The sequence below is a fragment of the uncultured Flavobacterium sp. genome (assembly GCF_951805225.1).
In the GTDB taxonomy this organism is placed as follows: domain Bacteria; phylum Bacteroidota; class Bacteroidia; order Flavobacteriales; family Flavobacteriaceae; genus Flavobacterium.
Window position 1 is genome coordinate 2,479,870 of sequence record NZ_OX638201.1, and the last position, 57,671, is coordinate 2,537,540.

At 33.5% G+C, this 57,671-nt stretch carries 31 protein-coding genes (2 of these 31 only partly in view); 15 read left to right on the plus strand and 16 right to left on the minus strand.

Translation table 11 applies throughout. The features are described from left to right. The 6 genes from WN975_RS09965 to WN975_RS09990 form a co-directional block, all read left to right on the plus strand. A protein-coding gene (locus WN975_RS09965) for a ferritin-like domain-containing protein (RefSeq protein ID WP_337966405.1) crosses the window boundary here: on the plus strand, positions 1–605 show its final stretch. 916 nt of this gene lie to the left of the window's left edge; 605 of the gene's 1,521 nt are visible here — the last part of the coding sequence; its start codon lies off the left edge, out of view; its stop codon occupies positions 603–605. A 10-nt stretch (positions 606–615) separates the two neighbouring features. Beyond that, the gene (locus WN975_RS09970) at positions 616–1,194 is read left to right on the plus strand and encodes a hypothetical protein (RefSeq protein WP_337966406.1); all 579 of its coding nucleotides are present in this window, start codon (positions 616–618) and stop codon (positions 1,192–1,194) included. Next, positions 1,194–2,108: a DUF692 domain-containing protein gene (locus WN975_RS09975; protein ID WP_337966407.1), complete on the plus strand. Its 915-nt coding sequence runs from the start codon at positions 1,194–1,196 to the stop codon at positions 2,106–2,108. Before WN975_RS09970 ends, WN975_RS09975 begins: the two co-directional genes overlap by 1 nt. 9 nt (positions 2,109–2,117) lie before the next feature. Further along, complete coding sequence (locus WN975_RS09980) at positions 2,118–2,957, plus strand: DNA-binding domain-containing protein (RefSeq protein WP_337966408.1); 840 nt, start codon at positions 2,118–2,120, stop codon at positions 2,955–2,957. Between the two features lie 136 nt (positions 2,958–3,093). Then, a complete protein-coding gene (locus WN975_RS09985) occupies positions 3,094–4,803 on the plus strand; it encodes an FAD-dependent oxidoreductase (protein WP_337966409.1) in 1,710 nt (569 codons plus the stop codon). Position 4,804: 1 nt separating this feature from the next. After that, entirely contained in the window at positions 4,805–6,565 is a 1,761-nt protein-coding gene (locus WN975_RS09990; protein ID WP_337966410.1) for a thiamine pyrophosphate-binding protein, read from the plus strand. A 185-nt stretch (positions 6,566–6,750) separates the two neighbouring features. Here the strand turns inward: WN975_RS09990 and WN975_RS09995 are convergent, their stop codons facing one another. The 8 genes from WN975_RS09995 to WN975_RS10030 form a co-directional block, all read right to left on the minus strand. Then, the gene (locus tag WN975_RS09995; protein WP_337966411.1) at positions 6,751–8,055 is read right to left on the minus strand and encodes a M20/M25/M40 family metallo-hydrolase; all 1,305 of its coding nucleotides are present in this window, start codon (positions 8,053–8,055) and stop codon (positions 6,751–6,753) included. 154 nt (positions 8,056–8,209) lie between these two features. Next, positions 8,210–10,594, minus strand: coding sequence for a family 20 glycosylhydrolase (locus tag WN975_RS10000; protein ID WP_337966412.1), 2,385 nt, complete (start codon positions 10,592–10,594; stop codon positions 8,210–8,212). Between the two features lie 180 nt (positions 10,595–10,774). Then, entirely contained in the window at positions 10,775–12,439 is a 1,665-nt protein-coding gene (locus WN975_RS10005; protein WP_337966413.1) for an RICIN domain-containing protein, read from the minus strand. A 252-nt stretch (positions 12,440–12,691) separates the two neighbouring features. Further along, positions 12,692–13,771 carry a DUF5007 domain-containing protein gene (locus WN975_RS10010; protein ID WP_337966414.1) on the minus strand — a complete coding sequence of 360 codons (1,080 nt, stop codon included), beginning with the start codon at positions 13,769–13,771 and terminating at the stop codon, positions 12,692–12,694. Positions 13,772–13,853: 82 nt separating this feature from the next. Then, positions 13,854–14,489: a fasciclin domain-containing protein gene (locus WN975_RS10015; RefSeq protein ID WP_337966415.1), complete on the minus strand. Its 636-nt coding sequence runs from the start codon at positions 14,487–14,489 to the stop codon at positions 13,854–13,856. Positions 14,490–14,519: 30 nt separating this feature from the next. Continuing rightward, on the minus strand, positions 14,520–16,055 hold the full coding sequence (locus WN975_RS10020; protein WP_337966416.1) for a RagB/SusD family nutrient uptake outer membrane protein: 1,536 nt from the start codon (positions 16,053–16,055) through the stop codon (positions 14,520–14,522). Positions 16,056–16,066: 11 nt separating this feature from the next. Next, entirely contained in the window at positions 16,067–19,396 is a 3,330-nt protein-coding gene (locus WN975_RS10025) for a SusC/RagA family TonB-linked outer membrane protein (protein WP_337966417.1), read from the minus strand. A gap of 410 nt (positions 19,397–19,806) precedes the next feature. Beyond that, positions 19,807–20,853, minus strand: coding sequence for a phosphotransferase (locus WN975_RS10030; RefSeq protein ID WP_337966418.1), 1,047 nt, complete (start codon positions 20,851–20,853; stop codon positions 19,807–19,809). Positions 20,854–21,882: 1,029 nt separating this feature from the next. Here WN975_RS10030 and bglX point away from each other — a divergent pair. The 8 genes from bglX (at position 21,883) to WN975_RS10070 (ending at position 38,039) form a co-directional block, all read left to right on the plus strand. Beyond that, positions 21,883–24,174, plus strand: a complete 2,292-nt coding sequence (bglX, locus tag WN975_RS10035; protein ID WP_337966419.1) for a beta-glucosidase BglX — start codon at positions 21,883–21,885, stop codon at positions 24,172–24,174. 397 nt (positions 24,175–24,571) lie between these two features. After that, complete coding sequence (locus WN975_RS10040) at positions 24,572–28,732, plus strand: two-component regulator propeller domain-containing protein (RefSeq protein ID WP_337966420.1); 4,161 nt, start codon at positions 24,572–24,574, stop codon at positions 28,730–28,732. 438 nt (positions 28,733–29,170) lie between these two features. Continuing rightward, positions 29,171–32,275, plus strand: coding sequence for a TonB-dependent receptor (locus WN975_RS10045; protein WP_337966421.1), 3,105 nt, complete (start codon positions 29,171–29,173; stop codon positions 32,273–32,275). Between the two features lie 61 nt (positions 32,276–32,336). After that, positions 32,337–33,860, plus strand: coding sequence for a RagB/SusD family nutrient uptake outer membrane protein (locus WN975_RS10050; RefSeq protein ID WP_337966422.1), 1,524 nt, complete (start codon positions 32,337–32,339; stop codon positions 33,858–33,860). A gap of 8 nt (positions 33,861–33,868) precedes the next feature. Continuing rightward, on the plus strand, positions 33,869–34,972 hold the full coding sequence (locus tag WN975_RS10055) for a hypothetical protein (RefSeq protein WP_337966423.1): 1,104 nt from the start codon (positions 33,869–33,871) through the stop codon (positions 34,970–34,972). Between the two features lie 138 nt (positions 34,973–35,110). Next, positions 35,111–36,502 carry an endo-1,4-beta-xylanase gene (locus WN975_RS10060; protein ID WP_337966424.1) on the plus strand — a complete coding sequence of 464 codons (1,392 nt, stop codon included), beginning with the start codon at positions 35,111–35,113 and terminating at the stop codon, positions 36,500–36,502. 57 nt (positions 36,503–36,559) lie between these two features. Next, positions 36,560–37,486: a family 16 glycosylhydrolase gene (locus WN975_RS10065; RefSeq protein WP_337966425.1), complete on the plus strand. Its 927-nt coding sequence runs from the start codon at positions 36,560–36,562 to the stop codon at positions 37,484–37,486. A 265-nt stretch (positions 37,487–37,751) separates the two neighbouring features. Beyond that, entirely contained in the window at positions 37,752–38,039 is a 288-nt protein-coding gene (locus WN975_RS10070; protein WP_337966426.1) for a hypothetical protein, read from the plus strand. A gap of 238 nt (positions 38,040–38,277) precedes the next feature. Here WN975_RS10070 and WN975_RS10075 read toward each other — a convergent pair whose 3' ends face one another. The 8 genes from WN975_RS10075 to WN975_RS10110 form a co-directional block, all read right to left on the minus strand. Next, positions 38,278–41,088 carry an insulinase family protein gene (locus tag WN975_RS10075; RefSeq protein WP_337966427.1) on the minus strand — a complete coding sequence of 937 codons (2,811 nt, stop codon included), beginning with the start codon at positions 41,086–41,088 and terminating at the stop codon, positions 38,278–38,280. A 370-nt stretch (positions 41,089–41,458) separates the two neighbouring features. Further along, positions 41,459–44,056 (minus strand): prolyl oligopeptidase family serine peptidase, encoded by a 2,598-nt coding sequence (locus WN975_RS10080; protein WP_337966428.1) that lies wholly within the window; start codon positions 44,054–44,056, stop codon positions 41,459–41,461. A 23-nt stretch (positions 44,057–44,079) separates the two neighbouring features. Continuing rightward, on the minus strand, positions 44,080–46,056 hold the full coding sequence (locus WN975_RS10085) for a TlpA disulfide reductase family protein (protein WP_337966429.1): 1,977 nt from the start codon (positions 46,054–46,056) through the stop codon (positions 44,080–44,082). A gap of 13 nt (positions 46,057–46,069) precedes the next feature. After that, a complete protein-coding gene (locus WN975_RS10090) occupies positions 46,070–47,425 on the minus strand; it encodes a RagB/SusD family nutrient uptake outer membrane protein (RefSeq protein WP_337966430.1) in 1,356 nt (451 codons plus the stop codon). Positions 47,426–47,442: 17 nt separating this feature from the next. Further along, positions 47,443–50,997 (minus strand): SusC/RagA family TonB-linked outer membrane protein, encoded by a 3,555-nt coding sequence (locus WN975_RS10095; RefSeq protein WP_337966431.1) that lies wholly within the window; start codon positions 50,995–50,997, stop codon positions 47,443–47,445. Positions 50,998–51,163: 166 nt separating this feature from the next. Continuing rightward, on the minus strand, positions 51,164–52,225 hold the full coding sequence (locus WN975_RS10100; RefSeq protein WP_337966432.1) for a FecR domain-containing protein: 1,062 nt from the start codon (positions 52,223–52,225) through the stop codon (positions 51,164–51,166). An 89-nt stretch (positions 52,226–52,314) separates the two neighbouring features. After that, positions 52,315–52,857 (minus strand): sigma-70 family RNA polymerase sigma factor, encoded by a 543-nt coding sequence (locus tag WN975_RS10105; RefSeq protein ID WP_337966433.1) that lies wholly within the window; start codon positions 52,855–52,857, stop codon positions 52,315–52,317. A 520-nt stretch (positions 52,858–53,377) separates the two neighbouring features. Then, a complete protein-coding gene (locus tag WN975_RS10110; protein ID WP_337966434.1) occupies positions 53,378–54,925 on the minus strand; it encodes an alkaline phosphatase family protein in 1,548 nt (515 codons plus the stop codon). A gap of 325 nt (positions 54,926–55,250) precedes the next feature. Between WN975_RS10110 and WN975_RS10115 the strand changes: the two genes are divergently transcribed. Next, positions 55,251–57,671, plus strand: partial view of an HYR domain-containing protein gene (locus tag WN975_RS10115; RefSeq protein ID WP_337966435.1) — the 5' portion only. 1,692 nt of this gene lie beyond the right edge of the window; the window shows 2,421 of its 4,113 coding nt (coding positions 1–2,421); its start codon is at positions 55,251–55,253; its stop codon lies off the right edge, out of view.

The window sequence follows — 57,671 nt, forward strand, 5'->3', positions numbered from 1 at the left end:
ATGATGATAACGGAAAAGAACTTGCTCACTTTGCTAAATTTCTGGAAGCCTACAGTTTTGGTGGTTACTATCAGGAAAAGTTTAGTAAGATTCGTGGCTTAGACGATTTCTTTAGCTATTTTGTATATGATACTGATGCAAATCCTAAAACAGCCGATTATGTTGCTTCGGGTAACCAGGCACTGGCATTGTGCTCACAATTGGGTAATGCCGTTTTTGCTTATATTCTTTTAATGATTGAAGCCTGCTATCACAAAGATGAAAGTACCCAATACGATTTATTCATGTACGGTATTCACAAATCGATGATCTGGCTTTTGAGCGGTGTTGGAAACCAAATCAATCAGTACACTTATACCAAAGGCAATGCAGCCTACAAAGGTGCTCTGACATTTGAACCTTTTGCATTTGAGCAAAGTTTTCTGAGACCCAAAGCACAAATTATGAGCTTAGTCGATCAATTGGCTAAAGCAGATCCTGTCAATTGGGGTTGGGCAATAAAAAGCGAAAATTATTTTCCGTCTCTACCAGATGTAGGACTAGATCATAGCATTGTAGCCGATATGCCTAAAGTACCAGGTACACCTTATACTCACCAATCTTAAAAAATATATTATGTCAGAATTAGAAAATAGAGAGCTTCACGTATGTATGGGGCTTAATTCATGTAAAAACACAGGATATTCAGGAAATAATGATTGTGCTGGAACAGGTGATTGCTCAACGGCAGTTGGTCATCCTTGCCACACTTTAAACGCTTGCAAAGGACAAGGTGGCTGTGGTATTTTTGGAACTACCGAAGAATTTTGTCATCCTGGTCAAAACGAATGTCGCTATCAAGGTAGCTGTGGTGTGCCTATTTTAGCTTCTCGTTTCATGGCTCAGGGTCCTAATAAAGGACTTAGCGTTTGGCAATTAGCCAGAATACGTTTCCAAGAAAAAAGAATAGAAAATGGCGAGGAATATGGCCCTGCTCCACTACCATACGGACCAACTGATGCCTACGTAAACACTCTTCGCGGTACAACAGGTCAGGATTATTCTTCTTGCGGACAAAGTGGTTCAAGATCTTGTTCTTATATAAATAACCCTGATAAAAGAAAGGCTGCTGCCGATCTAAGAGTTTCAAAAATGGAACAGGAAAGTAAGGAAAAACTACCGGAGAATCTTCCAAATTGTAAACCACAAAAGTAATGGACTCCAGACTCGGATTACCGAATTTAGGGCTGGGCTTAGGACTTAGAAGCCAGCATTTTGAGCATATTCTGAAGAATAATCCTGCCGTAGATTGGTTTGAGGTAATTTCTGAGAATTTTATGGACTCGCATGGACGTCCAAGATACATCTTACATCAAATAGCAGAACGATATCCCGTGGTCATGCACGGGGTATCGTTGTCTATTGGAAGTACTGATCCGCTAAATTTGGATTACCTCAAAAGTTTAAAACAATTGGCAACCGAGGTAAAACCAGCCTGGATTAGCGACCATTTGTGCTGGACAGGAGTTTTAACAACCAATTCGCACGATTTACTTCCGCTTCCGCTAAATGACGAATCCTTAAAACACGTTTGTAACCGAATCAATCAGGTGCAGGACTTTTTAGAACGACCGCTGATTATCGAGAATCCAAGCACTTATGCTGCCTTTAATAATTCTACGCTTCCAGAATGGGAATTTTTACGAATAATGACCGAAGAAACTGGTTGCGGATTACTTCTGGATGTAAACAATGTTTATGTGTCTTCTTTCAATAATGATTTTGATCCTGTAGAATATATCAAAGGAATTCCGCATGATAAAATTGTACAAATGCACCTCGCTGGTCATCAAAATTGTGGCAATTATATTATTGATACGCATGATAGAGAAGTGAATACTCAGGTATGGAAATTGTTTCAAATGGCTTATCAACTGGCAAATGAAGCTTCGGTTTTATTAGAATGGGATGGTAATATTCCGCCTTTCGATGTGTATCATTCCGAATTACTAAAATCAAAACAATATATGGATGAAACCTTTATTGGAGTTGAAAATGAAGTCCGGTTTATGGATAAAGAACAGGTTTCAAACCCATTGAATCTTTTTGAAATGAATAAATTTATATAAGCACAAAAAATGCAGAAAACGGTCAAAATACCATTAAGAAATTTCCAACATTGGATGCAGCAACTTTTACTAGATCCTTACCAGCAAACGAGCGTTAATCCCAGTGACTTACTTTCGGATCAATTAAACGCTGCTTCAATTGAAGATGTGATTTGTCATTCTGAAAAACTTACCGCACAGGAACATTTGGGTATTTACCAAAGAAGCTATATTGCTCGTTTACGAAATTGTATGTCACAGCAATTTAGTGCTTTAGAATATGCCTTAGGCGAGGATCTTTTTTGCGCTTTCGCCGATGATTATCTCGCTTCAAAGCCTTCACAGAATTATAACTTAGCCTATTTAGGAGCTCATTTTGCAGACTATCTTGAAAAGAACAGACCCGATGCTCATGAAAATATCAAAGAAGATTGGATTGATTTCATGATTGAACTCGCCCGATATGAATATGCCATTGGCGTTATTTTCGAAATGAAAGCCGAAGAAGATTACCAATTAGCCACAATAGATTCAGATGAAAACAAACTAAAACTTGTACCTATATGTGAGTTGTTTAAATTCAAATTTCCTGTTCGAAAATACTATTCTGATTTTAAAAATGAAAAACAACCCAATTTGCCTTCTGAAAGCGAAAGTTATTGTGTAGTTCTGCGACACAAATTTAAATTAGCTATTTATGATTTGCACAAAGAACAATTTGAGTTTTTGACTTATTTGAAAGAACAAAACAATATTGCTGAAGCCAAAGAACTCTTTAAAAACCAATACAAAGAAAATACACCTTCATTTGATGAAGTTTGGTACAGTTGGAAAGAATCCTGGATAACTGCTAATTTTTTCCGAGTTTAAGATAAAACACTAAAAATCATATATTCTACAATATAAAAACAGGTAGAATTACGCTTAAAATTCAAGATTTTAGTGCGTTAATTTATAGATAATTTCATTCCCAAAAACAATAACCCAATAACTAAACTACCTAATCATGGAAAACTATTTACACGGTTTACTCGACGAAGACAACGACGACATTATTAAAGACTACTTAAAATACATTGACGGGGGAATCCCATGTACGGATAAACCAAAAGACGTATTAATCATTGGTGCCGGAATGGCCGGAATGGTAGCCGCAGCTATGCTAAAAGAAGCCGGACATAATGTTACAATAGTCGAATCAAACACTCGTGTTGGTGGAAGAATCAAGACTTTCAGAAATTCTGAAAAGAAAAAATATTTTGAAGACGACACTGTTTATGGCGAAGCGGGTGCAATGCGTATCCCGACCATACACAAAATGGTGCTAAAATATATTGAAAAACTCGGACTCAAAACCGAGCCTTTTTATTATCTGTCTGTCGATAAGGAACAAGCAATCGCATATCAGGCAGGCTCAACTAAAAAGGAGCCGGATGTTACTAGAAATTCCCTTTTCTATGTTAACCGCAAACGTGTTGTACAGAATGAATATATCAAAAAAGATGTTAATGTAAACGAACTACTGGGCTTTGATCTGGGCGAAAGTGAAAACATGCGTGCCAGCGATTTAATGGACATTCTCATTAAACCGCTTAAGGCTTTTATTGCAGAAGATCCTGAGAAAAACTGGCCAATACTAATCGAGCGCTATGGAGAATATTCGATGCGTCGTTTCTTAAAAGAACATTCGATGTATTCAGAAAATGCTATCGAGATGATTGGAGTTATGCAAAATCTGGAGTCCAGAATGGCCTATGATTTTATCCAGAGTTTTATTGAGCAAAATATCATCAAGGATTCTACCACTTTTATGGAAATTGTTGGCGGAAGCGACTTGTTGCCAAATGCATTCTTCAAAGCTTATAATCTCGAAGAAAACACTTATTTTGACTGCAGAATGACCAAAATGAAGCTCGTTAACAACAAGGTAAAAATAGAAGTTGATATTGAAGTACAACGTGACTTTCAGTTTTATGAAGACGCAGGATTCAAAGCTTTAAAAACACCTGTTAGTGATCTGGAATTTGATGAAATAATTGTCACTATACCATTTTCTGCATTACGACATGTATATGTAACACCGCAATTCAAACAGGAAAAACGAAAAGCAATCCGAGAACTGCACTATGATTCTGCTACTAAAATATTGTTGGAATTTCGTGAAAAATGGTGGCAGGAAGCTCCTTATAATATTGTTGGCGGTGGTACGATTACTGATTTTTCAAACCGTTTTACCTATTATCCAAGTAATGATTTGGGAGCTAAAGGCCATGGTGTCGTATTGGCATCTTATTGCTGGTCTGACGAAGCAAGCCGTTGGGATTCTATGGATGATGACGACAGGTATTTTTATGCACTTAAAAATCTGGCGATCATGCACTCTGATGACCCGAAGGAACAACAGCGCATTATTGACCTTGCCGTAATTACCTCAAGCATCAAAGACTATAAAAAGAAAGGCGGAAGATTAGTTGGTGCGGCAACACAAAGCTGGATGCGCGACCCGTATGCTTATGGTGAAGCAGCAATATTTAATCCCGGACAGTTACAATTATTGCAGCAACATATAATCTCAACTGAATGGGAAGGAAAAGCACATTTTGCCGGAGAGCATACTTCGCTGAAACATGCCTGGATTGAAGGCGCAATTGAGTCCGGAATCCGTACTGCACTCGAAGTAAACGAAAATACTGGTAACCTGAATAACCCAATTTAAGATGTCACAGAAAAAAATATCCGTTGCAAAATACCTGCAAATACGTCTGGAACAATTAGGACTTACCCATTTATTTGGAATTGCAGGCAATTATACCGCGCCGTTTTTGAATACGATTCACGAAGACAAAAATGCAAAAATTAAAATCGTTAACGACACAAATGAAATAAACGCCGGACATTGCACTGATGCTTACGCGCGTCAAAACGGTTTCGCTGCAGTAGCGGTAACTTATGGTGTGGGAGCATTTACGCTGCTTAATTCGGTTGCGGGTTCTTATGTAGAACATTGTCCAGTACTTGTTATTAATGGAGCTCCAACCAATAAAGATCAGCAAAGAAGCCTCGTTCAGGGCATGCTTGCATCACACATGACAGGTGATATGTACAGCAACATCAATGTATTTCGAAATGTTACCGTTGCGGCAGAACAAGTTACAGGTTCATCAGATGCTCCTTATAAAATTGATTCAGTTTTAAATGCGTGTATCTTATATGGAAGACCGGTTTATCTTGAAGTTTTTGAAGATGTGTGGCGAATGGAATGCAATCCGCCTGACGCTCCATTAGTAGAAAGAGAATCCTCTAAATGTCAATCAAGTGCACGGATAGCTGCTAAAAGAGTAGCTGGATTGGCAAAAGGAAAAGAAATTATTTTTTGGGGCGGTATTGAAATCCAGCGTTATGGTATTCAAAAGGAATTCCTTGATCTGATCGAAACTACCGACACTGAATTTGTGACTTCTATACTTGGGAAATCAATCGTATCCGAAAACCATCCTAAGTTCAAAGGTATTTTTAATGGTAAGGCATCGCCAAAAGATGTCTATGACCAATTTTCAAAAGCCGGGCTAAAAATTGGTCTTGGCGTATGGACCACCGGCAAAAATCTGGGTGGTTTTGATGTCTGGCAAGAAAATACTGTACTTGCCAATCACAGCGGTGTAAGGATTGGTGCATCTTATGTGGCCAATGTATCGCTAAGGGATTTTATTATATTTCTTAAAGAAGAACTTACCAAAGTTAATTTTAGTGCTTACGAAATGTATGATGAAGAGAAGTTGCCTGAATCATTTTTCTTAGCTGATAACACAATGCTTAAAAAAGGGAAACCGGAGCTTACTTATGATTCATTTTTCAGCCGAATCAATAGTTTTATAGATGAGAGACATATCGTCGTTGCTGATGCGGGGTTTCCTTTATTGGGCGCTCAGGGTATTCGTATTGCAGAACCTAACGGATTCGTAGCACAGGCATCGTGGCTTTCGATAGGTTATTCTGTTCCTGCGGCAACCGGAATAAAATGTGCCAGACCTGATAAAAGAGCGGTAGTATTTGTTGGAGACGGAGCTTTTCAGGAAACTTGTCAGGCCATATCTACACAGAATAAACTGAAACACGACACTATAGTTTTTGTTTTGGATAATGGTATTTATGGAATTGAACAAATGCTTGTTAATCCAAATCCGTTTCGTGTTGAACACAAGGTAGAATATAGCGTTCCGGATTTAAACAGCGTTTATGATTATAACGAAATGCACCGTTGGAAATATGCGAAACTCGTTGATGTATTTGGAGGCAAAGGTTTTGAAGTCAGCACTCTCGACGAACTCGAAGCCGTTTTGAATCAACTTGACAACATTAAGGAAAATACCATTATACATGTAAACATACCTAAAACTTCTATTCCGGAAGCAATTGCTTATAAAACAGAAGAGCCTGGTGAAGATGAATTTCTGAGCGAAAAATGGAGTTTATGTTAGGTTTAAAATCGGTTAAATTTTAAATACGCAGAATTCAAACTTTATTCGAAACTGATTGATATTGGGTCTACAATTAAATATTTTTGATATAAATAAAACAAAAATAGTCAACCTATATAAGAACAAAAAAGCACTGAAAACCAATCATTTTCAGTGCTTTTTTTATTATTTATAATTTACTTATCTTATTTTAAGTGAGTCGTATCTACTCTTGTTGGCGTATCTTTTCCGCTAATAATCGAAGAAGAACTTAATGCAATTGATTTTATAATTTGAGTCATGTTATCAATATCTAACGTTTCAAATTCATCATCAACTGTGTGATACGTTGGCTCATTATCCATTTTTGAAGTAGAAATAGTATGAGCAGGAACTCCAAGCTTAGCTAACGTAGCGTTATCTGAGCGGTAAAATAATTGTTGGTCTGGATAAGGATCTGAATAAAATGTAAAACTTGATCCTGTTAAATTAGTTTGTAAAATCTGTCCCATATTCGACTTTTCGAAGCCTGTAATATAAGCAGAGTTTTTACCCCATTTAGATTCTGTTCCTATCATTTCAATATTGAACATCGCAATCACTTTTTCCGGTTCAAGCTGTTTAGAAAAATATTTGGCTCCATAACCACCTATTTCTTCCGCTACAAATGTGGTAAAAATAATAGTGCGCTCGTTGTTATTTTGTTTTTTAAAATATTTCGCAAGCATAATTACTGCTGTTGTTCCGGCGGCATCATCATTAGCACCATTATAAATAGAATCTGTTGCAGTATGCGGAGCACCTTCTTCAGGAGAACCAACTCCTAAATGATCATAATGTCCTGAAAAAATCACATACTCATTTGGTTTAGTTTTTCCAGGTAATATTCCAACAACATTATTCAATGTTTTTTTGGAGATTGTATTCGTTAATTCAACAGAAAAAGTGGTCGCTTCTGTGGTACCAAAAACAAACATAATCGTATTATTTCCTGGATTAGCATTTATTCTATCAATATGTTGAATATTCTGTAAAACCTTATCAAATGAAGAATCAACTAGTACCAAAAGATTTTTCGAACTTTTATAATACTCATTAAATTTCTCCCCAATGTTATCTCCTTTACTGATTTTTACAATAGAAATATCGCTTTTTTCAGTTAAAGAAACTTGAGGAAGGTATGAGAATGTTACAACTTGATTATTATTTATTTCTTTGCCATCAATAGTAATTTTTGAAGAAACTGCTTTAGAAGAAGTCATCGAAAATTCTTGTCTGTAATTCTTTGCTCCATTGAAAGTTTGCAAACCAATTTGTTTAAACTCTGATTCTATAAAAGCCGATGCTTTATCAATACCGGGAGTAAAAGTTCTCCTACCCTGCATATCATCAGCCGAAAGTATTTTCTCTATACGAGTTACTTCCTTATTGGTAATAATTTTATCAATCGATTGCCCATGTACATTAAAACATTGACTTAGAACAAAGATACTTACAATAATTTTTTTCATATTTTACTTTTATAAATAACATTTTAGTTAAACCAAAAGTACGTTAATTATTTACAAAAATTAGTATATGCAGGTTTCAAATTTAAGGTTCGAATTCTGTTTTTACCACTACAAAGTCTCAATGAAAATTAGAACTTTTTTAATCCTTATTCTTTTATTCCTCTTCCTTTATAGCTTGAATTTGTGTTTCTGATAAAATCTGATTGAATACTTTTAAATCTTTAATTTTTCCGATAAAAGAATTTTCGCCGCCTCCAATTTTATCAAGCGGAAAAAACAAAGTTTTCATTACCCAAATCGAGTCTTTTTGATATCCAGTTGGGATTTTTTCTCTTGTGAGTTTTTTAGCCAATTCTCCATTTAAATATAAAGTCGTTGAGTTATTATCCCCAGTAATAGCAATACTGGTCCATTTATTTTCCGGAATAACAACACCAAAATCATAATCTTTTCCTTCGTGAGAAAAACCAAGATTTGACGTATTTCCTTGTTTTAGCTTTACAATTGCATGATTTGATTCAAAAAGAACAGCATTCGCAGTATTATTTTGGGAAGGATTTATTTTGAAACTAACGGTATAATTATATCCAATTTCGTTGTACGAAAGTTTCGCAGAACTGTTACTGTTTTTTAAATTTAATACTTTTCTGTTCCCATCAAATACGTAATTAGCATGCTGTAATTTCTTTATTTCTTTATCATTACCTTTCATTTTATAATTTAAAACTAAAGAATCCTTAGCAGAAATTTTCCCTCTCAAATTAAGTCCCGGACCTTCGTTTATATCTTTGGCTTTGCCCGAAAACTCATTAAAATCTACTGCAACCTCAGCGCCACTCCACATTTTTTCACTCAATACCTGAATCGCCGGAAATACTCTGTCTGTAACATCCTGAGCGGTGATTCCGTTTTTCGGAACATCATTCCATACGGCAAACATTCCTCCTCTTATAAAAGGATCTCCCATCTTGAAAACGGCATCGCCAATCACAACTGGTTCCCATTTATCATATAAATATTTCAGGTCTAAATAATCATAATAATAACCCGCGGCAGGCACAATATATAGAAAACCATCTGGCGTACTAATTAAAGGATAACCCAATTCTTTCATTTTAAAAGGATCGGCATAACCGTTGTACCAGGCATTCATTGTAACTCCTTTTGAGGTAACGGGAGTAATTCCTTGTGCGTGAGTCAAAGCGCCCCAAACTCTTACTTCTTTGTTAAAAGTTTGTACGTATTTTATAAAATGATCTGTAAACTTTCTAAAAGGTTCCGCTTCTTTTTTATCATATTCATCAGTTCCAATATGTACTTCTTTAAAACGAAAAACCGGATTTTCTCCTTCTAAATATTCTTTAAATATGTTTTCTACTATTGTATAAGTTTCCGGATTTTTTATGTCCAAATGGTCTTTGCCAAATTCTTTACTTGCAATTTGCGGAAATGCTTTTGAAATCGCCAAAGAATGCGCTGGCACGTCGATCTCAGGAATAATATTTACGCCGTAATTCTCGGCAAGTATTTGCAAATCAACAAACTCTTTTTTGGTATAAAACTCTCCTTTAGTAGGCAATTGCGGATATCTTTCATTTTCTAATCGAAAGCCACTATAAGTATTGTCCCAATTATTATCAAACTGTTTTACAAAACCATTATCACTAAGATGCAACTGAAAATCACTCATTTTATAATAAGACATCATCTTTACATAATCTCGCAAAAATTCGATTTTGAAATACTTTCTTCCAACATCCAACAAAAATCCTCGTACTTCATATTTAGGATAATCTCTTGAAATTCCCTTTGGCAAAAAGCAATGTTTTGTGTCTCTTTCTAATATTTGCAAAATAGTACGTGTTGCCCAAAAAGCTCCTTTATATTGTGCCGAATTAATCGAAACAAAATCTTTTATCGAAAGAGAATATACTTCCGAACCTAATTCTTCTTTATTGCCATTTAAAGAGATAAAAATATCACCGGATTTCGGAGTTCCCGAAACAATAGTTGGTTTTATTTTACATAGTTCTTCCAAATCATTTTGAAAAATTATTGCCGCCTGTTTCAATACATCTGCATATTTTTCATCCAACACAATTCTTGATTTAGCGGTCAACACAAAATTACCTTCGTCTCCATGCCATTCTCGTAATGAAGGAATTACAAATGGTTTCACATTCTTTCCCTGATCTTTATAAATCCCTTCTACTTTTACAGAATAAGGAATCTCGATAGAAGAACCATCTTTTATTTTACTTGCTTTAAACAACAAATTAACCGTAGTATTTTGCAACGGAGTAAAAATGTTTCCCGACTTATTTATTACCGAAAGATTATCTGATCCTATTAATTTCAATTCAAATCCTTCAGGACTTACTGGCATCTTATAAGTTGAAGTTTCTTTTGAAATAAAAGGTTCTACTATTATTTTTTCTGCCAAATAAATCGAATCTGATTTAATCATTTTGGATTGTGCGAATGTCTGCATTGACATCAACAAAGAACATACAACTCCAGTATAAAATTTGTAACTCATATTATTATTGTTAACCCGTTGGGTGTAATTAATTTTAACACATAGAAACATAGATTCTGACTTCTCAAAAAAAGGCGTTTTCACTTATTTAAAATGCACATAGCTATCTGTTATTTTGTCTCTTTATTTTTCAAAATACAAAAGAGATGGTTTAAATCCATCTCTTTTGCTTTGGTTACTTTATTGTGCTTCCAATATCCATTGTTGATTTGGACTTCCTGTTGCGCCATTAATGCTATATTGAACAATTTTTGTTCCGCTTGTAGTGCTGCTTCCCGGATTATCGAGTACATAATGATTTGACAAATTACTTTGAATTACATATTTACCAGAACCCGCAGAAATCAGATTCCATTGCTGATTTGCACCATTTGAAATTGTATATTGAATAATGTTTCCGCCTAATGTTTGTGTTCCGCCTGAAATATCAAGTGCTTTATTACTGTTGGCATTAACAATTACGTAAGCAGTTCCTTGTGCATTAAATTTCCATTTTTGCCCGTTTCCGGTTGCACTCGTGCTTTCTACAAGAAAAGCGCTGTTGGCTGTACTGTTACTCGCAATAGCCAGATAAAGACCGCTCGCTACATTTTTAATTTTATACCAAGTACCTGCTGTTGGACCAGAATTAGCTGTAACCGGTACTACTAATGGAGTAGAATTTTGGTTGAAAATATCTGTAATAGTGATTCTTACCGAATAACTTCCGGTACCTAATGTGCTTGTAATCGTTGCTGCTCTTTTTTGAGGCAATACTTCGTTTACGGTACTTACTACTGTTCCCGAAGGATCAAGTAATTCTACTTTAGACGAAAATTGTGGGCTTTTGGTTTGATTGTTTGTCCAATTTACGGTTACTGTATTTCCGCTGCTAATGGCTGTCGCCGATTGAACCTGAGCAATTGTTAAAACCGGAGCAGTACCTTGATTGGTTTGCGCCGGAAGAGCTAATGTACGTCCTGTTCCAAATCCTGCGCTAGGCTGAACTGTACCTCCATGTTCCATAAAATAAGCATCTTCTGTAGCATCGTAGCCTGAGTTGAAAGCTCTGTCATAAATTCCGTTTCTGCCTTCATCACCCGCATTTGCACTAAAACTTCTGCTGGTGTGTTTTTCCCAAGTATTTGTAGTGCTTAAATTCCAACAATCTTTAAAGAAGGCTTTTCTAATGAATCTTCCATCATAAGCAGGGTCAGATCCTGTCCAGTTTTCTAAAAAGGCGTCATTTCCTGAGCCTAAAAAAGTGGTTCTGTCAGGAATCGCTAATGTCGAAGTATGAAACCAAATTCCTGTAGTTTGATTTTGGATAAAAGTACCGATGTATAATTTTCCGTTTAATTTCCACGCTCTCAAAGCTATATTATACCAAGTATTTAGTGCCCATTGATAAGGATTAATTGTTTTATATCCGTCACCTTCGCCTCCAAATCTGCTGGTTACAGTTGCAGGATCGGCGTAAGCAACTTCAGAGAAAATTCCTCCGGCTGTATTTGGATCCCATAATGAAGAAATCAGAATATTGGGTGTGCCAAAAGACGTATCGGGCGTTTGTTGCAAACCTGCATAACCTCCAGAATAATTGTGAACCGAAAAATATTCTGCATTCGCCGATTGGGTGATTTTTATTTTGTGTAATTTAAGAATTGCATCGGATGGAAAAGAAAAATAAAGATGCTCAGATGGTGCTGCATTTTCGCCAGTTGCCGCTGCGGCTTTTGCAGAACTTTTGCCCGATTTTGATGCTTGCGGACTTTCTTTAATGGTATCTTCCTGACAAGACATTACAACAGATAAAAGGAAAAACATAGCCACTAATGGCGCAGAAAAAAGGGTATTTGATCTCATAGTTTTAAAGTTGATTAATTGTTAATATTATTTTTATTTGATACGATTCAAAAAATATAATTCTTTACTTCTCAATAAATTAACTGCTTAAAAATTACTACAACAGGCTGATATCTAATATGTTTTATTTTAATACTTATGCATTTTAATGTCCTGGCAATAATGTTTTTCAAAGCTTTACTTTCTAACCGGGACATTGTTAAATAGGGTTTTATACACTCAAGTATGCAGATGCTTACTTAGCATACAAATCTATTTTTTGGTTGTAAATGGAATTTTCATTCGAATTTCCCAAGTACCGGAATCATTAATTTTCATTCCCCATCTTATGTAAGCTCTGTTTCGAATTTGACCAGTAGCAGGATCGATATATTTACTCCAGTCTTTTACGCCATTTGCTGCTTCAAAAGCTGCTTTGTCAACTGTAAAAGCATCCGCTGTTGTCAAATAATACATTAAGTAAGCATCGTTACCCGTATAATTTCTTGCGTATTGTGGGAATGGTGGCGCCGGTAATCCAAAAGTGGTGCTTTCTGAATCCAAAACAGTTCCTATAGTATTATCATGATAATTTTGCAAAGGCGCAGATCCGCTATAATTAAAAACTACTTTATTAGGATCAAGAGCTGCTCCGTGACTATCTGCAATAATCATTTTTACTTTTATGGCTAATTTTGGTTCTTCACTTATTTTTACAACTGTGATATAAGGATCGGTTCCGTTTAATACACCCGACACTTTTGGATCACTATCATTCAATACAGAATATGTAAAACCGGTATCATAAACACCTCCGCCTTTACCCAATTGTAGTCTTGATCTCATCTCGGTTTTGAATTCTACAGGAACAAAAGGACCTAATTTTATACGTGTGAAATTATCTAATTGACGTTCTCCACGAACATTTTTTGCGCTGACATTTACTATAAAATTATCTTCAACAACCGATTTCGAAGCTTGTGTGAAAACAAATTCTCCACTTACGGGATTCATTATAATTGAAGGTTGCGGACTCAGTTTTAATTTTTTCATTGCCAATTCCAGCGTAGTATCTGTAGTAGGATCAAATGGCGCCGTCCAGGTCAAAATCTCATGTTTATCCTGCAATTCGGTGGTTGGTTTACCGTTTTTATCTGTAATACTGGTAATTGCCCATTCCATTGGATATGTTGATCCTTCTACTGCTGGCGGCACAGAAGAAAAAAACACGCCGCGAGGAACGGTGATTGTGTCTTGTAGTGAATGTATATTATCACTTATATAGCCTACTTCTGGCTGCTCACAGGATAATATAAATAGGCTAAAACCTAATAAACAAATTATCTTTTTCATATGTACATATATTATTTTTTAAAATTTTCTTAGAAATAGCTTTCAAAAATTGATTCTGACTATTTCATTTTGATGCTAAATCTTAATCGACATAATTCGAAAAATGATGAGATCCTTGCAGTACATGAATTACTCCATTTGTAGAAATTAAATTTGAAGTTCTCACAACAGTATGAACATCGTCATTTTCGCCTCCTTCAGCAGGATTTGGTCCCCAATAATCATCTTCTCCTTTGAAAGTATAAAAGACATATTCCGGAAATTGATCTAATTGATCTTTATAATCTTCAACAGGTTCCAGCGAAAGTTTTCTTTCTTCTCCATTATGAGTCATATAAATTTTACCCTCTTTTACCAATTTGCTGCGATCCAGACTTTGATCAAAAATATATCCTCCCAATATTTCTTTTAAATCGTCTACAGGAATATCGTTAATACCATAATTTGGATTCTCTTGGATATCTTTCATATAAAAAATATAATTTTTTATAGACAAATTATTTGGAGCAAAAAGAGTTGTTGATTTGGCATTAACCACATCAATCATTCCTGCTTTTTGGATCAATAAAGCCAATGTGTCCAATTGTTTATGCGATTTTAGAAAATCATATGTAGACACTCCAACATTTTGATTGGCAAGACCACCATCAATTAGATAGTCGTCGTTTGAACAGGAATACATACTGAAAAGCACTATTATTATTACTATATATTTCATGTTTATGTTCTTTAAAAATTATTAAATAAATTACAACTTACCTTTCCAAAAGTCGGTTTGAATAATGGCAGAATTAATGGAGATTACTGATGGATCAATTGGCCAAAAACAACCTTTGTGAGCAATTCTATTTGGATTCATCCAACTTACTCCCGCAAAATAATTCATTCTGATTCTGTCAAATCCTGATTGTCCTTCGCCTACTAATTCAATGGCGCGTTCGTCAAAAATGGCTTTGGTAAGTGATTCATTATCGGTTGCACCAGTATAATTAGGCACATTAGCTTTAGATCTGATTGTGTTAATATCGGCAACAGCAGCTGAAGTATTTCCTAATTTCATATTTGCTTCTGCTCTAAGAAGGTAGATATCTGCTAATCTGAAAATTAAAATATTAGATTCTGAAAATCTCGCATAAGGATCAGATGCCTGACCGTCACGCGCTGTTTGAGAATATTTCATTAAAGAAGATTGTTCATTTGAATCAAAATTGCTAAAAAACAATTCTTTACGTTTATCGTTGTCTCTGTCAGAATCTGAATTCATCATATCCTTACCATAAAAATCATCGCTAATAATAGGTGCAATTGAATTTGGACTTAGAAAAAATGGATTCGTTAAAGTTAATCCTGTCGGAGTTGTATCTCCTCCGTCAACTCGATACGATTCATTCATCGCAGCACTTATATTAATTTCAAAAAGACCTGTTTTAGATTGACCGATACACATATCATTAAATCCATCTACGCCTTCAGTTACATAATCAATAAGTGAAGCATGACTGTTTTGAATCACTGAATTTGCAGCTGCAAGAGCCTGAGTAACCATTGCAGTATTTCCATGATCTCTACTTGCATACCAAAGCGTGATATGTGCTTTTAGAGCTTCGGCACTTGCTTTATTGGCAGTAATAGCCCATTTAGGAGCGCCTGGTGTAGAATATTCTAATAAACCAATCGCTTTATTGGCTGCAGCCAAAGAAAAATCTAAGACTTTAAGTTCATTCTCTCTTGGTTTTGTAACGATATAACCGTCCTTAATCAATTGATCTGAAGTCTCTATAACCTCATCTACAATTGGCGCATCTCCCCAGATACGTGCCAAATAGAAATAGGATAATGATCTTACAAAGGCTGCTTCGCCAATAAGTCTGTTTTTTTCGGCTTTTGATCTAAAAGCGCTATCCGGCATTTCGCTTACGTGTTTTTCGATAGAAAGTGCCCAGTTTGCGGCTCTGTAAAAACTTTTCCAATTGCGTGAATCATCGCGATACGCCAGAACATAATTCCCGTTTCCTTCGATATAATCTACAATCCAAAATTGACTATTCATAAAAGTCATTCCGGTAAATTCTCCCCATAATAAGAAGTTTGAATCTTTGGTCAAAGCTTCTTTTAGCAAAGCATAATCTCCCGCTAAAGCTGATTCAACATTGGCTTGAGAAACCCAGAAATTTTGCGGAGTTGCCAATCCCATTGGCTCTTGATCCAACATATCTGTACAGCCAAAAAGACTAAACAAACAAAAAGTCAGAATCGTTATTTTATTGTATGTATATTTTTTCATTTTTAATTCATTTAAAATTTAATATCCAATCCAAGTGAAAATGTTTTCGATTGTGGATATCCATTACCAAGTGTGTATCCCATTTCATCAACTTGAGAAGCATCTGCAACAACTTTAGAACGTTGCCATTGATATGGATTTATAACCGAACCATAAATGCGTACGCGAGAAATATGTATTTGTTCTAAAACACGACTTTTGTCAATTGTATATCCAATAGAAGCGTTTGATATTTTCCAATAATCACCACTTTCTTTCCACAAAGACTGACCGCTTCTAAATCTATAATACGGAGTTGTATTAGGACGAGCAGGATACAAAGCAGGATAATGTGCTCCAGCTGCACCATCTCCGGGTTTCTCCCAAAAATACAATCCGCTTAGATCTTGTAAACCTTTAACAGCCCAATCGTCTCCCCTGTCGTAATTATCCAAATATTTTTGTGTAGAAGAATCTATAATATCAGAACCAAATGAGAATTGGCTGTAAGCTTGTAAATACCAACCTTTGTATTTTAAATTTATATTCAATAATCCTGTAAAATCAGGTGTTGGTTTAAATGAAGTGTCCAATTTATAATCGCCGGCTTCATCTAATAAATAATCACCATTATAATCTTTCCAGATTGGTGTTCCCGGTGCGATAGTTCCCCAAGCAGATTTGCCGTGTAATATTTCGCCAGTGTATGGATTTATTGGTAACTGACTTAGATTATCGACAATATATTCGTTCTTGAATTGTACCGGAAGAATCAATGGCATTCCTACCACATATCCATAACTTCTGTCTCTGCCAGCATCATATCCATAATAATCCTTGTTTCCGTTAGGAAGCTTAGTCACATAGTTTTTGTTTTGGCTCATTCCCGTGCTTATTTCTAGTTTCCAAGGATTTCCTATCGAAAATATTTGCCATTTAATCATTCCTTCCCAGCCATAATTCATTACTCCGGCAACATTTGACTTTGCCTGATTGAATCCTGAATAAGCAGGAAAAAGTGTTTCGAATAATAGATTTTCTGTTTTCTTGTTATAAGCATCAAAAGTTATATTGATTCGGTTATTGAACAAATCCATATCAAAACCAATATCCCATTGTTTTGAATTTACCCAGGAAAGATTCGGATTTCCGATAGTATTATAATCGGTTACAACTCCTGTTGTGCCTCCGTAAGTAGAAACATTCATCAAATTAGACCATAACGGATTTCCGCCATATCCTAATCTGTAAGATCCATATCTCAGGAAATTCTCATCAATTTCGTTTCCGTTAACACCGTAACTGGCTCTTAATTTTGCGTAACTCAAAACATTTCCGGTGATTTTTTTGATGAAAGGCTCATCAGAAATAATCCAACCCAACGCTATAGAAGAGAAATTAGCATATCGAACATCTTCACCAAAACGAGAAGATCCATCCCTACTAAACGCAACGTCAACCATATAACGTTCTTTAAAACGATATCCCAAACGTCCAAAATAAGACAGCAAAGCATTTGACTCTATACTTGTGTAACCATTAATTTGACCTTGAGTATAACGATCGTTGATAACCTTGATCGCATCTACACCAAAACCTTTGGCATACATAAACATATCTTCATATTTATTATAATCCGTTTTTTGTCCTAATACTGCTGTTGCTGTATGGTTACCGAATTTTTTATAGTAGTTGACATAAAGATCTGATGATAAATTTTTTCGGTTATATAAGGCATAACTAGCAAAACCATCTCCTTCTTCACGCACTGTTGAAGGTTCATAATAATTTTTCTTTTCAGAACTATAAACGTAATTAAATTGTGCATTAACAGAAAAAGCAGGCGTAAAATCATATTTCAAAAAATCAGAAAGCGTTACTTGTACGGTTTCATCTGTATTCAGTTTATCTGATAATTCTCCTTGTAACGCTTTAATTTTATCATCCGAAACATAAAACAAAGAAGAATTTAAGTTCGAAGGATCCGTAGGCAAGGTATTATTGAATTGAAATCTTCCGCCATCAGGATTTCCCTGACCAGTTTGATTGTCTGTTTGCAATAAATTAACTCGAAATTGGTTCTCGAAATTTTGTCCAACTTTTGAATTAATATTTCCTGAAAAAGTATAACGCTTAAAACCAGAGTTTTTAATAACTCCTTCTACATCATCATATCCTAATGATAATCTGTAGTTTGTGGTTTCGCTTCCGCCTCGCATACTTAAATTATACTTGTTAGAAATTCCCGTTCTATAAAATAATCCCTGATAATCTACTTTATTATTAAAGGCAGGATTCAAACTATCCGATAAAACCATTGGTACATGCGATGTCTGCACATCATCAGACTTCCACCATTTATAAAGCATTGCCATTTTAGCATTTCTTTCGGCAGATCCTATATTCATTGTCACTAGATTTGGAATAGGAGAAAATCCTGTGTTTAATGAAAAAGTAAATTCAGGTTTATCCAAAGCTCCACCTTTTTTGGTTGTAATAATAATAACTCCATTTGCACCGCGTGATCCGTAAATCGCCGCCGCAGAAGCATCTTTTAGGAAATCTATTTTTTCAATATCATTTGGATTTAATGAAGCCAGGAAATCTGTATTGGAAGTATTATATCCAGCTAAATCTTCTAAAGATGTTTGTACTCCGTCAATTACATAAAGCGGACTACTATATCCAGAACCTGACATACTGGTATTTCCACGAATAACCAAAGATCCTCTTCCTCCAGGCGCGCCCGTTTGAGTAGGCGTTTGTATTCCTGTTGCCAAACTACCAATGATAGAAGAAACACTAATCACCGGAATATCCTGCAAATCTTTACTACTAATAGTTGATACTGCAGCATTTACATTTTTTTTATGCACTTTTTGATAACCAATAACAACAACATCACTTAAATCATTTTGGGCCGATTTAAGTCTGATATTTAATTGTTTTTGGTTGCCAACTGTTACTTCTTTCGTAATAAATCCAACATAAGAAACAATCAAAACATCACCTTCTTTTGCCGCAATAGAAAAACTTCCGTCAACATCTGTAGATTCTACTTTGTTTGTTCCCTTAATTTTAACAGAAGCTCCAAATAGGCTTTCACCTAATTCACCCGTCACTTTTCCGGTAATGGGATCAACATCGGCAACAAAATTCAGATTGCTTTCTGCTTTTGTTTTCTCAGCATTTTCCATTATCTCACCTTTTTCTAAATGAAGTGAAATTTTTAATGTATGACCAAAAGAGGAAATACTACATAAGGTGACAAAAAACAATATCGAATTCTTCTTTGTCCAGAGAAATATCTTTTTTTGTTTGGTTAATAGCCCAGTATTTACCGGGTTAAATTGGTTTTTCATAAAATTGGTTGTTTATTGGTTAATAAGAATTTTTAATCAATTGGTTAATAACATAATAAAGAGTACAGTTGCCTTATCTGGCACGTTGTTGGCGTTTTATATTTTATTTCAAAATCAAAAATTAGAATCAAAATGAAACCCTATTATTTTTAGATAATTTGCTTTTATTTATTTTAAAAAAAGGCATAGAAAGAGCCGTAGCTAAATCAAACAAGATTTAACCTTCTTAAAATCAGACATTAAAAAACGAGTTGTTGTTTTTTGATTTGCAGGAATCAGAGTTGTCTAAAAAGTACTTTTATTGCTCTGATTTTTTTCCTTTTAATTTTAATAAACTATATTCATTGGTTATCGGTTTATTGGTTTCTACTTTGGTTAAAGGCAATATTATTTTCGAAAATTTTAAAATCTTACTTAGAAATGATTTCTTTTTTTGTTTTCAAATACAACTGTACATCATACATAAGCTTAATCTGTGTTTTTGCTCGCACCAGATTTTGATCTTCGTATGTTGTAGTATAATAACTGTCATTATTTAAATAATCTCCCAAAAAACGACAGGCTTGTTCAAAAAGAATTAGTGGTAAACTGAGATGAATATTATCTGCTTCTTCTTCAGACATAAAACAAGAAGCTTCAGCAACATAAGCTTTCATAAAAGCCTCATAGATTTCTATGTCAAAACATACTTTTGATAAATCTTTTTCTTCTTCTGTAGCTTTATTGGCTCCCGTTCTTAAGCTATCACCTACATCATGAAAAATACTTCCGGGCATTACCGTATCAAAATCTATAATGCATAGAATATTTTTATTTTCATCAAAAAGCATATTCCCAATTTTAGTATCGTTATGCACAACTCTCACAGGAATTTTTTGCGTATTTATTGCATTAGCAACGCGTTCTATCGTTTTAAAATTAGATTCTAAAAACACAATTGATTCTTTAGCATTCGATAATCTTTCCGGCGAAGCATTTTTTACACTTTCTTCAAAATCAGAAAATCTTTTTATGGTATTATGAAAATCCGGAATTGTGTATTCTAATTCCGAAATGGGGAAACCGAGCAATGCTTTATGAAACTTCGCCAAATAATCCCCAACCTGACTTGCAACTATATTTGAATCAATCCGATCCAGAACCACCGAAGGAATATAAGTTGAGAGCTGCCAAATCGCCTGACCTTGTTGTGAATAAAAATGTCCTTCTCTATTTGCAATAAATTTTAAAGTAGGAAACCCATTTGCGTTCAAATACCAAGTTGTTTTTATCTTATTATTCAGTAACGATTTTATATTGGGAAAAACAACCTGATTCATTTTTTGCAAAATATAATCTCCATCAGCAGTTTCAATTTTATAAGTACTATTGATCAGACCAAATTGTATGGCAGAATACGTAAGGATTGTTTTATTGGGATAAAAATCTTTAAAGACAGTTTTAATTAATTCTTCCATGCTTGTTTTTTATAATTGCCTTGATGCTGTATTTTTTTAAGTTTTACTTCAACCATCATTAATGTTGACTTCATTTACTTTTGTTTTTTATTATTTTAAACTAAAAACAAAACCTTAACTCGTTCTATTCTAAACTTTAAGGCTTTTGCTTTAGGAATAAATATTATTTGTTTTATCGTTCTGTTTTTACTTTTTTATCACTTTAAAACCTCTTGTTTTCCTATAAAAAAGGCTCATTTTAATGCCGTTTTTATACAATTTTAAAAAATGCCGTAAACTCGTATTATACGCGATTTATTCAATTCTTAAAAAAAACTTAAAGTAGGACATAATAGTAAACAAATAATAGTTTTATGATTATTAACTTAAGAATTAAACACTATTTTTCATAATTCCATGACTAAACTATATTTTTTTTTTTACATATAAAACAAAAATCAAAAAAAATGTGCTCGTGCACATTAAAATTATGTGTACGAGCACATTAAAATTAATATCTCAACACGTTTCTCTCGTTTTTTTTAAATTATTCCAATTTTATAAAATGTAAGAAAATTAATCCGTAAATTTTACCGCATAAAAATTCATTTCAGAATATTTGCTTGAACTTTTATGCCCCAAAAAAAATCTTGGCTTATGATGGAGAGAATATCTTTTTTATATAAAAGCTTAAAGATGTTTCTAAAAGATATTAATAACGATTTTGAGTTAAATAATTTATGAGAAGATTAGCTATGAAATATATCATTTTACATTTTCAAAAACTTCAATTTTTGTTCGTAATCGTCTTGCAAAACAACTCTAATAAAAGTTTTTTTGACATAATGAAAGCCAAAATTTTTAGCAGAAACTTACTTGTTTTATTGATAGCAAAAGTGCTTTATGCATCATTTGTCATACATAATGCTTCAAATGTTCTACGATCGTTATTACTCTGGAACTACATTTACAGTCCTAAAATTCTGAAAAAAGTAATGCTTTAAAAATCTGACTTTAATAACTTCTATAATAAACCTAAAAACCACAATGATGAAAAAACAAATTAAAAAGTATGCCTTTTTACTGCTAATCGTTTTTGGAAACGGATATGCTCAAACAAAAAAGTATATGGACCCAAAAAAACCAATTGAAGATCGAATTTCACTTTTAATGAAAGAAATGACATTAGAAGAAAAAGTTGGACAAATGAATCAATACAATGGTTTTTGGGATGTAACGGGACCAGCTCCAAAAGGCGGAAGCGCTGAATTAAAATACGAACATTTACGAAAAGGTCTTGTTGGATCAATGCTTACTGTTCGAGGTGTAAAAGAAGTTCGCGCTGTGCAGAAAATTGCTGTAGAAGAAACTCGTTTGGGAATCCCGTTGATAATTGGTTTTGACGTTATTCATGGTTATAAAACTTTGAGCCCGATTCCGTTGGCAGAAGCTGCAAGTTGGGATTTGGAAGCTATTAAAAAATCGGCGGCAATTGCGGCAGATGAAGCTTCTGCATCTGGAATTAACTGGACTTTTGCACCAAATGTCGATGTTTCTAATGATGCACGTTGGGGACGCGTTATGGAAGGTGCCGGTGAAGATCCTTATTTGGGAAGTAAAATAGGCTACGCAAGAGTAAAAGGTTTTCAGGGTGAAACTGTTGCAGATTTAGCAAAAGTAAATACGATTGCGGCTTGTGCAAAACACTTTGCAGGATACGGTTTTGTTGAAGCAGGATTGGAATATAATAGTGTAGATATCAGTAATTCTAAATTATACAATACAGTTTTCCCTCCTTTTGAAGCTACGGTACAAGCAGGAATTCGCACGTTTATGAATTCATTTAATACACTAAATGGTATTCCAGCAACGGGAAATACATTTTTGCAAAGAGATATTCTAAAAGGAAAATGGAAGTTTGATGGTTTTGTAGTTTCGGATTATGCTTCGATTCGCGAAATGATAGCACACGGTTATGCAAAAGACGAAGACGATGCAACAGCAAAAGCAGTAATTGCAGGTTCTGATATGGATATGGAATCGTATTTGTATGTGGCAAAATTAGTTGGACTTGTAAAGGAAGGAAAAGTAAAAGAATCATTGGTTGATGATGCCGTTCGCAGAATCTTACGCGTGAAATTTGAATTGGGTTTATTTGATGATCCGTACAGATATTGCGATGAAAAGCGTGAAAAAGAAGTTGTTGGAAGCAAAGCCAATAATGACGGCGTTCTTGACATGGCAAAAAAATCAATTGTATTATTGAAGAATGAGAAGAATTTGCTTCCGCTGAAGAAATCCGGACAAAAAATTGCTTTAATCGGCGCTTTAGCAAATGATAAAAATAGTCCGCTTGGAAGTTGGAGAATTGCAGCCGATGATAATACTGCGGTTTCGGTTTTAGAAGGAATGCAACAATACAAAGACAATCAACTGACTTTTGAAAAAGGAGCAGATTTGCTTTCGCAGAAAGCTACTTTCCTAACCGAAACAGTTTTCAATACTACAGATAAAACTGGTTTTGAAGCGGCAAAAACAGCTGCAAAAAATGCTGATGTTGTTGTGATGGTTTTAGGTGAATATGGTTTTCAAAGTGGAGAAGCAAGAAGCCGAACTGATCTAAATTTGCCTGGAGTTCAGCAGGAATTATTAGAAGAAATCTACAAGGTAAATCCTAATATCGTTTTGGTTTTAAATAATGGTCGTCCTTTGAGTATTCCTTGGGCTGCAGAACATATTCCTTCAATTGTAGAAGCTTGGCATTTAGGAACTCAGACTGGAAATGCAGTGGCTCAGGTTTTATATGGAGATTATAATCCAAGTGGTAAATTGACAATGTCTTTCCCTAGAAATGTAGGTCAGGTTCCAATTTATTACAACAAATACAGTACTGGAAGACCAATTGATAGCGACAAAAATGTGTTTTGGTCTCATTATATGGATGTAGAAAAAACACCTCTGTTTCCGTTTGGTTTTGGATTGAGTTATACCACTTTCGATTATAAAAATCTTAAACTAAATAAAACTGCTTTTGCAAAAGGAGAAAAAATTCAAGTAAGCGTTGATGTTACAAACACAGGAAATTATGACGGAAAAGAAGTCGTTCAATTGTATATAAATGATCCTGTTGCAAGTATTGTAAGACCTCTTAAAGAATTAAAAGGTTTTGAACTTGTTGCCTTAAAAAAGGGAGAAACTAAAACAATTCAGTTTACATTGACCGAAAAGGAACTTGGTTTTTATGATAACGAAGGCAAATATTTAGTAGAACCTGGTTTGTTCAATATCATGGTTGGCTGGAATTCTAATGAAGGTCTTACCAGCAAATTTGAACTAAAATAATTAGAAAAAATCCGTTTTTATCAGCGTTTTTGCTTTAGCGAATCGGTAAAATCAGTGTCTAATTTTGACGCGGATAAAACAGATTTACTTCGTAAAGACGCGGATAAAAACGGATTTTCTTCGTAAAAAACGCAGATATAAAAGAAGTGATTCAAAAAATCAGTTTTTATCCGCGTTTTCGCTTTAGCGAATCAGTAAAATCAGCGTCTAATTTTTACGCGGATAAAACAACCTTATAACCTGAGTACGATTAATTAATAATTGGGCTCAGGTTTTTGGCAATATGATAAAATTTATACTTAAAAAGTATATTTCATATTTAGTTTTATTAATATTGTTATTATTACACTTAAAGTAAAAGGAAATTTTCAGGAGGAATTGATCAATAATACATTAAATGAAAAATATTAAATATATTCTTGTATGCTACTTTATAGTTCTGAATTGCCTGTTTTCTCAAGATAAATTTGACAATTACCAATTTAGAAGTATACAGGAAACTACTTCAAAAAGAGCGATTTCTTCAATTATTCAGGATAAAAATGGTTTTATTTGGATTGGTACAAACGGCACGGGTTTGTATCGATATGATGGTGTAAATTATTTTGGTTATGAATACAATAAAAAGCGCGGTTCATTAAACAGTAACTTTATTTATGCCACTTTTATTGATTCTGATAATAACTTATGGGTTGGTACGGATGACGGTTTGTGTTTGTATAACAGGGATTTAGATAATTTCACCAAAATCAATATTGAAGATGTAATTAGAAAAGGTTATGACGAACCTATTACCGTAAAAACAATTATTCAGGATAACAACGGCAACTTAATTCTGGGAACGTATGGCTTTGGATTATTCAAACTGAATATTAAGACTTTAAAAGCTTCTCTGATTCCGTCAAAGGTTTTGGATAAATTTAATTTTCTAATAAAATCTTCGGTAAAAAATAAGCACGGAATTATTTATTTAGGAACAAGTTATGGTCTTTTAGAACTTGATTTAAACGGAAAACTCAAACAGGTTTATAAAGACAAATTTAAAAGAGAACCTTTATTAGATGATATCGAAAATCTTGTTATTGATAAATTTGGGTATATATGGCTGGGAACGACGGAAAGCGGTCTGATAAAAATTAAACCGGAAACTGATAATTACCAATTTGAAAATTATTCTATTACCAAAAACAAAATCTTATCGATTATAGAAAGCAGTCACGATTATATCATTTGTGGTACCGAAAATGACGGATTATTGGTTGTAAATTATAAAGGGCAAGTACTTCAAAAATATTTGCACAGTAAGTACAATGATTTTAGTTTAAAATCTAATTCCGTTTGGTCCTTATTTGAAGATAAAGAAAAGCGTCTTTGGTTGGGTTATTTTAATAAAGGACTTGGTGTATTTGATAAACCAAATAACAAATTTAATTCACTTGAATCACAAGTAAACAATGATAATTCTTTACAAACAAGCTTTGTAACTTCAGTTATAAAAGATAAAAAAGGAAATCTGTTAATCAGTAATGAAGGCGGTGGACTTGACATTTATAATCTTGCTACTAAAAGTTACATTCATGTAAACAAAAACAATCAAAGCTATTATTCCGGTTTGGATGCTGCTGATATTCAGACGATGTTTATAGACAGTAAACAAAATATCTGGATTGGAAGCTGGGATCGCGGAATCTACTTTTTGAAAAATGGCACTACCCGATTCATAAACTATAATACGGCAAATACTTCGGGATTAAAATCGAATAGGATTTTTACTTTTTCGGAAGATTCAAAAGGTAGAATCTGGATTGGAACTTTCATAAAAGGATTGCATTATTTTGATAATAAGACCAATACTTTCGTTCATTGTGAATCGAAATCATTTACAGACAATGCTTTAGACAACGCTTTTATTCGTAAAGTTTTTGTGGATTCTGATAATGTTTTGTGGGTTGGAACTATTTTGGGTTTATATCAGGTTAGTTTAAAAGGCGATTCTGATTTTAAAGTGACCAAAATGCGCGATGCGATGTTCAAGGACAAAACGAAGTATAATAGCATTCAGACTATTTTATCAATTTATGAATCTAATGATAAAACAATTTGGATAGGAACTGATGGCGAAGGATTATTTAATTATAATAAAAAAGATAAGACATTTTCGAACTTTAATAATTTTCCGGGTTTTAAAGAAAAATCTGTTCGTGCGATAATTGCTGATAACAATGGCTCTTTATGGATAAGCGGTGGATCTGGATTAACAAAACTGGATTTTAAAAATAAAAAAAGTACCAATTTTACTAAAGATGATGGTCTTGTCGATAATGATTTCAACAATAATGCTGTCTTCAAGGATGGAAATGGAGAACTGTATTTTGGTAGTTATGAAGGAGTAAATTATTTTAATCCTAACGAAATTAAAAAAACAGAAAAAGCTCCAAAATTGTATTTCAGCGATTTTAAATTATTCAATAAATCGGTAAAACCCAATGAAGATTCTTCGCCCTTAACCAAAGTAATTGCTCAGACTAAAGAAATTATTCTCAACTATACACAATCTGTTTTTACGATCGAATATGTGGGAATCAATTATAATTATTCTAAGAAAAATCAATATGCTTATTATCTCCAAGGTTTTGAAAAAGATTGGAATTATGTGGGAAATAACAGAACGGCAACTTATACCAATCTAGCGCCGGGTGATTATGTTTTTAAAGTAAAATCGGCAAATGCAGATGGTTCCTGGAGCAATAATCCATTAGAATTAAAAATAAAAATTCTGCCTCCGTGGTGGAAAACTTTTTGGGCTTATTTATTATACACTTCTATTTTAGTTTTCCTGATTATATACCTTAATAAAATTTATCAAAATCGCTTTAAAGCCAAACAAGCTATACTTTTAGAAAAAGAAAAAAACATTCAGTCTGAGAAATTGAACAATAAGAAGTTGCAGTTCTTCACTAATATTTCGCATGAATTCAGAACTCCGTTAACACTGATTATAAATCCGTTGGAAGATATTTTAAGAAGTAAAAATCTATCTCCTGAAATACATAATAAATTAAAAATTGTACACAAAAGTTCCGATAGACTTTCGAGACTTATCAATGAGCTTATGGATTTTAATAAATTAGAGTTTAATAAAATTTCGCTTCAGGCCAAAAAAATTGAAGTTGTAGCATTTACACAAGGAATTATAGGTTATTTTGATGAGGAAGCTTCTGCCCGAAATATTACTATTAATTTTGAGTCTGCATTTGACGATCTTGAAGACTGGCTAGATCCTAAAATGCTGGAAAAAATACTGTTTAATATTATTTCAAATGCATTTAAATTTACTCCGGATAATGGCTCTATTACCATTTCTATAGCTAAATCAGATATAGATAATTCACTTTTAATTAATGGTGATCGGGTTCCTTCGTTTTCAATAACAATTACTGATACTGGTTCCGGAATTCACAAAAAAGATCTCAAAAGAATCTTTGACAGGTTTTATCAGGTCAATAATGTCAATAAGGATTATTATGGAAGTACGGGAATTGGTTTAGAGGTTGTAAAAGAATTTGTTGAGCTACATAAAGGACGAATTGATGTTGAAAGTCAGGTTGGAGAAGGCACAAAATTTACGGTAACTTTTCCTTTAGGTAAATCTTTGTATAAGAAAAGTGAAATAATTGACGAGGTTTTTAAAACAGAAAAAGCTAAAAACAAATTTCTGACTGAAACTGTTAATCATTCGGCTGATGAGGATGATGAAACGGATCAAACTGTTGAAATTGATGTTGTCGAAACTACGAAACCATATACTGTTTTAATTGTTGAAGATAATCCTGAATTAAGAAATTATCTCAAACATGAATTAAGCAAATTATATAAGGTTATTGCCACCGAAAATGGTCAGAAAGGTTATGAACTTGCGGTTCAGAAATTACCGGATTTGATAATTACAGACGTTATTATGCCCGTTATGGACGGTTTACAATTGTGCAAAAACATAAAAGGTGATTTAAAAACAAGTCATATTCCTTTGTTAATGCTTTCGGCAAAAGCCATGGTAAAAGACCGATTAGAAGGTATCGATTCCGGCGCTGATATGTATTTGAGTAAACCATTTGAGTTAGATATTTTAAAATCAAGTTTGGCGCAGCTTATTACAAGCAGACAAATTATGTTTAAGAAGTTTTATAGCGGAATCACTAAAGATGGCAAGGAAAAAACAACTTCGCTCGATAATGAGTTTATTCAAAAGATTCTGCATTTTATCAACGAAAACATTAGTGAACCTGAATTGACTGTTGAACTTTTATCTTCTAAAATTTTCCTTAGCAGAAGTCAGTTGTATCGAAAAATAAAAACTTTAACTGGCGTTTCGGTTAATGAGTTTATCCGAAATGTACGTTTAGAAAAAGCAAAACAACTGATCGAAAAAGGAAATAATAATATCAACGAAATAAGCTATAAAGTAGGTTTTACTTCTCCCTCCTATTTTTCTAAATGCTACAAAATTAAATACGGATATTTGCCTACACAAGAAAAAGAACAAGGCAATAAACGTTAAAATATATCCCATTAAATACAGAATACAATTTAAAAAAGAGCTTCGATACTAAAATCGGAGCTCTTTTTTTTGTAAGTCAATTTTTTCAAAAAGTATTCTTACTGTTTTCAAACAAAAATTAAGATATAGAAAATATTATTTCCTTTTTTTAGACAAACAATACTTTTTGCGCCATTTTTATAGCAATACTTCAGTATCTGTTTTTATGTCTCAATTGTCTCTTTTTAGCAATAATAACGTTTTCGCTTCTTTTTTTGCATCATTTGTTGCACAATATGCTTCATCTGTTCTACAATAGGACACCTCTAGATTTTACTTTCGTTAAGAAATATTTAAGAAAATTTTCTCTTCTCATCATTCCAATTTTGGATATGCAAAAAGAGGCTTCTATTGAATATTTTACAATAAAAACTAAACTAACTTAATCGACCAATTTTTATGCAGAAAAGAACATTAAAAAAACTATTGTGTTTAGCAGTGTTAATGTGGGGAAATTTTTTCTTTGCCCAAACTGTTAAAGGAAAAGTAACATCAGGAGGACTCGGTTTACCCGGTGTTGGTGTAATAGTACAAGGAACAAAAAATGCAACAACCACCGATTTTGACGGAGGTTTTATCTTAAACAATGTAGATCCAAAAAGTACATTGATCTTTAGTTATATCGGTTACAAAAATGTGATCTTGCCAGCTGACACAAAATCAGTAATGAAGGTCAATATGGTTAATGACCTTGAGAAATTAAATGAAGTTGTCGTGATTGGTTACGGAACTTCTAAACGAAAAGATGTAAATGGTGCAATTTCGTCGATCAAAGCTTCTGAGATTCAGGATAAGCCTTTTACTTCTATCGATCAGGCTCTTGTGGGTAAAGCTGCGGGTGTAAATGTGACTCAAAACTCGGGTACACCTGGAGGAGGAATTTCGGTTCAAATCAGGGGAATTACTTCTATTAACGGTAATGAACCTTTGTATGTAATTGACGGAACTCCGGTTTTTGCGGATAAAAACAACGATTCATTTTCATTTAGTGCTTTAGGCGGAGGAAACGGACAAACTAAGAATTCGGCTTTGTCTGGATTGAATATTTCAGATATCGAAACTATTGATATTCTAAAAGATGCTTCATCAACTGCAATATATGGTGCAAATGGTGCAAATGGTGTTGTTTTGATTACGACTAAAAAAGGAAAAAAAGGAAAATCGACTTTCTCCTATGAAACGTATATGGGAACTCAGCAAGTGACAAATTCAGTTGATGTTTTGAACTTGCCACAATATGCTGCTTATCAGGCTAAAATTTTCAAAATGAATGGTGAACCAATTCCGTATCAATATCAAAAACCTGATTTATTAGGAAATGGAACAAACTGGCAGGACGAACTTTTTAGAACTGCTACGATGTACAATCATCAAATATCATTTTCAGGTGAAAAAGAAGGAACAAGATATTATACTTCTTTGAATTATTTTGATCAGGAAGGTATTGTTCTAAATTCAGATTTCAACAGAATGTCGATGCGATTAAATATCGATTCAACTGTAAAATCATGGTTGAAAATTGGTAACAATATGTCGATCAGTAAATCATCTCAACAAGTGGTTAGAAACGATGACAGAGGTGGTTTAGTAATGAATACTTTAAGACAATCTCCAGAATTACCTGTAAGATATGCTGATGGTTCATTTGCAGGTCCAACAAGTGGTTTAGGTTCTTCGGCAAATGAGGCGACGAATCCAATTGCTTTATCAGAATACAATAACGCAAAAACGGATCGATACAAAATCAACGGAAATGTATTTGCTGATTTCACGCTTATCAAAGGTTTGGTTTTTAGAACTGAATTGGGATATGATTTAAACTTTGCAAAAAGCAGCTCTTTTGCTCCTAAATATACTTTAGGAAATGTGTCTGAGCTTTTAAACAAATCATTCAAACAGCAAGATCAAAGCTTTTATTGGAGTTTAAAAAATTATTTGACTTATAATAAAACTTTCAACGAGAAACACAATTTCACCTTTTTACTTGGTCAGGAAGCGCAAGAAAGTCAATACGAATATTTGAGCGGTTACAGATCGGGTGAATTCTTAAGCAAAGATTTTACCAACTTAAATATTGGTGATATTGATACTGCGGTTAACGGAAATGGTTCTGGAAGATGGTCTATGACTTCTTATATTTCGAGATTAAATTATAGTTTTTCTGATCGTTACTCTTTTTCGGCTTCTTTAAGAGCAGATGCTTCTTCAAACTTTGGACCTAATAATAAATGGGGTTATTTCCCATCATTTGCTGCAGGTTGGACTGTTAGTAACGAAAAGTTTTTTGAGCCTTTATCTTCTACAGTAAATTATTTAAAATTTAGAGCTGGTTACGGTTCGGTTGGAAATCAAAATATTCCGGCAAATAGATACCAAACGATTCTTTCGTTGACTGCATCTCCATTTGGAGGCGTATCTCCAACTATTGACAACTTGGGTAATCCAAATATTAAATGGGAATCTCTTAAGTCTTTTGATGTTGGTTTTGAATTAGGAATGCTTAATAACAGAGTAAAATTAGACTTTGATTATTATGTTAAACATTCTTCTAATTTCCTGACGAAACAAATCAATGATGAGTCGAATCAAAGTGCCCTTAATTATTATTTGAATACGGGCGAAATTGAAACTAAAGGAATCGAACTTACTTTGAATACCAGAAATATTGTTACTGAAAATTTTACATGGGATAGTACTGTTATTTTTTCAAAATACAATAATGAACTAACAAGTTTTCAAGGTGCAGGTAAATCTTTATTAGGAAAAGTACAATTTGACTTATATAACGTAACCAGAACTACAGAAGGTCAACCAGTTGGACAATTCTACGGATATGTTACAGACGGATTATTTAAAAATGCTGCAGAATTAGCTGCCGGACCAATTCAGGAAACTGGAACAGGAATTGGAGATATTCGTTTTAAAGATCTTAATGGCGACGGAAAAATTGATGCTAAAGATCAAAAAGCTATAGGAAGTGCAATTCCGGATTTTACTTATTCATTTACTAATAATTTTAAGTATAAAAACCTTAGTTTATCTGTTGTTTTAACCGGAAGTGAAGGCAACGAAATCTACAATTTTACACGTCATTATACTGATGGTATTTATCCAGGATTTGGAGATCGATTTGCAAACGTGAGTACAAGGGCTATAAATGCTTTTGAACCGGGAGTAAACGAAAACACAAATGAACCAAGAATTACACTAAATGATCCTAATGGAAATGGTAGAATCTCGAATAGATTTGTCGAAGATGGTTCTTATCTAAGAATTCAGAATGTTTCTTTGAGCTACGATTTACCAAGCCAAATATTCAAAAATTCTATTATATCTAAAGTTAGATTGTATGTCAATGTGCAAAACTTATATACATGGACAAAATACTCTGGTTTTGATCCTGCTTTAGGAAATTTAGATCAAAATATAACACTTAGCGGTATTGATCTGGGACGTTATCCAGTGCCAAGAACTACTTCTATGGGTTTAAATTTAGAATTCTAAAATTGATAAAAAACACAATTAACTTAATGATTCATAGTCATTAAAATAAAAAATAATAGTCATGAAAAAACTTTTTAAACTTTTTATGATGGGAATGCTAATACCATTGCTGTCTTTGTTTTCCTGTTCTGATGATTTTTTGGATGCACCATCTGAAAATCAATTAACGCCGGGCGATTTACCGGAAGGAGTTACCGCTTTTGACGGAATTGCTGAGAGTTTGTATTTTAAGCCTTGGTTTACTTTTAATGATAAATTCCTAATTGCTGTTGGCGATATGTATGCCGGAAACGCTTTTACATTTGATGGTGCTTATGCGCAATTTAAAGATGCTCAGGTAACGTCACAAAACCCAATCCTGACAGAAGGATATACTTCTTTGTTTTCGGTTATCGATCAATCTAATAATTTAATGAGTTTAGTCGAAGCAAGAAAGAGCGAATTGCCTGAAGCATCTTATAAAAATGCCATTGCAATTTCAAGATTTATGAGAGCCAATGCCTATTTTTATTTGGTAAGAACTTTTGGAGCTGTGCCTATTATTAACAAAGCTGGAACGGCAGCTCAGCCAAAAAGAAACCTTGTTACTGATGTTTACAAATTCATAAAACAAGATTTGGAATATGCTATCGAAAATTTGCCTGCAACTTCAGTAAAAAAAGGATATGTTACCAAATTTGCAGCAATGGGAATTCTTGCAAAAGTACATTTAACGTTAAACGAATATGGAGAATGTGCTGCTTTAACTCAGAAAATTATCGGAAATCAATATATTTTGATTCAAGATTATGGAAATTTATTTAGCAGTCCAGAGAATAACAATAGTGCAGAAAGTATGTTTGCCCTGCAATGGAAAGCAATTGCTACTGAATGGGGAACTCAGAATACAAATCAGGCTTATATAGTTCCCGGAGGTACAGGAATAACTGGCGGTGGAGACGGTTGGGGAGTTTACCTGCCTTCTATTTCATTGCAAAGTGGCTTTGAGCCAAATGATACCAGAAAAAAGAGCACAATCATGACAGATGGTGACTTTTATCCTGAATTATTAAAAAATCAAGGTGGTTTCAGATATAAAAAAATATACTCTTCGACTTCTGCTAATTTCAGAAAGTATATTGTAGGTTCTGCTGCCGAAAGAAACGATGTGTTTTTTATGAGAACTTCACAAAACACAATTATACTTAGGTATTCTGATGTTTTACTTATGAATTCTGAAGCGATTTTAGCTGGAGCGGGTTCTACAACTTCTGCAGCAGCTTTAAGTTCTTTCAATGAAGTAAGAGCAAGAGCCGGATTACCAGCCAAAACGGTACTTACAAGAAATGATTTATTTAACGAAAGAAGAATCGAATTTGCACTTGAAGGACAATATTTCTTCGATTTAAAACGTCGTGGTCTGGCTGAAGCAACAGCAATTCTTTCGCAACAAGAAGTAGGTTTTTATTCTGATGATGCCAGAACCGAATTGGTTTCTGTTAAGATCACTCCGGGAAGCAACTATTTTGAACTGCCGTTACCGCAAACTGCTATTGATACTAATCCATCATTATTAGAGCCGCCGGTTCCTTTTAACTTTAACTAACTTTTACTATGATTAAGAAAATAACACATAGAATTATAATTCTTCTGGCATTTGTTTCCTTTACAGCTTGCCAAAATGATGATTCAACTACTGCAAATATAGATGCAATGGTTGCTGAACCCGGAGATCTATTGAATCAGGCTTTTCCATTAAATAAAGTCAGAGTTGAAGGCGAAGGTTTAAAGGGATTAAAGAAAATTACGCTGGACAACAAAATTGATATCAGTTTCAATCCAAATTACAATTCAGATAAAGCGTTTATTTTTACTATTCCTTTTGATGAAAAACTAGGAAGTAGATTTGGAGTACAGCCAATTACGTTTATAACAGCTTCAGGATCTGTAACTAAAAATATTGAAATTTTACAGCCTGTTCCAACTATTACAAAGACAATTCCTGCTGTTGCAACTCCGGGATTTCCGTTAGAGATTGAAGGAACCTGGTTTTACAATATTTCTTCGATCACTTTAGGAGGAAAAACATTAAGTTATACGCTAAAATCGTCTTCTTCAATTATCATCGGTTTACCTTCAAATGCAGTTTCAGGATCTGAACTTGTGGTAACTACTCCGGGAGGTTCTGCAAAAAAAACAATCAATTTTGCAACTGTTGTTCTTGTGTCTGATTTTGACGGAAACGGTAGCAGACGCGATTGGACTGCTTATGGCGATATCGATAGTTTTAACGCAAGTACTACAGGCGGACCATCAGGCAATTATGCAACATTAGTATGGGCAGGTTCAACTTCAAATGGTTACAACGGAAGCAGCGCCGGCGGTGGAGCCAGTTTCTTAAACGCTTCTAATAATGATGCTTCAAAAACATTTATAGATATTGATGTAAGTGCGAATGTTGTGGGTGCTCAGTTTGCGATTCAATTGAATACTATTGATGGTGTAAACTACGGTTATAATTTTAAAGTAACTGATGTAAATTGGATGACAAAGACCATATTATTAAGTGATTTTAAAGATAATTACGGTTTTGGTTCGAATACAGCTGCAACATTAGATCCTTCTAAAATTAATGAAATTAAGATTGGAGTTGCTCAGGGAGATTCACCAAATCCGAGTGCAATAAAATACGATAATATTAAAATTCGCTACCAATAATTAACGGTTTTGAATTTCATTTTTTAAACTAAAAAAGAGGTTGTAATCAAAAAGCAACCTCTTTTACAACTAAAAAAACAGAATCTATAAATAAGAATATTCACAATTACAAAAGGGTATTCTATAATAAAAAACAGTATGAAAATTAAATTTTTACTAATGCTGACTGGTCTTTTCTTCTTTTTGAATTCTTGTTCAAAAGATGATAATATAGCGGCTAATGGCTTAGAAACGCCTGTTGCAAACGCACCAAAAGACGTGAACGATACCGGTTTTAGAGCAAAATGGATGTACGTTTCCCATGCAAAAAGCTATCTTCTGGATGTTTCAACCAACGAGAATTTCTCCACTTTTGTCCCAAATTACAATGCAAAAGAAATTACTGATTTAAACGAAGTTGTCATTGGTTTAACTGGAGGTACACAATATTATTACCGAGTTAGAGCAAAAAATGAGACAGAAACTTCGGGTTATTCAAATATTATTAGTGTTGTTACAACAGGTTCGAGCAACATTCCTGAAGATCCTACATTCTTAAAAGTAAAAGCAAATAAATTGGCACATCCATTTTTTATAGGTATGGCAATAAAAGCTTCACAATTAACTACAGGAAGTCCTTATGATGTTATTTTGAAAAATGAGTTTAGCAGTATTTCTGCTGAATACGAAATGAAAATGGATCAAATTTCTACTGCAAGTGGTGTTTACAATTGGACTGTAGCGGATAAAATTGTCGCTTACGGAAACTCTAACGGAATCAATGTTCACGGTCATGCTTTGGTATGGCATAATTCAGTCCCACAATGGTTAAAAGATTTTTCTGGTACTGATGCTGAATTTGCTGCAGAAGTAAAAAAATACATTACAGATGTGGTTACGCATTATGCCGGAAAAGTAAAATCATGGGATGTAGTTAATGAAGCTGTAGATGATAATGGCACTTCTATGAGAAATACTATTTTTCTTAAACGAATGGGTGCTAATTATGTAAAAGATTGTTTTCAATGGGCACGAAATGCAGCAATTGCAGCTGGTGACAACTCTTTATTATTATTTTATAATGATTATGCAACGTCAACAAATCTTGCAAAACAAGACAAAGTTTATAGCATTATAGATGATTTAAAAACAAGCAATCTTATTGATGGTATTGGTTTTCAAATGCATAATAATTATTTAAATCCAACAAAAGCTCAAATCGAAACTGATATTAATAAAGCTGTAGCTAAAGGTCTAAAAATTCATGTTTCGGAATTGGATATACAAGTGAATCAGTCTAATGACATTTCAACTTTTACAAATGAAAGAAGACTGGCTCAAAAAGAAAAATACAAAGAAATTGTGAAACTCTATAATGGACTTCCGGCAGCAAATAAATATGCCTTAACCGTTTGGGGAATGAAAGATAATGAATCCTGGATTCCGTTTAGTACGGAACTTAACCACCCAGGAAATGACTGGCCTTTATTGTACGATTCAAATTTTGCAATTAAAAGCTCTCATACAGGCTTTCTTGAAGGTCTAGATTAATTTTTTTTAAAACTATAATACTTTACTTCAACTATTAATAAACCAAAAAATTAAATTATGAAAAAATTAAATTTGCTAGCATTAACAGTGACATGTGTATTAAGTTTAGGATTTGCATCCTGTGCAGAAGACGTAAGTCCAACTGCAAAAGACCAATCAGCAAGTGCGAGTACAAAAACCAGTACAAGCAAAGTAGCCGGCGCGCCATGGGTCAAACAATTTGAAGATACATTTGATGTAGGTTCAAGTCTGTCACAATGGACAAAGGAGCAACGTGCAGATTATAATTCCTGGTATTGCGACTATGCCAGTTCAGTGCCTACAACACAATGGAGAGACGGAAAACAATGTTTGGAAATCAAGACGACAAAATTGAGCACGTACAAATATCAATCCGGGTTTATTTCTTCTAATTATCAATATAAGCCTGAAAACAATACCGAGTATATGCTTTCTGCCAATATTAAATTAGTAGCGATGGATGGCGGAACTTATAAGTCTTTCAAGGATACTTATGGTGCGTGGCCTGCTTTCTGGTCTGTGCAGCAAAATGGCTGGCCAACAAAAGGAGAAATAGATATTATGGAAGGTTATTCTTTTGCCCCAAATGCAAGCCGTTTTACCTCAAATCTTTTTTATGGAACTTCTACCGGAGCAAACCAATTAGGAAATTCTGCTGAAAGAAACTATCCTGGTAATTTTGATGTAAACGGAAATAGCGGATGGCATTTGTACGAGTCTTATTGGAAAATGAAAAACAATGTCGTAACAGTTACTATAATGGTAGATAATGTAACAGTTGCAACATATACAAATGGTAGTGTAGGCAATCTTAACTTAAATAATTTTGGACCGCACTCGATTATATTTAATCTGAATGTTGGATCAAAAGATTCTAATTTTATTGACCCTAATAAAATCAACTTATTTTCGACTGTAATGATGTGGGTAGATGATGTAACGGTTTACAAAAGACCAATCTGATTTATGTTATAATTACTTTAAATAATAATAACACAGAATATACAAGTTTTAATTAAGTTTTGAATCCTGTTCTTTTCACTAAAGGTCCTAATGAAAATTAGGACTTTTTTTATGCACTAAATTTCGAGATTTAAAATGAATTCGAGATCAGAGGATCAATACAAAACTGTGAAATAGAAAAATTTAATTATAAATATTAGTTAAACTAAAAGAAAAAATAATCCATAATAAGCTAATAATCGTAAATTAAATAAAAGCAGTTATCATGGAAACATCAGCAACTTTTTCTAATATGATACTAAACAAACTTGCCAGCAGTTACTGTAGTTTATGGACCTTGGCAGAACTGACTGATTGTATCATATCAGATTCAAACATGGCAGAGATATACTGGGAACAAATCTCTCTTCAAAGGATAAATCAGGCAAAAATATTAGAGGTCTTAATACAGTTGGAATTTGAGGGTAATGTATTTTTAAATCCTATTACAGACGAAAGTTCTATAACTATAAAAGGTCTGCTAAAAATAAATAATAAAATTCTTTTAAATTAATCTCTTCTTTTATTTTGAAATTAAGGGTAATCAGTTTTGTTAAATTTTAAAAGTATAATTCCGAGGATTTTCTCAAAATATACTTTTAAAATTTAAAGAGCTATCCGGCAAAATAGCTCTTTTAGTCTACAAATTTTATTACTAATTCAAATTTCAAAAAAGAATGTTTTTTTATTCCCCCGAGACTATTAAAATTAAAATAAAGAATTGCCGTTCTTAAAAGATTAAAATATTAACGTTATGCTTTTTTATCGGTTTTAGGCTGCATCACTACTTCTACTTTATCAGCTTTTGGCAATACTTCGCCTGCGTATTTTTTAATGTCTTTTATCGAAATACTTTTTATTAATTTCTCATATTCAGTACTGCTTACAAACTTGTCATTGGTTTTTAGCTGATCGACAATAATGCTCATCCAATACGTATTTGACTTAATATTTTGCTGATTGCTTTTTATTAAATCTTGTTTTATATCTGATAAATCTTTTTCCGAAACATCATTTTTTACAATGTTATCCAATTCATCATATACGATTTGAAGTAGTTTGTTGTCTTTTTCAGGATTACAGTCAAAACTTACGCTAAGAGAAAAAACAGGCGTTGGATTTTTAGACAAAGAACTCTGCGTTTGAACACCATAACTTCCGCCTTCGTCTTCTCTGATTTTATCTAAATATCTTTTGTCTAATAATTGAGAAAGCATATATGCCATAATCTGGTTTTTCTCAGAAAAGGCAGTATTTCTGTTTTCAAGATGTACATAAATACTAGTTTTAGGAACGCTCATTTCTCTGATTAGTTTTTCTTTTGCAAATCCTTTTGCCATTCCTGTTTTATGATCTGTAAATTTTTCCTGAGTTTGATTTCCTGCTAAGTTTCCTAGAAATTTATTAATGTTTTCCAAGTCACTTTCTGCAACGTTTCCAACAAAAACAAATGTAAAATCAGACGCATTTGAGAAACGTTCTTTATAGATTTTAGAAGCATCATCAAATTTTAATTCGGCAAGATTTTCTTTGCTCAAAAGAAATGTTCGCTTGCTGTGATTACTGTCTAATAAAGCAATCGTATCACCAAATATTTTATTATTGTTTTCATTTACATTTTCAAGCGTATTGCTATAATAATCAATAATTCGTTTGTATGCCTGAGTTTCAAATCTTGGATTTTTAAAATATAAATACGTTAATTCTAAAAGTGTTTCCAAATCTTTTTTAACGGCGCTTCCGCTAAAACCTTCGTAATGTTCACCAATAAACGGACTCACTTTTACTGTTTTTCCTGAAAGCTGTTTTTGCAAATCGGTAACTTTAAAATCTCCTAATCCTGAATTTTTAGCCAAAACAGTTGCGATTTGTGATGATGCTAAATCTTTTTCAGACAACAAAGAAGTTCCGCCCTGACTGAAAGCAGAAAAAAGAATTTGATCCTGAGACAACGTTGTTGGGTAAATAATTACTTTGGCTCCGTTTTGTAAAACATATCCTTTTGCTTCCTTAATGCCTTTTATTTCAAACTTTTTAGCAATTGGTTTTACTGAAAGTTTATCTGTAACTAAATCTGCATTTGCAACTGTTTCTGTGTAAGGTTCTAGTTTTTGCGCTTTTATTTTTTGAATTGCAGTTGTATAATCAGCTTCTGTTGGATAAGTAACATTATCTTTTTCAGGACCTGAAACCGTCAAAATCTGATTTTTTTCTGTTGGAAGTCCACGGAATACTGTATTAATTTGATTTACATCAAGTTTAGCCAAAGTCGCGTTCACAAATGCAACCTCATCTTCTAAACTCATAACCGGAGAAGCTTCCAGAAAATAACTCTGCAATTGCGAAGCCCAATTTTCGTTACCAATTTTATCTTTATTTTTTAATTGATTTTCATAACTGTTACGCATATTTTCTTTTACACGGTCGAGTTCTTCTTTTGTAAAACCATTTTGAATTGCACGTTCATATTCCGTATAAGCTTGCTGAAAAGCTTCTAATAATCTTCCGTTTTTAGGATTAACGCTTAAGGTAAATAAAGTCGTTAATCGTGTTAAACCCGAAAGACTTAAACCAGCTCCAAGCAAAGCGGTTTCATTGTTTACGGTATATTCTCTAAAACGATTATTCATCATTTGCAAAGCCAATTGCTCTGCAATACTATTTTCAAACGTAGCAATATCCTGAACAGCAGGTTTATTCTTTTTAAAGTTTAATGAAATCGAAGTTTGCTGCGCTTCTTTATCTACAGCCAGTTTATACAACAGTTTATCATTATCAGGAATCGATTCGTAAGTACGTTCTGCAGAATTTGACGGCATAGGAATTGAACCCATTATTTTCTTGATCTGCTGTTCCATTTTTATCGGATCAATATCACCAACAACAATTACAGCCTGATGATTTGGCAAATACCATTTTTTATAATAATCTCTAAGTTGCTTGTATTTGAAATTTTCAATCAAATCCATATCGCCTAAAACATCTCTTTTTCCGTATTTTGAACCGTTGTATAATACCGGTTCTAATTGCGATCCTATTCTTAAATCAGCATTTCTTCTTGTACGCCATTCTTCGTGAATCACGCCTCTTTCTGCATCAATTTCGGCATCTTTTAAGGATAAAAACCCCGACCAATCGTGCAAAACATACAAACAAGAATCTAATAAAACCGAATTTTTTACCGGTACATTACTTAGATTATAAACCGTTTCGTCATGCGCTGTGTAAGCATTAATATCACGACCAAAAGTTACTCCGTGTTTTGCCAGCATATTAATTATGCCTTTTCCTTTAAAATGTTCTGTACCATTAAAAGCCATATGTTCCAGAAAATGCGCCAGTCCGTTTTGATTGTCTTCTTCTAAAATAGCGCCTACATTCTGAACAAAATAAAAATCGGCTCTTTCTTTTGGCCATTCGTTATGCAAAATAAAATACTGCATTCCGTTGCTTAATGTTCCGTGTACAACGTCTTTCCGTAGTGGAATTGTGGTTTTAAACTGCGCTGAAACCTGGGTTAAACCCAAGATCATAAAATGCGCTAAAAATATTCTTACTTTCATTTGATTGTTATTTAATGTTCTTTTTTTGATTGTTTTTTTTGAATTATCTTTTGTAAATGGTATGCGAAGTTCTTGCTAGCTATTTGAACGCGGATTGAACGGATTCGCTTTGCGAAGACGCGGATTAAAACGGATTTTTAATTAATTATCTTATAAAAAATCTGCGTGTATCAGCGTTTTCGTGATAGCGGATCAGTAAAATCTTCGAATTATTTACTGGTCAATTCAACGCGGATTGCACAGATTCGCTTTGCGAAGACGCGGATTAAAACGGATTTTTAATTAATTATCTTATAAAAAAATCTGCGTTTATCAGCGTTTTCGCTATAGCGAATCCGTTTAATCTGCGTATAATTTTAATATCAATGTTTTACATCCAGCTCGGGCGATCTGCGCCTTTTAAGTAGTAATCAAAATACTGTTGCATTTTGGTTGTCCAGTCTTTTTTGTTTCCGGCATCTTCCAGAGTATGCCCTTCTTTTTTGTAGTTTACCAACCATGCCGGTTTTCCTAAACGACGAAGTGCAAAAAACAAGGATTGTCCTTCCTGATAAGGAACCGCGCGATCATTATCATTGTGAAAAATAAGAATTGGTGTTTTTATATTCTTAGCCGAGAAAAGTGGCGAATTCTTAATATATCCATCCAGATTGTCATGCAAAGAACTTCCCATACGGTATTGATCGGCTTCATATTTGAACATTGTTGAAATACCATTTGATCGCATAACAGGATAATTTGCCGTAAAATTGCTTACGCCTGAACCTACAATCGCACAACTGAAAACATCTGTTTGTGTCGTTAAGAAAGAAGTTTCATAACCGCCAAAACTATGTCCCTGAATTCCAATTTTTCCTTTTTCTGTAATGCCGCTTGCGATTAAATATTCAACTCCGCTAACTACATCATTGTAAACGCTGTTTCCCGGTGAGCCATAAACGTAATGCACGTCTGGCTGAAAAACAATATAACCTTTGCTTACATAAGTTGGAATATTGATGTTTGAAGTACTAACTTCCGGTAAGTGATGGACATTAAATTCTTCAGTATGTTTTTCATAAAAATGAACAATTACCGGATATGTTTTTTTGCTGTCATAATTTTCAGGAAGGTATAAATTTCCCTGATTTTGTTTTCCGTTAAAATCTTTCCACGTAATTAATTTGGAAGTTCCCCAAGCATATTCTTTTTGTTGCGGATTCACATCGGTAATTTTCTGTTGTGCTCCAAAAGCTGAAGTTGCCCACCATAAATCAGGAAATATAGTATAGCTTTCTTTTGTAAAAAGTACAGTTGAATTGTCTCCTGACGTTGCTTCTATTTTGGTATTATAATTCGCATCAGCAAATACTTTTGTGATTGTATTATTGGCAAATTTATAAACACCTTTAGATTTATGAACGTTATCAAAACCAATTAAATTAAATGATTTTTTCTGATCTAAATCTCCAATATAGCCACTTTCGCTATAGCGTAATTCTACATTATTTTTTCTGCCGTAACCCTGAGTTATAGAATATGGTGCTTTTTTATTGGTAAGGTCAATTGCCCACATATCAAACTGATCGTAAATTACTAAAGTGTTTCCGTTGTTTAGCCAACCTGCAATTCCATAAGCTGTTACAAGCGATGCCATATCAACATTTTCATCAAATATTGGAAAAGCAATTTGTGAACTAATATTTTTAAATTGTAATGTATTTGGGTCAAAAACGGTCCATGCTTTTTGTTTTTCGTCGTACATAACTGCGAAAGTTCCCTGAGGATTCCACGATACACTTCCAAAAACTCCTGAAAGTACTTTAGTAGATTTTCCTGTTTGAGCATCAATCCAAAAAATATCATTACGCTCATTAAATGTCCAGTCAACTTCAACTGTATATGGCTTTTTATCCATTCCGAAAAACCCTTTAAAATTGCCTGATTCAGGAATAGCTAACTGATCAAATTCTCCTGTTGAAGCTGCTTTTATGACTTTTTTATTTTTAATATCATAAAGAAATTTTTGTTCGCTTGGCAACGTTTTGGTATTTCTCAGCAATTCTTGTCTGCGCTCCATTGTTCCTTGCATTGATTTCCAAACTTCAATTTCTGATCTTGGAATCTGTGTATTTTCAGGACGCTGATTGGAGTTTACCTGCAACTGAATAATGGTACTATTCTCGTTTAATCCGTAAGCTGATTTTGAAATCGAAAATGCAGGATCGTTTAACGTAATATCATCATAATTGAATAAAGAATTTACTGAATTGGTATTCATATTAAAATAATAGACCAAATTAAAATCAGCGCTATTATTGCCTTTTAAGGTAAAAGTTCCGCCATTTTCATTTGAATTTAATTGAAAATCACCAAAATCTGCTGCTTTTCCGCTATAGATTGTTTCTTGTTTTCCTCTTGGAATTCCATGTTTCAGATATACTTTATCATCTTCTATCTGAACGTAAACAATCGCTTTATTGTTTTTGATAAAACGAGATCCTTTTATGTTTTTAATTGATAAACTGTCATTAGTTTCAAGATTATAACAAACTAAACGCTGTAGAAAAAAATTGCCTTTTGAAGCCTCGGGACGTGTGTAATATAAAAAATCTGTTCCTTCAAGTGCGTTTGTATAATGTGGGCTTTTCCAAAGTTTCTTGACACCTGATTTTAGGTTTTGCAAAAAAGTGCTGTCATTTACACTGTATTGAATCCAGTCTTTTTTTCCGATAAACTTCAAATCATTAACATTATTCAAGACCAAACGTTTCCCTTTTGGCGCTTCCTGAATAATAAACTGATTTGTGTTTTCTTTGTTCTCATCCTGAAAAACGGTGCTGTACGAGATCCATTTACCATTATAAGATAAGGCTTTGCTTCCTACTCTCTTCCATTGATCGTAGGTAGCTTGGTCAAGAGCTTTTTTCTGTGCCGATAAACTATGTACACTCAAAACGAGTGTACACAGTAAAAGTATTTTTTTCATATTGATTAAATTTTCAAAGGAAATTATTCTTTTTTCAAAGCATTAATTACATTGGTAAGTTCATCTACAAGCTGACCCGGATTTCCTGAATATCCTTCAGATGTAAAACGGATTTCTCCATTTTTGATAACGACTTTTCTCGGAATTCCACTTGATTTAAAGATCGCTGCATATTTAGAAAATGATGCATTATTAGTTCCGCCGCCTTTTTTTACAAGATCAAAAAGTGTCGTTATTGTTAAGCCTTTTTCTTTTAGATATGCCAAAGCTTCTTTTTTGTATCCTTCTTTGTTTTCTTGTGTACTGATAAAGTAAACTTCAACTTGTTTGTCTTCTTTAAAATTGTTTACCAATTGTTGCATCGCAGGAAACGCTTTTTTGCAAGGACCACACCAAGTTGCCCAAAAGTCGATTACGATAATTTTTCCGCTGTTTAAATTCAATTGTTTTGGTTTCCCGTCGGCAGTTAGAACATTAATTGCCGGAGCTTTTACAGGAGCCATCAAAGCAATTTTTTCTTCGGGATTATTTTCTTTTTTTAGTTTCTCTAAATAAGACGGGAAATCACTTTCTTTTTTTCCTTCTTTTAAATACTGCTCTTTTAATTTTGCCGTTGCTCCTTCTGACAATGCATTGGCTTTTGCCGCATTTTGCAAAACTTCTAAAGTTGGTTTATTCAATGCTTCTAAAGCGGCAATGTGAATGTCGTTGATACTTGCTTTTTCATAACGTTTTTGAGTTGGAAGCAATTCGAAACAATCCAAAACTTCTTTGTATTTCTTTAAAATGTTATACATACGAATCTGAATAACCATTTCATCATTCAACTGATTTTTTGCATTTTCAGTGGCTTGATTTGGCGACCAGTAAATTCCCTGCATGTATGACAAATCATTGATTTTTGCCTGCATTTCTTTGATCATTGGCACTGCCATAGTCTCAATTACTGTTGGTTCAACAGATTTTACATACAATGCTTTTGAGATATATTGGTGATAACAATCGTTTATTGAAGCAAAATTCATTGTTGGAATTAGTTTTAAAACTGCTGCATAATCTTTGGCATCAAAATAGTAACCAAACACCATTTTAGAAATATTATCATACAAATAATTCTGTGATTCAGGAACTTCTGAACTATACGGGAAATCAGCTAAAAATTGAAGAGCAGCTTTGTTTCTTTCGGCAGCATCAGCGATTGGGGCAATTTTCTGGAAAGTTTTCAAACGCATAAAAGCTCCTTTAGGAAATTGTTTTGTAATTACGGTTTCAAGAGAATCTCCTTTTACTTTATCATTCAAATCATACGCATATAAATTTTGAACTTTTATAAAAACTTCTTCCGGTAAACCGTTCATTTTTTTTGTAAAATCTCCCAGAAATCGGTGTCCTAATTCATTAAATTTTTCGGGTTTCTGAACCTTTAATATTTTAATATAAGTGTCAATAAATTTTGGAAAGTTGTTTCCGTTATCAGCTACTTCTTTTTTCAACCAATATTCTGAGGCGTCTCCTTCAATTGTAAAATCTTTAAAATATCCTGAAAATTGTCCATTGAAATCTTTGTTTCTAAAAGTTGCCCAAGCCAAATCTGCTCCGGGCATTTTTACTTTAGGTTCTTTAAAAACAACCAGCATATATCCGGTATCCTGACCTGTATCTGTCACTAAACCATTCTCGGTATTTCCGTAAAATTTGAAAGCTATGAAGGCACAACTTTTTGGAACTGTAAAATCTGCACTCCAAACAGCGCCATTTTTCTTCATTTTAACATCTTCAATCTCCCAGTTGTAATCATTAAATACATAAGCATAACCATTGATTTCATTGATGTTTTCAAGTGGTCCGCCTTTGGCATCATACGTCATATTTAGCGTTGAACCCGGAATGGGAATATCTGGCATTCCGGTTAATCTCAACTTAGTTTCCTGACTTGTAACTTGTAAGGTAAAGGCGCAAATTGCCAATACCAAAAATTTGATATTTATTTTTTTTAACATTTTGTTGTTTTTTTTATTTACCCAATTCCGGGTTTAAATCAATATAGTTTTGATTAATTGGAAATACATATCCGCGACTATTTGGTTCAAGCGTATAAGTCACCGTTTTAAAAACTCTGGTATATGTTTTTTGAAAAGCAGGATCTAAGTTTAATCTGCGCTGATCAAACCAACGGAATCCTCTGCCAATAAGTTCTTTTTGTCTTTCTGATAATGCCAGATTCAAAGCTTCTGCCTTTGTTGAAGCACTTAACTGATAAGTTGTACCTGTTTTGTAACGTTTTGCTCTTAAGATATTCAAATTGTCAATTGCCAATTGTGTTTGTCCTAATCTTGCATAACATTCGGCTGAAATTAAATACATTTCAGGAACAGATACTCCAACATTTACTCCGTTTGTATAACTGTATGCTGCGATTCCAAATCCTCGTCCGGCGTATGATGGAAAAAAATTAGTTCCTGGAATCGTGTAATAGTTGTAACGCAAATCATTGCTTTCAAAACTGTTTAGCAATTCTGTAGATAAAGGCGCTCCATTATAACTTGGCAATAACGTTTTTGAAAATATAACTTCAGGATTCTCGATCAAAACCGGATAACTATATCCTGAGGCAAATGTTTTTAAATCGTTTAAAGTATTTTGCATCGCCAATGTTTTTTTTGCATTATCCAGACTCAACTGATACGATCCCATATATAGATACGTTCTCGCCAATAAAGCATAAACTGCTCTTTTTGAAGGAAGTACATTAAACTCCGGATTATCCTGAATGTTATTTGCTAATGCATCTTTTAGGTCAGAAATAATCTGATCGTACACTTGTCCAACGGTACTTCTTTCAAGAGAAGAGAATAATTCCGGTTTTAATAATAGTGGAACTGCTTTTTCTGAATTGGCAGAAGTTGGATCAAATTGTGGTCCGTATGTATTTACCAATTGCAAGTAAGCAAATGCTCTGTGAACAAAAGCTTCAGCATAAATTTCTTTTTTCTGAGCTTCAGTTCCGTTTTGGCTTGACATTACACCATTTATGATCACATTGCTGTAATAAATAGCTTTATATAAACTATTCCAATCTGAATCAGCTTGTGAAGGATCATATATTCTTTCCTTCCAGCTGTAGCTGTTTCCCCAAATGTTTGAAACCTTACTTTCATAACTTGTCGGAAATTCTACATCGGCATCAGCCAAAAGATAAATTCCTCCTGAGGCACTTATTTCGGTGTAATTGTTTGCCAAACCTCTGTAATCAGAAGTATATTTTAAGATTCTGTTGTTCCCAACCGGTTCTACTTCAACATAATCTCTACAAGAGTTGAATAGAAATATTGGCAAGAATATATATAGTGTGAATTTTAGAAATTTCATAAGTCTATTTTTTAAAATTAAAAACTACAATTAAATTGTAAAGTATAATTACGTTGAGGCGCCAGTGTATTGTAGTTGTTATTAGACAAGTATTGCGGATCAATACCTAAATCATTTTTAACCCATAATAAACCTAAATTTCTCGCAGCAAAATTGAAACTTAATGACTTTATAAAAGTTCTGTCTAAATATTTTGACGGAACATTATAACCCACTGAAACTTGTTGTAATCTGATATTATCTCCAGGCAAAACATTAATATCAGCATTTTGATATCTGTTTAAACTATTATAACTAATGTTTGCTAAACCTGGAACATTTGTAGAAGCTTCGTCTCCAGCTTGTCTCCATCTGTTGGCAATCAATTCATCTTTTGCAACAGCGCCATATTGAACTCCTGAATAAGATGGATAGTTTTGTAATACTGTATTTCTAAAAACGTTTCCTGCGTAGTAAGTAATCTGAACGGCCATTGTGAAATTTTTAAATGAAAAATCATTCATAAATCCTCCAAAATATGGAGCAACGGTTGTTCCCATTTTTTTCAAATTGCTTTTGTCAATTGCAGATATTCCTTGTGATGCATTTACAATTGTACCGTCGTTTTTATAAACTGTAGATTGTCCTGTTGCATCCAGACCTGCCCATTTATAAGCATAAATTGTGGTTAACGCAGTTCCTACTATTGGTGCTGATCCAAAATATTGATTTGTACTTGTTGCAATAAAACGAGAGTCTGTTACTTTATTTGTGTTGTAAGCAAAAGTAAGGTTACTGTTCCATTTGAAAGCGGAGTTCACAATAAGTCCGCCAAGGTTTACGTCTACTCCATGTCCTTCTAGTGACGCTGTATTATAGTTCAAATAAGACCAGCCATAAGTTGGGTTAAACGGTAAATTTGTTAGAATATCTTTTGACTTTTTATAGTACAAATCGACACTTCCGCGTAAGCGATTATTTAAAACTGCATAATCTAAACCAAAATTAAGTGTTGATGTAGTTTCCCATCTGATATTTGGATTCTCCGGCAATGAAATATAAGCTGTTGGTAATTGTGTATTATAATCAATTGATCCAACGCCAATTATAGCACTTTGGCTTCCAAAACCACCACCTGGAGCACTTCCTGATTTACCATAAGTTACTCTTGCAGATAAATTATTCAACCAGTTTACATCTCTTAAAAAGAATTCTTTATTAATATCCCACTTTCCTCCTACGGACCATAATGGTAATGCTCTGTTTTTTCTTGAAGCTCCTAATAAATTATAATCATCAAAACGTACACTTCCTGAAACGTGATATTTGTTCATAAAATCATAAGATCCTAAACCATAATAAGATAAATAACGATCTCTGTATTTAGAAATACTGTTATCAGAAGTTCCAATAATAGTCTGCCATCCATAAATAGTCGTATAATATTCTGTTGGATTTACAGATTGTCCGGAATTTGTATCGGTATTATAACCGTAAAATCTTTGACTTGATCCTTCTCTGCGTTCTTCTCTGATTTCTGAACCGGCTAAAAAGTGTAAACCATTGTTTTCATTGAAATTTTTATTGATATTCATTTGAATACGCATACTTTGCGATTCATTGTCTGAAAGTGTATTGTATAAATAAGATCCAACCGGAATTCCATAAACCAATTTACCAGACGTATCTACAGAAGTTGCTTCATTGATTGCATTTCTGGAATAATAACTGTCTAATTCGCTCAATGATCTGGTTTTATTTTGAATAGAAGTAAACATTCCTGCTGCTTCAAAATTTAACCAGTTTGTAACTGTAGCCGTTAAACTTGCATTTAATCTAATGTTGGCTCCTTTTGTAATTACGTTAGAATAATTTAACTCATCAAGATAATTATAACTCCACGGCAAATATCCTTGTGCTTCAAATCCTTTTGCTACTTCTGGTCTGAAAATAATGTAGCGGTCAATTCCTTTTCCGTTTTCATCAGCAATCATATCATAAGGACGCAATGCTGAAGAAGATACATTTGACAAGGCTTCATTAACTGTATTATTTGCCTGAAAACTCGACGAAACATAATTGAAACCGGTATTTAATTTTAAAAAACTTTTAATTTGAAAAGAGTTGTTTAAAGTTATATTGTACGATTTAGATTCGTTTCCTCTCATTGCAGCCTCATCTTTATTATATCCTAAAGACAAGTAATACGAACTTTTGTCTGTTCCTCCGTTAAGAGATAAATCGTATTGTGTAGTTATGGAGCTTCGTAATAAATATTTACTTATTTGACCTAAATTATCATTTTGAGCTAATTTGTCTAACAATCGATCTCTTTCAGACATAGAAATAGTTCCTCTTTGTTGCTGAAACATAATTTCCTGAGCTGCACTTGGGTTTTTAGCCTGCCAGTTGCTGATATCATCTGATACAAATCCGCCTGCAACCAGGTCTTTTTCGTAATCAATGTATTGTTTTGTATCCATGACACGCAATTTGCCTAAATTCATTTTATCACCCATTGTTGTAGTGGTGCTAAAATTGATTACCGGTTCTCCTTTTTTACCTTTTTTCGTTACAACAACAACTACTCCATTGGCAGCACGAGAACCCCAGATAGAAGCCGCAGCAGCATCTTTTAATACGGTAACACTCTCTACATCATCAGGATTAAGGTAACTTAAGATTGACGAACCTGAAACTCCTCTTCTGCTAAAACTGAAATCATTTATAGGTTGTGGAAATCCATCAATAACGATCAACGGAGAAGTTACACTATAACTATTGGTTCCTCTAATGGTAATATTACCGGTTCTAGGATCAACATTTACACCTGCCATTTTTCCCTCTAGTCTTGATGCAAGATCTACAGTTGGTACTTGCGCAAGTTCTTTGGCTCCCATTACTTCAAAAGATCCTGTTACTCTTTCTTTTGGAATATCAGTATATCCGTTTGATGCCACAACTTCAACTCCGGTCAATTCCATTACATCTTGAGACAATACCGCTTTTATGAATTTTCTATTGTTTACGGCAATCTTCTGTGATTTGTATCCTAAATAATCAAATCGGAGTGAATCACTTGCAACAACTGTCATTCTAAATTCTCCTTTTTCACGAGTAATATCCCAATTTTTATTTCGGATCAAGACTACATTTACTCCTATTAACGGATTTCCGTTTTTGTCGGTAACAATACCGCTAAGTTCATATTCTTCTTCTTGTACTTTTTTTACTTTTCTAATTACAATCTGCTTATCAATAATACTGTAGGTTAATCCTGTATTAGCTAAAGCAGTTTTTAAGATTTGCTCAACTGTTCCGTATTGATTTAAATTAACTTTTTTGGTAGATGAAATTAAGTCATCATTATAAAAAAATACGTAATCGCTTTTTTGTTGAATAGTAGAAAATAGGGTTTGCAGCGAAGCTCCCTGAACCTTTACTGAGATTTCATTTTGTGCTTTGGCACTATTAGCATAAATACTGGTTAATCCTAAATACAGAACTAAAATGAATACTCTCATAATTAAAATAAAAGTAAGGTTGATGATTTTTTTAGGCAATAGAAAGCCTATATCATGATTTTTATTCATAATTTTGTTTTAGTTATTTCAATAATTGCATTCGCAATTAAAATTTACATAAGCCAAGAGATGTTCGAGCATCTTTTGGTTTTTTTTTGGTCTGGTTAAATTAGCTATGTTCTTTTTTCTTCTTTTTATATCATAGGCATTTCATAATTTTAGTCATTAGCATTTTTTAATTAATAGTAATTTTTCGGGCTGTTTCATCATAAACCAAATCAAGCCCAGTTGTAGCTTCTAATGTTTTAACCACTTTTTCTAAATCGTCATTCAGTTTAAATGCACCTGAATAAGTTTCGTTTTGATTTTTTGCTTTCATCACAAAAGAAACATTGTAATAGCGCGTTAATTTGTCTAAAACCAATGGAAGTTTTTCCTGCGAAAATTCATAATATCCTTTTCTCCATGAAAATAAAGGTTCCACATTTTCTACTGTGGTTTTAATATTTTGATTCTTTTTATCTAAAGAAGCAATCATTCCCGGTTTAAGAATAGTTTGAAGTGTATCGCTGCTAAAAAATCCTTTTTTCGCGTAAGCTACTTTTACTTTTCCACGTAATAATGCTGTCGAAACTTTTGCATCAGTAGGATAACAACTTACATTGAATAATGTTCCCAATACGCGAACACTATAATTATTTGCTGCTCTCACAAAAAATGGTTTTTCGGCATTGTGCGCTACATCAAAAATTCCTTCGCCTTCCAGAAACACTTCTCTGTTTTTGGTATTAAATGCCGTTGGATAAATCAACTTTGAACCTGAATTCAGCCAGACTAAAGTTCCATCTGCCAAACTCAAATGAGCTCGTTTTCCGTACGGTACTAGAACGGTGTTGAATTGCGCTTCCGCAGAATTCTTCTGATCGATTTGTTTGTTGTTAACATTTACTTTATTTCCTGAAGCGTTGTAGGCAATCGTCGCACTGTCTCCAACGGTAATAGCTTCCTGATTGGCCAAAACCAGTTTTATATCTTTACTTTTTTCAAAAGAAGCTTTTTCTGTGCTTTTTGCAAATTGCTCGATTGAACTAATCGAAACAAATTGCGGTTCTTGTTTGCTATTAATCAAACCTGCAAAAAGTCCTAAGAAAATTAACAACACGGCGGCTGCACTCCACGAAATTATGCGAAGTCTTTTTCTTCTGGCGCGCTGTTTTTCAAATGCAATACTTTCTGCGATTTTTGCTTTTAAATCAGCTTTGGTTTCTTTTGATAAAATTTTGAAATTTGGGTACAAAATATTTTTCTTTTTAGATTCTCTATATTAGTAAGAGAAACAAAAAGCAAAAACATAGACAAAAAATTTAATCTTTTTTTAAAGTTTTTTTAAAGTTTCTTTCTAAGCTCTTTCAAAGCCCTGTAAATTAAGGTTCTGCAGGATTCAAGAGTAATCTCTAAAGTAGAAGAAATTTCGTCATAAGATTGATCTTCGGTAAATCTAAGATGCAAAGCCTGACGCTGTTTTTTGGTTAAAGAAGTTAAAGCTAATGCCAGATTAGCATGCTTTGTAAATGTGGTTTCACTGGATATAAGTTCATCTTCTGCTGAGTCGGTTTTATAACTACTTTCGGCAACAGCATCCAGACGTACAACTTTGTTTTGAGATTTTAATTTTTTGAAAATATCACGTTGGATCGATTTAAACAAATACGATTTAACAATAACTTCATCGGCAAGATTTTTACGGTAGCGATAAAGATCTACAAAGACATCATGAATCGCATCTTGTACTAAAGCTTCGTCATTGGTATAATTTATCCCAAAAGTATATAAGGAATCTATGTACCGATCATATAATTTATTATATGCATCGACATCTCCTTTTTTGATTTGACTCCACAGATCTATATCTTTCTTAACATTCTCCATTCAAGATAAACCCGTTTTATGAGTTACTTTCACAAAACTAAATAATTTCAAACACTACTAATTTATTTTTAAAAATTATTTTAATCTTTTAAAAAAATTACCAAAAAGATAAAAATAACACAGCAATTTATCTATTTATTCAAAATTTACCATTAAAAACTTACTCTTTGGTAATTTCATCAAATTTAGATTATTAATTATTTTGTTGTTTTATAAAATCAAATTCAAGTATCAAAATAATTTGTAATAATTGCCTATCAAAAAAAAAATAAAAAATTCCCGGTTACGCCAAATTCCTGTAAAAACTTGTTTTTTAAAATTCAGTTTTGATCATTTATAACGAATTTGAGTTTGAATATTCAATGCTTTTTATCGAAAAATAAAAGAAGCGAAAAATCCCTTTTTTCCATCTTATCATAAACGATAAAACCTGCAAAAACAAGAATTCGCAGGTTTTTTATTTTTACGGAAATTTTCAATTTTTATAGTAATATTCTAAAGTTTTAAAGCACAATTAGTTTTACTGAAATCTTTTGATAAATTCCATCATATCGCCAATTGTTTGTATTTCTTCTTTTTGGGTATTACCAAGAGCTTTTCGCTTTTCGATATGCAAAAGACTATTTAACATTGCTTTTTGAAGTCCGTTTAATGGATCACTGCTTGTGTCGGGTTCAGGAAGTAATTCTTTTAGGCTTATTTCTGATGGAATATCAGGCCAATCTGTTCTTTTCTGATTGGAAAAAACTTCCGTAAAGGGTAAAACGGCAGGATCTTTATCTCTCTCAGTTAACGAGTCCAGATCCCATTTCTGACAAACTGTTTTTACGAATGAAGTATGCTCAAACTGTCCGTTGATTATCGTATTTGGCTGAATATAAGAAGAAACCATTATCATAGGAACGCGAACACCAAGACGATCAAAAGTAAAATCACATTCTCCTTTCATACCTGCAATTGGCGGTACAGTTTTTGGCGGAGCGACATGATCATAACAGCCACCATGTTCATCATGTGTGATAATAAAAAGTATTTTGTCTCTTTTTGGACTATTTTTGATGGCGTTATACACTTCTCGGATTAATTCATCTCCTAATTTTACTGTTCCAATAGCTAATTCATGATTTACTGCCGATGGATGCTGATCGTTGTGCTTATGAAGAAACTGAGGTTCTACAAACGAATATTTTGGCAATGTTCCAAATTCTAAATCGAAAAAAAAATCAAGATGTCCATGTGTATTGTCTTCTCCTTCGCCAGTCCCGTTGACAATATAAGTCAGACTCAAAGGTGCGATCGGTGAATAAACTTTCCACGAAACATTATTATCGTTCATGCGATCAAAAATAGTTGGCAGTGACCAAACTTCTTTTATCCAAGAATCCATACCGCTAAAATCACCATCAATACCAGAAAAACCACTTCCGTCTTCACCAAGCGGATTAATGACTTTGCCTCCTGAACTTGCCGCGTGCCAGAATGCCCGATTGCAATAGGTTTGACTTGGAACTGAACAATACCAATGATCAAAAACCGCAAATTCTTTGGCTAAAGTTGCCATTGCAGGAATCTGGTCTGGTTGAAAACACTGCATAATTACTTCATATTGTTCGTATGTGGGATTATCAATATTATAGGTTGATCTTAGGTTATTTTCATAATCGTTGACAAAACCATTCATAACCATCTTAGTTCCGGAAGCGGGCAAATTGAAAGGTGCTATCATTTTATCATCAAACTTACCAATATTGCTGTCAGGGATAATCGTATTAAAAAGTTGTGTATTAACATGCGGATATTCTTCACCCGGATCTGGATATGGCATCGAATAATTAACCGCACGCGAAGGAGAAATACTCGTTTTATCGGGATCTTTACTCGCTCTCGGGGGAATAGGATTTGCATAATCAACTTTCGGGTTATAAAGTCCATCAAAAGACTTTTCTGGTGTTATCTCATTATTCTCGTAGAGATAGCCTAATAAATTGTCGAAAGAACGGTTTTCAAGCATAAGAACTACGATATGATCGAAAGTTTCCAGACCGTCAAATTGGTTTTGATTTTCCATTTTTAACTATTTTTACATTAGAATATATAAGTAAATTAAGACAATAAAAATCAAAGTTGTACACGTAATTCTACGTGATTTATAAAAAATATAAGCTAGATAATCAAATTACTCCAAACTTTACAATCGTATTAATTCGAGTAAGATTCCTTATTTTATAAGGTTTTACAACAATAAATAAGATTATTTTATCTGAAAAATCCTTAAATTAATGCAATAAACTTATAAATTTTATAATAATAGCTTAACTTTAAACATCCTAAATTTGATTTCTAACAACCTTATTTTTTAACTAATGAAACACTTTTACCAAACTCGCCATCTCATGGCTTTTTTAAGTATTTTTTGTTGCTTCTCAATGTCCCTATTTGCTCAGGGAACATCTCCGGTACCTCAAAATTTACCTTATCTACAAGATTTTTCTTTATTAGAAGCGACCTCTACGACATATCCTTCAGGATTACAGGGCTGGACAGCAAGTACAATTCCTGGAAGTTCGTACAATACAAATGCCATTTTAATAGGTGACCGCCCTCTAACAGCTAGCAGCTCTGCTTCTACTACCAGTGGGAATATTCATAATTATAATGGGAAAATTGGATTTTTAAACTCGGGCTCGTTAGACTTAACGATTGGCTTAGCTATTAACACATTAACAAAGTCAGGCATTGTAGTACAATATGATGCTATGGTAATTCGTAATCCTTATGACGGAACTGCCAATACTCGTATTAATGAAATGGTTCTACAATATCGAGTAGGAAACTCTTCTGTTTTTAATACTTTGCCAACAACTTCGTATTTAAGCAATACTGTCAAACAAACGACTTCTGGGGTTACGTCTCCTATAAATCCTGTTACGATTACTGTAATTTTACCAGCTGAATGCGACAATCAGGAAGTTGTACAATTAAGATGGATTTCTAAGCAAAATTCAGGAGCAGGTTCACGTCCTTCTTTTGCTATTGATAATATTAATATACAAAATGATATTACTCCACCTGCATACGCTGATGGTTATCCTAAAATAGAAAATATCCTATCTAATGGTTTTGATTTTTCAGTTCAACTGAACGAAATTGGAAAAACATATTTTGTATTATTAGCTTCAGGAAGTTCAAAACCAAGCGCTTCTCAAATAAAATCAGGTTTAGATGCTAATGGAAATGTTGCTTTACAATCTGGTATATTTGATGTTACGGACAAAACTTCAGCTTATACTAAAAGTATTTCCAATTTAACTATTAATACTGATTATGTTGTTTACTCTATTTCAGAAGATTTTTATGGCAACCTCCAAACCGACAGTAATCAGCTAAATGTTAAAACTTCTAGTGTTTTAGTTCCATCAATATCAACAACAAAAACTGCATTGGATTTTGGTTTTTCAGAACAAAATTTTGCTTCAAAAACAAGCAGTTATCAAATTCAGGCACAAAATCTTAATGATGTAGTTACTGTTACTGCTTCAAATAATTTTACAATTTCAAAAAATCCAAATGATAATTTCCAATCGTCTTTGGTTTTTAATGTTCAAGATTTTGATTCTAATAATACGCCTACGGTTTATGTTCGATTTACGCCTAATGCAACTGGTAATTTTTCAGGACAAATTGATCACCAAACTTCAGGAGCAGGTACTAAAACAATATTATTATCCGGTATAGGAATCAATCCTTATACTCAAAATTTTAATGATGTAAATGTACTTACAAACAGTGGTTGGACTGCTTATAGTGTTGCAGGTGATAAAATTAAATGGGCTAGCACAAGCAGCCGTTTTAATAGTTCACCAGCCGCAGTCTCAATAAATGGCTACGCTGAAAACGGAGCAAGTAAAGATTGGTTAATTTCACCTAGATTACATTTAGATAGTTTTGATAAATTTCCGTTATTATCCTTTTATTCCCGTAAATTCTATTCAGGTCCAAATTTAAAATTAATGGTTTCTGTTAATTACGACGGAACAAGCAGCCCTGAAACTGCAACGTGGACAGAACTTCAAGGTGATTTCCCATCAACTACCGGAGTATTTAAAGCGTCTAACTTCATTAATTTAAGTGCTTATAAATCTGATAATACTTATGTTGCCTGGGTATATGAAACTACCGCTTCAGGTTCAGATAATGCTGCCGAATGGACAATAGATGATGTAAGTATTACCAACGAAGCAACATTTTTAGCTTCAAATCCTAATTTAAATTTCAGCGAAACAAACGCAAATTCAACTTCAGATAGTCAATCTTTTGTTTTCATGGCTGGGGGTTATGGTGATTTTACGATCTCAGCACCTTCTAATTATCAATTAGCTCTTGACAATATCAATTTTCAATCAAGTGTTACTGTTTCTGCAAATGATGCATTAGTAGGTAAAACTATTTATGCTCGTTTTGCTCCTTCAGTAAAAGCATTAAATTTCGAAGGCTCATTAACTGTAACATCTACCGGATTAAACCAACAAATAGGTCATTTTACTGGTTCTTCTTTTCCAAAATCTGAAACTTTTGATATTGTAAGTTACAACTTAGAGTTTTTTGGAAGTGATGTAGTTGGAACAAGCGGAGAATTTGGTCCAATTGACGATGCTTTACAAGTTGATAATGTAGCCAAAGTAATGAATAGATTAAATGCCGATGTTTATGTCGTTCAGGAAGTTTCTGATGAAGCTGCTTTGGAATCTTTGATTCAGAAAATAAGCGTAAATGGTAAAACATTTGACAAAAGCATTTCTCCAGCGTGGTCGTAT

Bases quoted from the DNA above. Each gene is read 5' to 3' on its own strand.
- WN975_RS09970 (WP_337966406.1), top strand. From the start codon at position 616: ATGTCAGAATTAGAAAATAGAGAGCTTCACGTATGTATGGGGCTTAAT.
- WN975_RS09975 (WP_337966407.1), top strand. From the start codon at position 1,194: ATGGACTCCAGACTCGGATTACCGAATTTAGGGCTGGGCTTAGGACTT.
- WN975_RS09980 (WP_337966408.1), top strand. From the start codon at position 2,118: ATGCAGAAAACGGTCAAAATACCATTAAGAAATTTCCAACATTGGATG.
- WN975_RS09985 (WP_337966409.1), top strand. From the start codon at position 3,094: ATGGAAAACTATTTACACGGTTTACTCGACGAAGACAACGACGACATT.
- WN975_RS09990 (WP_337966410.1), top strand. From the start codon at position 4,805: ATGTCACAGAAAAAAATATCCGTTGCAAAATACCTGCAAATACGTCTG.
- WN975_RS09995 (WP_337966411.1), bottom strand. From the start codon at position 8,055: ATGAAAAAAATTATTGTAAGTATCTTTGTTCTAAGTCAATGTTTTAAT.
- WN975_RS10000 (WP_337966412.1), bottom strand. From the start codon at position 10,594: ATGAGTTACAAATTTTATACTGGAGTTGTATGTTCTTTGTTGATGTCA.
- WN975_RS10005 (WP_337966413.1), bottom strand. From the start codon at position 12,439: ATGAGATCAAATACCCTTTTTTCTGCGCCATTAGTGGCTATGTTTTTC.
- WN975_RS10010 (WP_337966414.1), bottom strand. From the start codon at position 13,771: ATGAAAAAGATAATTTGTTTATTAGGTTTTAGCCTATTTATATTATCC.
- WN975_RS10015 (WP_337966415.1), bottom strand. From the start codon at position 14,489: ATGAAATATATAGTAATAATAATAGTGCTTTTCAGTATGTATTCCTGT.
- WN975_RS10020 (WP_337966416.1), bottom strand. From the start codon at position 16,055: ATGAAAAAATATACATACAATAAAATAACGATTCTGACTTTTTGTTTG.
- WN975_RS10025 (WP_337966417.1), bottom strand. From the start codon at position 19,396: ATGAAAAACCAATTTAACCCGGTAAATACTGGGCTATTAACCAAACAA.
- WN975_RS10030 (WP_337966418.1), bottom strand. From the start codon at position 20,853: ATGGAAGAATTAATTAAAACTGTCTTTAAAGATTTTTATCCCAATAAA.
- bglX (WP_337966419.1), top strand. From the start codon at position 21,883: ATGAAAAAACAAATTAAAAAGTATGCCTTTTTACTGCTAATCGTTTTT.
- WN975_RS10040 (WP_337966420.1), top strand. From the start codon at position 24,572: ATGAAAAATATTAAATATATTCTTGTATGCTACTTTATAGTTCTGAAT.
- WN975_RS10045 (WP_337966421.1), top strand. From the start codon at position 29,171: ATGCAGAAAAGAACATTAAAAAAACTATTGTGTTTAGCAGTGTTAATG.
- WN975_RS10050 (WP_337966422.1), top strand. From the start codon at position 32,337: ATGAAAAAACTTTTTAAACTTTTTATGATGGGAATGCTAATACCATTG.
- WN975_RS10055 (WP_337966423.1), top strand. From the start codon at position 33,869: ATGATTAAGAAAATAACACATAGAATTATAATTCTTCTGGCATTTGTT.
- WN975_RS10060 (WP_337966424.1), top strand. From the start codon at position 35,111: ATGAAAATTAAATTTTTACTAATGCTGACTGGTCTTTTCTTCTTTTTG.
- WN975_RS10065 (WP_337966425.1), top strand. From the start codon at position 36,560: ATGAAAAAATTAAATTTGCTAGCATTAACAGTGACATGTGTATTAAGT.
- WN975_RS10070 (WP_337966426.1), top strand. From the start codon at position 37,752: ATGGAAACATCAGCAACTTTTTCTAATATGATACTAAACAAACTTGCC.
- WN975_RS10075 (WP_337966427.1), bottom strand. From the start codon at position 41,088: ATGAAAGTAAGAATATTTTTAGCGCATTTTATGATCTTGGGTTTAACC.
- WN975_RS10080 (WP_337966428.1), bottom strand. From the start codon at position 44,056: ATGAAAAAAATACTTTTACTGTGTACACTCGTTTTGAGTGTACATAGT.
- WN975_RS10085 (WP_337966429.1), bottom strand. From the start codon at position 46,056: ATGTTAAAAAAAATAAATATCAAATTTTTGGTATTGGCAATTTGCGCC.
- WN975_RS10090 (WP_337966430.1), bottom strand. From the start codon at position 47,425: ATGAAATTTCTAAAATTCACACTATATATATTCTTGCCAATATTTCTA.
- WN975_RS10095 (WP_337966431.1), bottom strand. From the start codon at position 50,997: ATGAATAAAAATCATGATATAGGCTTTCTATTGCCTAAAAAAATCATC.
- WN975_RS10105 (WP_337966433.1), bottom strand. From the start codon at position 52,857: ATGGAGAATGTTAAGAAAGATATAGATCTGTGGAGTCAAATCAAAAAA.
- WN975_RS10110 (WP_337966434.1), bottom strand. From the start codon at position 54,925: ATGGAAAATCAAAACCAATTTGACGGTCTGGAAACTTTCGATCATATC.